Genomic DNA, 55,086 nt, shown 5'->3' with positions numbered 1-55,086 from the left:
CGCCCAGTCCGCGGGGGTGGTCACCGACTCCACCTCGATGGCCTCGCCGAACCCCACGTAGCCGCGGTCCTCGAGCACGCGCAGCACCTCGTCCCGGTACGCCCGGACGGACCCGGCCGACCACGACAGCCCGGCGTCCAGGTTCGGCGTGGGGAACAGGACGTAGTACGACTCCCGCCCCGCCGGAGCGAGGGAGGGGTCGGTCCGCGTCGGGTTCGTCACGAGGAACGACGGGTCGGACATCAGGCGCCCGTCGCGGATCAGCTCGCGGAAGACGCCGTCCCAGGCGGAGCCGAAGTGGATCGTGTGGTGCGCGGTCCGGGTGTAGCGGGCGCGGGAGCCGGCGAGCAGCAGGAAGCAGGACGGCGAGTACGTCATCCTGCGCGGCTCGCGACCCAGCAGGTCCCGCATCGCCACCGGCAGGTCAGGGGTGAGGACCACGGCGTCGCACGGGATGCGCTCGTGCTCGGTGTGCACGGCGACCGCGCGCGAGCCCGAGACCTCGACCCGCGTGACGGTCTCCCCATAGCGCAGGTCGACCCCGTGCTTGGCCGCGGCGCCGGCGAGCGCCCGGGGGACGGCGTGCATGCCCCCCCGCGGGAAGGACACCCCCGCGACGGAGTCCATGTAGGCGATGACGGCGTAGAGCGCGAGCGCGTCGCCCGGGGCGAGCCCGGCGTACATCGCCTGGAAGGAGAACACCCGGCGCGTCCGCGGGTCCCGCAGGTACGACCCGACCTTGGGGCCGAGCCGGCGGAACCCACCGGTCGCGACCAGGCGCGCCAGCGACGGGGTGACCAGGCCGAGGGGGGAGTCAATGTTCCGGTCGATGAAGTCGGCCATCTCGTAGCGGTACAGCCGGGTCACGAAGTCCACGTAGCGCCGGTATCCGTCGGCCTCCGCCGCGCCGCACACCGTCGCGACCTCGTCGGCCATGGCGTCGACGTCGGCGTGCACGTCGAGGGCGCTGCCGTCCGGGAAGTACGCCCGGTACAGGGGCGCCAGCGGGACCAGGTCCAGCCAGTCCTCCAGCCGCTCCCCGACGCAGCCCAGCGCGTCCGCGATGAGGTCCGGCATGGTGAGCACAGTCGGTCCGGTGTCGAAGCGATAGCCGTCGACCTCCAGCAGGCCGGCCCGGCCACCGGGTACGTCCTCCCGTTCGAGCACGACCACGTCCCGGCCGGCGGCGGCCAGGCGGAGGGCCGCGGACAGCCCGGCGAGGCCGGCCCCGACGATGACGACGCGGTCGGTCGGCCCGCTGACCGTGCGCACGGCTCAGCCGCGCCGGGCGGTCGCGGCGACCGCGAGGTCGGCGAGCACCGCTCGGGCCGGCTCGGCCAGGCCGCTGGTGGCGAGCGCGTCGACGGCCTCCTCGGTCCGGGCGGTGATCAGCTGCTCCACCCGGGCCAGCGCCCCGGTCTCGGTGATCACCTCGCGCAGGCCCGCGACACCGTCGGGGGTGAGCGCGGGGTCGCCCAGGTCCCGGCGGAGCAGCCCGGCCTGGGCGGGCGAGGCGGCCTCGAGGGCGAGGGCGACGAGCACGGTCCGCTTGCCCTCGCGCAGGTCGTCGCCGGCCGGCTTTCCGGTCTCCTGGGGGTCGCCGAAGACCCCGAGGACGTCGTCGCGCAGCTGGAAGGCCTCGCCGAGCGGTAGCCCGTACCGGCTCGACGCCTCCATCAGCTCCGGCCCGCCGCCCGCGAGGGCGATGCCGAGGTGCAGCGGGCGCTCCACGGTGTACTTCGCCGACTTGAACCGCACGACCCGCAGCGCCGACCCGACCGAGCCGCCGCCGCGCGCCTGCTCGAGCAGGTCGAGGTACTGGCCGGCCATCAGCTCCGTGCGCATGACGTCGAAGACCGGTTTGGCGCGTCGAAGGGCCGGGTCGGGGAGGCCGCAGGTGCTCAGCAGCTGGTCCGCCCAGGACAGGCACAGGTCCCCGAGCAGGATCGCCGCGCCGACCCCGAAGGTCTCGGACGAGCCGAGCCAGGCCGACACCCGGTGCAGCGCCGCGAAGCGCCGGTGCGCCGCCGGCCGGCCGCGCCGGGTGTCCGAGCCGTCCATCACGTCGTCATGCACCAGGGCGCAGGCCTGCAGCAGCTCCAGCGACGTCGCCGCGACCATCGCCGCCTCGTCGTCTGGCCCACCGGCGCCGCGCCAGCCCCACCAGCAGAACGCCGGCCGCAGCCGTTTGCCGCCGACGAGCAGGTCGGTGAGCGCGTCCATCAGCGGCTCGACGTCCGGGTCGACGTCGTCCAGCCGCGCGACCTGCGCGCCGAGGAAGGCGTCCAGGTGCTTCTGCACGCGTACGCGGAGGTCCTCGACGTCGAGCGGGCTGGGCTCCATCCTGGCCAGCGTAGGCGCGCTCGCGGCGTCCCGCAGCGCGAGCGTCTCGACCGGGCACCGGCCGCCCCTAGGCTTGACCCATGGCTTCGCAGGTCCCGAAGGCAGCGACCGTGCGCGACCTGTTGGCGACGGGGCGTCGGTCGTGGTCCTTCGAGTTCTTCCCGCCGAAGGACGACGCGGGGGAGCGCCAGCTGTGGCAGACCCTGCGCGAGCTGGAGGGCCTGGCGCCGACCTTCGTGTCGGTGACCTACGGCGCGGGCGGGTCGACGCGGGACCGGACGATCCGGGTGACCGAGCGCATCGCGACCGAGACGACGCTGACCCCGACGGCCCACCTGACCTGCGTGGGCTCCTCGCGGGCCGAGCTTCGCCAGGTCGTCGGGGGCTACGCCGCCGCGGGCGTGCGCAACGTCCTCGCCCTGCGCGGGGACCCGCCCGGCGGGCCGGGCGCCCCGTGGGAGCAGCACCCGCAGGGCCTTCGTCACGCGGTCGAGCTGGTCGAGCTCGTGCGCTCCCTCGGCGACTTCTGCGTCGGCGTCGCCGCCTTCCCCGACAAGCACCCGGAGGCGCTCGACTTCGACTCGGACGCACGCGTGCTGCGCGACAAGGCGCTCGCCGGGGCCGACTTCGCGGTCACCCAGTTCTTCTTCGACGCAGCGGCGTACTTCCGTCTGGTCGACCGGCTCTCCGCGCTCGGCTGCGCCCTGCCGGTGATCCCCGGGATCATGCCGGTCACGAACGTCGCGCAGGTCGAGCGCTTCGCGCAGCTGTCCGGCGCACCGGTCCCCCCGGCCCTCGCCGAGCGCCTCCATGCGGTGCGCGACGACCCGGCGGCGGTCCGCGCGGTCGGCGTGGCGGCGGCCAGCGAGCTCGCGGGGGAGCTGCTCGACGGCGGCGCCCCGGGCCTGCACTTCTACACGCTCAACCGGTCCATGGCCACGCGTGAGGTCTACGCCGCCCTGGACCTGGGCCACCGGAGCTGATGGCAGCCCCGGCGGGCCGGGCCGAGTACTTCGCCCGCTGGTCCCGGCTGCACGGGGGGTACGACCCGGCGTCGTCTCGCCTGGTGGGGGGCTGGCTCGCCGTCGTGTACGTGCTCGCGCGCCCGTTCGCGTCTCTGGGGGTGCCACCGGACGCGCTCACCGCGGTCGGCCCGCTGGTCGCCGGCGGCGCCGCGGGCGCCGCCGCCGCCGGCGGGGCGTGGCTCTGGCTGGCCGTCGTGCTGGTCGTGGTCTCCGGCGTGCTGGACAACCTCGACGGCGCGGTGGCGGTCATGACCGACCGGGTCAGCGCGTGGGGGCACGTGCTCGACTCCGCCCTCGACCGGGTGAGCGACCTGCTCTACCTCGTGGCGCTCTGGGCGGTCGGCGCCGCCGGGACGGTGGCGGCCGCCGCGGGTGCCGTCATGGTGCTGCTGGAGTACGTGCGCGCGCGGGCCGCCGCCGCCGGCATGGCGGAGGTCGGCGTCGTCACCGTCTTCGAGCGCCCCACGCGCGTGATCGTGACCGCGATGTTCCTGCTCGGCGCCGCCGTCTACCCGGCCCACGCCGCGGCGTGGGCCGCCGCCGGGACCTGGGCCTGGCTCGTGCTCGGCGTGGTGGGGCTCGCCCAGCTGCTCCCCGTCGTGCGACGCCGGCTGCGCTGAGGCCGCCGGGGTCAGGCGCGGCCCACCAGGTCGGCCACGATCTCGGCGGACAGCCCGACCAGGGGGAGCCCACCACCGGGATGCGCGGAGCCGCCGACGAGGTAGAGCCCACGCACCGGCGAGACGTTGGCCGCGCGCAGGAACGCCGCGCGCGCCCCGTTCGAGGAGGTCCCGTAGATCGACCCGCCGGGGGCACGGGTGTCTCGGGCGAGGTCGGCGGGGGTGCGCACGACGCGCCAGCGCACCCGCTCGCGCACGTCGAGCCCGCGCGCGGCCAGCACGGCGAGCACGTGGTCGGCGTAGCCGTCGGCGAGCCCCTCGCGGTCCCAGTCGACGCCTCGGCTCGGGTCGTGGCGCGGGGCGTTGACGAGGACGAACCACGCCTCGGTGTCCGGCGAGGGGCGCAGGGCGGGGTCGTCGGGGGCGGAGACGTACACCGTCGGGTCGGGGACCGGCTGGGGCGCGCGCCCGAAGATCGCGTCGAACTCGGCGGAGTAGTCGGCGGGGAAGGTGACGGTGTGGTGCCGCAGCCCCGCCGTGCGCCCGTCGAGGGCCAGCAGGAGGACGAAGCCGGACAGCGACGGTGTCGACGCGGCCAGCCGCCGCGACGGGCCGCGGGCGGTGGCCAGCCGCCTCGGCAGCAGCCGCCCGTAGACCTCGCTCGCGTCGGCGTCGGAGACGACGACGTCGGCCGGCAGCTGCTCGCCGTCGGCCAGTCGCACCCCGTCGACCCGCCCGGCGCCGTCGACGGTGATGGCGACGACGTCGGCGCCCAGGCGGACGTCGACCTTACGCTCCACGCACCGCTGGTACAGGGCGTCGCCGAGGCGGCGCAGGCCGCCGAGCACGTACCACGCGCCGAAGGTCTGCTCCACCCACGGCACGACGCACAGCGCCGCCGGTGTGCGCCGCGGGTCGGAGCCGGTGTAGGTCGCGTAGCGCCACAGGAACTGCCGCTGACGGGGGTCGCGCAGGAACCGTCGGGCGACGTGGTCGAGGCTGCGCCACGGCGCGACGGTGCGCACGTCGGAGACGCGGCGGGACCAGCCGAGAAGGTCGCGGGGGCCGGACAGCGCGGACTCGAGGAAGGGCTTGCGGGTCACCGCCCACACCTCGCCGGCGTGGGCGAGGAAGCGGCGCCAGTCCTCACCGGCCGTGCCGCCGAAGGCGTCCTGGAAGGCGGCGCACGCCCGGAGCCGGTCGTTGGGGACGTCGAGCTCGGTGCCGTCGGGGAAGCGGTAGTGCGCGACCGGGTCGACCTCGACGAGGTCCACGCACTCCTCCATCGGCCGGCCGGTCTTGAGGAAGGTGTCGCGCCACACCGCGGGGAGGGTCAGCAGCGAGGGCCCGGTGTCGAAGGCGAATCCGTCGCGCTCGTACCAGCCGAGCTTCCCGCCGTAGGTCTCCGCCTGCTCGCACACCACCACCCGGTGGCCCTTCACCGCCAGGCGGGCAGCGACCGCGAGACCCCCCATGCCCGCCCCGACCACCACGACGCGGCTCACAGCGGGCGCCCCTTCCACCGAAGCGACCCGACCCGGCGCCGGCGGAAGGACTCGACGGTCAGGGCGACGAACGCCACCACGGATGCCGGGTGCGCGAGGGCGTCTGGCCAGACGCGCGCGCCGGTACGCCGTCCCGCGAGCACCCTGCCGAGCACGCCGGCCGCGGTGCCCGCCAGCGCCACCCGCCGGATGCCGGCGTCCCGGTCGGTCAGGGCCACGACCGGCGGCAGCACGTACGCGCCCAGCAGTGCCGCGCACACCGCGACTGCCCCGGCGGGCGAGCCGAACGCGGCCCACAGCGACTTCGTGTAGCCCTCGCGCAGCTGCGCGCCGGTGTCGTACATCCGGCACGTCGCGATCGTCGAGCCGTCCACCACTCCACCGCGAAAGCCGTTGCGCTTCAACGCCTTCAGCAGCTCGAGGTCCTCCAGCACGCAGTCCCTGACCGCCTCGTGACCGCCCGCGGCGCGGTAGGCGTCGGCGTCGACGGCGAGCAGCTGGCCGTTCGCCGCGACCAGGGACGTCCGCCGCGAGCGCTCGGCAAGCCGCAGCGGCAGGAACGTCAGCCACGACCACTGCAGGAGCGGTTGCACCAGCCGCGGCAACGCCGTGTCGGCGAGCTGGCGCGGGTACGGACTCACCAGCTGCCACCCGAGGTCGCGGAGCAGGGCCACCGTCGCGGCCACCGCGCCCGGAGCCGCGACGACGTCGGCGTCGACGAACACGAGCACGCGCCCGTGCGCGTGAGCGGCCAGCTGGGCGCACGCGAAGGGCTTGCCCAGCCAGCCGTCGGGCGGCGGCTGCCCGGTGAGCACCCGCACCCGCGGGTCGTCTCCGGCGACCGTGCGCGCGATGTCGGCCGTGCCGTCCGAGGAGCCGTCGTCGAGGACAAGGATCTCCAGTGACGCCAAGCGTTCCTGGGCCATCAACGCGGCGAGACACGTGGCCACGCGGCCCGCCTCGTCGCGGACGGGCAGCAGCACCGACACGGGCTCGCCCACCTCGCGCCCGTCCTCGTCCGGCCGGCGCAACAGGCGCAGGTTCACGGCGAGGTGCCCGGTGCCGAGCAGCGCCAGCGCCGTACCGGCGTAGGTCGCCGCGCGCAGCGCTACGGCCGACCGGACCACAGCACCCACGCGTACGGGATCGCCACGAGACCCATCGCGACGCCGCCGTAGAAGGCGACCCACGGCCGGTCGAAGACGAACGCGTTGCCGACGACCGAGGAGACGTAGGTCCACAGGAACAGCACCGCGGGTGCGCCGTCGCGCGCGTGCTTGCGAGGCAGCTGGTCGAGCAGCAGCATCATCGCGAACGCCACGAGCAGCCAGCCGGCGTAGTTCGACAGGGGGACGCCGGGGGATCTCGGCAGCGCCACGCCCTTCTGCGTGAAGCGCCAGAAGCCTTGCCCGGTCATCATCGGGTCGAGGAAGAGGTCCCACGAGGCCAGCGCCCACGCGCCCACCAGCGGCGTCGTCAGCGCACCTCGGCACAGCGTCCGTGCGGCGATCAGCGTGGGGTAGGCCATCATCGACCACGCCAACGGGATGACGACCGGTACGCCGAGCACGGTCGGCCCGAGCCGTCCCGATGCGTAGACGTAGTCCCCGAACGGCCAGCCGGTCCGGACCCCGATCGCCTCGACCGCGAGCCCGCCGCCGACGGTGACGACGAGGAAGCCGGCGGTCCACCAGAACCCGCGCGAGGTCAGCGCGTGCAGGGTGCTCGCCAGGAAGAACGTGACCACCACCGCGATCGTCAGGTCGCGCCGCTGGGCCCCCTCGGCGAGGGCGTAGGCGATCTCGAGGCCGACGACCCCGAGGGTGAGCAGCCACACCAACAGCCGCATCAGACGCGGACCACCACCGCGGTGGCGGTCCGCGTGCGGCCCGGTGTAGATGCGCACGCTCACGAGGGGTGAGCCTAAGGGGGCACGGGGGGCTCACCCGCCGCGCGGTGCGCTGCCCCGATAGGTGCCCTCGACCTCGTGGACCGCGAAGCGCGCGAAGAGCTCCTCGGCGTACCACCCGCGTTCGCGGGTGCGCCGGACCACCTCCGCGTGGGGCGCGCGCCGATACGCGAAGGCGGTGAGGTCGGATGCGTCGCGCCACAGGCTGACGGTTCCCTGGAGGCCGACCGGTGCCTCGCCGACGCCGAGCCGCAGCAGCAGCCCCGGCGCCTGCGCGAGGTCCGCGGACACCGCCGGCACCGACCGCCAGAACTCCCGCCACCGCGTGGGGCGCACGCGGGCCCGGGTGAGGGCGGCGACCGGGCCGGCGTACGTGCGCGGCGGCCCCGCGTCGCCGAAGGGCTCCCGTCCCGACCAGCGGCCCCGGCTGGCGAGCGGCTCCAGGGTCAGCCGCAGCCGCTCCTGGCTGCGGGCGTCGAAGCGACGGACCACCGGGTGGCCCTCGAAGGCGCGCGCGGCCTCGGGGCTCGTCCAGGACGCGAGGACCGCCCAGTGCCGCACGTCGGCGTCACGCAGGCCGAAGGACTCACCCGACCCGGTGCCCAGCAGCTTCGCGAAGCGCAGCCCGGGGGCGCTGCGCAGCGGGCGGCGCTCGCGGGCCATCGCGAGCACCGCGGCGGGGACGCCTCGGACGGGCACGCCCCAGAGGTGGAAGGTGACGGTGGGGCTCACGCGACCTCGGCGGGGGTCCCGCCGGTGACGCGGACGAGCTCGCTGAAGCTGGTGGGGAACACCGTGCGCGGATGCCCGCCGGCGGCCCACACGACGTCGTAGTCGGCCAGCGCCACGTCGACGAGGGTGCGCAGGGGGGTGGTGTGGCCCACCGGGGCGACCCCGCCGATGACCATGCCGGTGGCGGCCCGTACGAGGTCGGGGTCCGCGCGGCGGACCTTGGCCACGCCCAGCAGGTCGGCGACCTTGGCCGTGTCGACCCGGTGCCCGCCCGAGGTGAGCACGAGCACCGGCTCGCCGTCGGCGGCGAAGACCAGCGAGTTGGCGATGGCGTCCACCGGGCAGCCGAGCTGGGCGGCGGCGCTCACCGCGGTGGGGGCGTGCTCGTCGAGGACGATCGGGCTGCCGGTGGCCCCGGCGGCAGCCAGCGCCTCGCGCACGCGGCGCACGCTGGGGTGCTCCAGCGTCGGCTCGTCCACGCTCGCCTCGTCCACGCTCGCCTCGTCCACCGGGCGAGGTTAGCCCGGGGCTTGACTTCTCGGGGGGGCGGGCTAGTCTCGGCGGTGTTCGAACACACGTTCGAAAGTGCACCAGGCGGGGAGGTGGGGGGCGTGCGCCGGTACGACGAGCCGATCAGCGTCGAGCCAGCCGTCGACTCTGCCGTCGACTCTGCCGTCGACCCAGCCGTCGACCCGGCCGGGCCACCGGCCCGGTTCCGGTGGCGGCGGCGGCGCTACGTCGTGCACGCGGTGCTCGCCCACTGGGTGGAGCTCGGCGCCTGGTGGCGCCGGCGCGACCGGGAGGGCCTGCCCGTCCACCTCGACGGCCAGGGCCGCTACGTCTGGCGGGTCGAGGCGCGCGCCGGCGCGACGGACGGCGTCTTCGACCTCGCCTACGACGAGGCGACCGGCACGTGGAGCCTGACCCGTGCCCACGACTAGGCCGGCCCGCGTCCCCGCGGTGGAGGAGCTGCTGCGGCTCTCCGCCCACGGGCTGGCCGATGCCGCCGTGGCCGCCACCCCGGCGGAGCGCTACGCGGCCGCGCACCTGGCGGCGCTGCGGGCCGCGGCCGCCGTGCTCGCCGCCCGCGCCCGGCCCTCGTCCGCGCGGCGCCGGCTGTCCAGCGTGTGGGTCCTGCTGCCCGCGGTGGCGCCGCACCTGCGGGAGTGGGCGGCCTTCTTCGCCGCGGGCGCCGGGAAGCGGGCCGCGGCCGAGGCGGGGCTGGCGGTGACCTCCCGCGAGGCCGACGACCTCCTGCGCGACGCCGCGAGCTTCCTCGCCCTCGTCGAGACCACCCTCGGCTACACCCACCAGCCGGCCCTCACGGGGTGAGTGCGTGGCCTTCGACCAGGGGGACTTCGTCCACCTCCACGTGGCCTCCGGCTGGTCGCTGCGCCACGGCGCCGCCCACCCGCAGGCCCTCGTCGAGCGCGCCGCCGAGCTGGGCATGGCCGGTCTCGCCCTCACCGACCGCGACGGGGTCTACGGCGCGGTGAAGTTCGCCAAGGCGGGGCTGGTCCACGGCGTGCGCCCCGTCCTCGGGGTCGACCTCGCCGTCCAGCCGCTCGCTCCTCCCGAGCGGGACCGCCGGGGCGCGTCGGCCCCCCGGCGCCGTACGCCGGTCCGGGGCGGCGCCGACGTCGACCTGCGCCTCCCGCGGGTCCTCGTGCTGGCCCGGGCGGGCCGGCGTACCCGCTCGCGGGTCGGGGCCGGCTGGGCCGCGGTCAACCGGCTGGTCAGCGCGGTCCACGCCGCGGGGGAGCGCGGCCACCCGGTGGCCGACCTCGACCTGGTCGCCGAGCACGCCGCGGGGGGTGAGCTCCTCGTCCTGCTCGGACCGGGCTCGGAGGTCGGGCGGGCGCTCGCGGCCCGCCGCCCCGACCGCGCCCGGGCGGTGCTCGACGCCTGGCGCGACCGGCTCGGCGGCGACCGGGTGCTCCTCGAGGTGGTCTCCCACCACGGCTCGCCCGACGGCTCCCCGCTGGAGCAGGCGAGCGCCCCCTCCGACGTCCTCGCCGCCCGCCTGCTCGGCTTCGCCCGCGAGCACGGCGTACCGGCGGTCCTCACCAACGCCGTGCGCTACGCCACCCCGGCGGGGGCCGCGACGGCCGACGTCCTCGACGCGACCCGCCGCCTGGTCCCCCTCGGGACCCGCCACGTCGACCGGCGCAGCGCCGAGGCCCACCTCAAGGACGCGGCGGCCATGCGGGCGGTGGCGGCGCGCATCGCCGAGGACCCCGCCGCGGCCCGCCGGCTGCTCGCCACGACCGAGGCGGTGGCGGCGGACTGCCTGCTCGACCCGGCCGCCGACCTCGGCCTCGGCCTGGTCCACCTCCCCGAGCCCGACCTCTATCGAGCCGATGAACCGGCGGACACCAGCGGGACGCCCCCGGCAGTGGTGCTCCGCGCCCGCTGCGAGGCGGCCCTGGAGACCCGCTACCGCGGGCAGGAGCGGGCGGCCCGCGAGCGGCTGGCCGCGGAGCTGGAGGTCATCGACACCCTGGGCTACTGGACCTACTTCCTCACCGTCGCCGAGGTCTGCGACCTCATCCGCTCGATGGGGGTCCGGGTCGCGGCACGGGGGTCCGGCGCGGGCAGCCTGGTCCTGCACCTGCTCGGCGTCTCCGGGGTCGACCCGCTGCGCCACGGGCTGCTCATGGAGCGCTTCCTCACCGTCCGGCGCCAGGCGCTGCCGGATGTCGACGTCGACGTCGAGTCCGCCCGACGGACCGAGGTCTACGAGCGCATCTTCGAGCGCTTCGGCGACTCCCGCTGCGCGTGCGTGTCGATGACCGACACCTACCGGGTCCGCCACGCCGTCCGCGACGTCGGCGCCGCCCTCGGCCTGCCCCCCGGCGAGATCGACAGCATCGCCAAGGCGTTCCCGCACATCCGCGCCCGTGACGCCCGGGCCGCCCTGCACGACCTGCCGGAGCTGCGCCGCAGCGGGCTGGCCGGCGCCGGGCTGGACACCTTCTTCGGCCTCGTCGAGTCCCTCGACGGGCTGCCGCGCCACATCGCGCTGCACCCCTGCGGGGTGCTGCTCTCCGACACCGGGCTGCTCGACCGGACCCCGGTGGAGGCGAGCCTGCTCGGCTTCCCGATGAGCCAGTTCGACAAGGACGACGTCGAGGACCTCGGGCTGCTCAAGCTCGACGTGCTGGGCATCCGCATGCAGTCCTCGATGGCCCATGCGGTCGAGGAGGTCCGCCGGGTCGAGGGCGTGCCGATCCGGCTCGACGACGAGGACTGCGTGCCGCGGGACGACCCGGCGACCTTCGCCCTCATCGCCTCGGCCCGCACCCTCGGCTGCTTCCAGATCGAGTCCCCCGGGCAGCGCGAGCTGATCGGCAAGTTCGGCCCGGAGACCTTCGACGACCTGATCACCGACATCTCGCTGTTCCGCCCCGGCCCGGTGAAGTCCGACATGGTCACCCCGTTCCTGCTCGCCCGGCAGGGCTGGAGCCCGGCGAGCTACCTGCACGAGCGGCTGCGCCCCGCGCTGGAGGAGACCTGCGGCGTCGTCGTCTTCCACGAGCAGGTGATCCGGGTCATCGCCGAGCTCACCGGCTGCGCGCTCGACGAGGCCGACGAGGCCCGCCGCGAGCTGGGCTCGCCGGACGGCCAGGCGGCGGTCCGCGAGTGGCTCTACCCGCCCGCCCTCGCCCGCGGGTTCACCCTGCCCGAGGTGGAGAGCGTCTGGGCGGTGCTGCAGGCCTTCGCCTCGTTCGGGTTCTGCAAGGCCCACGCGGCGGCCTTCGCGCTGCCCACCTATCAGTCCGCCTGGCTCAAGGCGCACCACCCGGCGGCGTTCCTCGCCGGCGTGCTCACCCACGACCCCGGCATGTACCCGAAGCGGCTGATCCTCGACGACGCCCGGCAGTGCGGCGTCACGATCCTCGGCCTGGACGTCAACCGCTCCGACGGGGTCTACCGGGTCGAGCCGGTGCCGGGTGGACCGGAGCCTGGCTACGGCATCCGGCTGTCGCTGGCCGACGTCAAGGGGATCAGCGAGGAGGAGGTGGACCGCATCGTCGCGGGACGCCCGTACGCCGCCCTCGCGGACTTCTGGCAGCGGAGCCGGACCTCGCGGCCGGTGGTGGAGCGGCTGGTCGTCGCGGGCGCCTTCGACGGCCTGTACGGCCTCGGGGCGGGCCTGCCCCGTCGGCGTGGCCGGGTCACCCGGCGCGACCTGCTGCTGCAGGTCGGGGACCTGGACCGTTGGAGCCGCTCGCAGCGGCGGGCGTCCCCGGCCCAGCTCGCCCTCGACCTCGGCGACGCTCCGGAGCTGGTCAACCCCTCCGGGCTGCCCGAGATGACCGGGGCGGAACGCGTCCGCGCCGAGCTCGACGTCCTCGGCCTGGACGTGAGCCGCCACGTCGTCGACTTCTACACCCCGCTGCTCGCTGCTCTCGGCGTCACCCGCTCCCGCGACCTGCTGCGCTGCCGCTCCGAGGCGGAGGTGCTCGTCGCCGGGGTCAAGGTCGCCACCCAGACCCCGCCCGTTCGCTCCGGGCGGCGCGTCGTCTTCCTCACCCTCGACGACGCGACCGGGCCGGTCGACGCGACGTTCTTCGAGGACGCCCAGGGCCCCTACGCTGCGACGGTGTTCCACTCCTGGCTGCTCGTCGTGCGCGGCCACGTCCGGCGTACCGGGCCGCGCGGGGTGAGCATCCGCGCGACCGGCGCCTGGGAGCTGGCCGGCCTGCACGCGGCCTGGGAGCGGGGCGGTCTCGAGGCGGCGTACGCCCACCTCGCGGAGGGCAGCGTGCTGGCGGACCAGGACGACCCGGCGACGCAGGGCTGGGCGCAGTCGCGCTCGACGCGCCCGGTACCGGCTCGCGCGCCCGAGCCGGAGCGCACCCGCGCCGGCGGCATGGGTCAGCGACGGGTCCTCGTCCACGCCAGCGGTTTCCGCCAGTCCCCCTACGCCGACGTCAAGGCGCCGGGTGAGGACGCCAAGCGGGCCCCGCGCAAGCTGTGGCACTCCAGCCCGGGCAGCCCCGGTGGATGACACCGCCTGCACGGTCCTGCACGTGGACATGGACGCCTTCTACGCCTCCGTGTCGCTCATCGACCGCCCCGAGCTGCGCGGGACGCCGGTGATCGTGGGCGGTGGCAGCCGCTCGGTGGTGCTCTCCGCCACCTACGAGGCCCGCCGCTTCGGCGTCACCTCGGCGATGCCGATGACCAGGGCCCGGCGGCTGTGCCCGTCGGCCACCGTCCTGCCGCCGGACTTCCGCCGCTACGCCGAGGTCTCCGCCGCGGTCATGGAGGTCTTCGCCTCGGTCACCCCGCTCGTCGAGCCGCTGTCCCTCGACGAGGCCTTCCTCGACGTCGCGGGGTCGGTACGCCGGCTCGGGCCGCCCACCCTCATCGGGGAGACGATCCGGGCGCGCATCCACGACGAGCAGCGCATCACCTGCTCGGTGGGCGTGGCGGCGAACAAGTTCCTCGCCAAGCTGGCCTCGACCAGGGCCAAGCCGGACGGCCTGCTCGTCGTCCCGCCCTCGGAGGTGGTGGCCTTCCTCCACCCGCTGCCGGTGGGCGCGCTCTGGGGGGTGGGGGACAAGACCGAGGAGGCGCTGGCCCGACTCGGCCTGCGCAGCGTCGGCGACCTGGCCCGGACCCCGCGCAGCACCCTCGAGCGCGCGCTCGGCCCGGCCGCCGGCGCCCATCTGGCCGCGCTGGCCTGGGGCCGCGACGAGCGGGTGGTCGTCCCGCACGAGCCCGACCGCAGCATCGGCGCCGAGGAGACCTTCGGCACCGACGTCGACGACCCCGCCGTCATCCACCGCGAGCTGCTGCGGCTGTCCACGAAGGTCGCCTCCCGGCTGCGCGCGGCCGGGTACGCCGGGCGCACCGTCTCGATCAAGGTGCGCTTCGCCGACTTCACGACGATCACCCGGGCGCGGACCCTGCGCGAACCCACTGACGTGGCCCAGGAGGTCTACGCCGGCGCCCGCGGGCTCTTCGACGCCCTCGGGCTCCAACGGGCCCGGCTGCGGCTCGTGGGGGTGCGGGTGGAGGGGCTGGTGGACGCCGAGACGAGGCCCCGCCAGCTGCTGCTCGACGCTCCCGAGCGCGGCCGGCGCGAGGCCGAGCTCGCGGTCGACGCGGCCGCCCGCCGGTTCGGCCCGGGGGCCGTGCGGCCGGCCACATTGCTGGACGAAGGGTGAACTCTCACCGCTTCGCCCCACAAGAGGCTCAGGACGGGTTTCGTACCCGCCGATGCCTGCTTATGCTGGGGGTGTAATGGGGGTCGCCTCCTGAGGGAGGCTCGCGACGAGGAGGAGCCGTGCCGCTCTCCGAGCACGAGCAGCGCCTGCTCGAGCAGATGGAGCGAGCCCTCTATGCCGAGGATCCGAAGCTCGCCTCCACGCTTCGCGGCGCTGACCTTCGCGCACACCACCGGCGGCGCATCGTCCTCGGCCTCCTCGGGTTCATCGTCGGCGTGGCCGCCCTCGTCGGCGGGGTCGCCATCTCGATCGTGCCGGTGGGGCTGGCCGGCTTCGTGCTCATGCTCGCCTCGGCGTGGTGGGTGCTCACCGGCTGGCGCGCGCGCCCGAGCGTGGTCGCTCCCGCCGGCCCCCGTGGCCGCCAGGCCCGCGCCGCCCGGACCCGACCGCGCATGATGGAGCGCCTCGAGGAACGCTGGCGGCGCCGTCGCGAGAACGACGGCCGCTAGATCACTTCCGGCTGACCGGCCGGGTCGCCAGCAGGTCGTCCACCCGGTCCAGCGCGTCCGCGACCCACGTCCCCGCCCGGCGCAGCACCGAGCGCGGGAGCACGTCGGCGCGCAGCCGCTCGGTCGGGGTGGCCCGCTCCATGAGCGCGACCCGGACCGCCGCCACGTCGGCGTCCAACCCGTCGGCGGGCGCGGGCGTCGCCGCGTAGCGAGCCCGCTCGGTGGCCAGGCCGATCCGCGAGAGCGCAGGGACTGCGTCCCCCTCCACGGCGCCGGACAGCGCCGCCGCGGTCTGCCGCGGGGTGCGCGAGGACGGCCACTCGAGGCCGAGGTCGACGCACGTCGCCTCCAGCTCCGCCCACGCCGCCGCCGCCGCGGCCACCGGGTCGCCCGTCCCCGCCCGGGCCAGCCGTCGGCGCAGCAGGACCCGTCGCGCCAGCCAGGGGGCCGCGAGCAGGACCAGCAGGGCGAGCAGGCCGACGACCCAGGTCCACGGGAGGTGGGGGAGCAGGTGGCCCGGGCTCCAGCCGGCGCCGGCCACCGCCGAGGAGGCGCTGGCCTGGCTCGTGGCGCTGGGCCCACCCTTGCCGAGACTGGCCGTCGCCGAGGCGCTGGAGCCGACGCTCGCCGAGGCGTTCGGGACGGCGTACGCCGGCAGGGTCAGCGCCGCGTTGTCGGCGCGGGGCGTCGGCTCGAAGCGCACCCAGCCGACCCCGGAGAAGTAGACCTCGGGCCAGGCGTGCATGTCGTGGGAGTACACGACCCACGAGCTGGTCGGGTCGGTCGTGTCGGTGCGGTGTCCCGGCAGGAAGCCGACCGCCACCCGGGTCGGGATGCCGAGCTCGCGGGCCATCACCGCGTAGGCGGTGGCGAACTGCTGGCAGAAGCCCTGCTTGGCCGCGAGGAAGGCGCCCAGCGGGTCGGTCCGGGGTGAGCGGTACGCGGCGTTGTAGGAGAACGTGCCGTCGCGGAAGAACGTCTGCAGCGCCAACGCCTTCTCGTACTCGGTGGTGGCGCCCTTGGTGACCTCACGGGCCAGGGCCGGCACCGAGGCGTCGATGCCGCCGGGCAGCTTCGTATAGGTGTCCAGCACGGTCGAGGAGGGCGCCGGGGCGCGCTTGAGCTGGTCGGCGGTCGGCTGCACGTCGAGGCTGATGGCGCGCCAGGCCAGGTTGTCGATGTCGCCCGACGCCGACCAGGGGATGCGGTGCGCGTCGTCGTAGACCCAGGAGGAGTCGGCGTCGACGGCGACCAGCGGGGTCGGGGTGGGCAGCCAGGTGCTGCGACCCAGGCCCACTGACTGCAGCGAAGTGCTCACGCTCTGGCGGCTGACGTCGGAGTCGACGTCCAGCGCGGGGAGGCGGTGGTCGTCCACCGAGCCGTTCGGGTGCAAGGTGGCCGGCTGCCACGTCGTCCCGTCGAAGGTGTCGGCGACGACGAGGGTGAGGTAGCCCGGGTCGGTCGTGCTCGTGCGGTACTCGAGCAGCTCGGTGTTGCTCGCCTGGTTCAGGGTGGCCCCGATCGACACCAGCGGGTTGATGGTGAGGACCTTGCCGCTCCCGCCACCGGTGCGCTTGGCCCGGTGGGTGTCGATGACGCCGTTGCCGAGACCGGGCAGCAGCGCGGGGACGACCAGCGCCAGGCCGAGGGCAGCGGCGCCGATGCGTCGTCCGGTGACCATCCGCCCGGTGCGCGGCTCCTCGGTCTCGCGCCGCACCGCCCGTCCCCAGCGGCCCAGTCGCTCCTGGCCGTCGGCCAGCAGCAGGGCCAGCCAGCCGATGGCGGCGACGGCGAAGTACGGCCACGGGACGCCGTCGTGCGCCACCGCGACGGGTACGCCGTAGAGCGCGAGCAGCGGTAGGCCGGCCAGCGCCGCCGCCCGGTAGGTCACCGCGAAGGTGTCGACGAGCAGCGCGATCAGGCCCACGCCGCCGGCGACCATCGCGACCAGGGACGCCTTGTTCGGAGCCGGGGGGACGCTGACCTGGATCCAGTGGCCGGCCCGGTGCATGAGGTCCACGTACTGGCGGACCGCGGCCGGCCCGGGCAGGACGCCGAGCACCGCGGTCTGGGTCGAGGACAGCTGGGTGACCGCCAGCACCAGGCCGACGAACCCGGCCAGCGGGACCATCGGGCGCGCCATCCCGGCGAGCCGGGCGAGCGCGCAGAACCCGACCGCGGCGCCGGCGCACAGCGCCGAGGCCCAAAACCACCAGCCGCCCTCGATCACGGCGTGCATCCCGACCGCGGTGAGCAGGGTCGCGACGAGGCCGACCAGGGTGAGCCTCATCTGCCCACCCCGACCCGGGAGCCGCGTGCGACCTGCGGCCACAGCGCCGCCAGGTCGTCGCCGGCGCGGGCCACGACGACCCGCCAGCCGGCCGCCTGCAGCAGCGCGGCCGGTCCCGTGTCACCGCCGGCGTCACCGGCCCGCCAGGTCTCGACGTCGAGCACGACCGCGACGGCCGAGCTGGCCCGGCGGTGCGCGCGCAGCAGCGTCTCGGCGTCGTCGGTCGAGAGCCGCCCGAGGACAGCGACGAGCAGTCCGTCGGGCGCCAGCACCCGCACGCCCGGCGGGATCGCGCCGGCGGCGTCGGCCTGGACGACGGCGAGGGCGTCGATGACGGCCTGCGAGCCCTCGATGTCGCCGGGGACGGTCAGCATCCGGCCGTCGACGGCCTGCAGCGCCACGACGTAGCCGGACCGCGCGGCGTGCAGCGCGACCGAGGCGGCCGCGGAGACCGCCCACTCGAAGGAGGAGGCCGGACCCTCGCCGCGGTGGGCGTCCCAGCGGGTGTCGAGCACCACCGTGCAGTGGCTCTCCCACGGCTGCTCCTCGCGGCGGACCATGAGCTCGCCCCGGCGGGCGGTGGAGCGCCAGTGCACGCGCCGCAGCTCATCGCCTTGCCGGTACTCCCGGGTGGCGACGTCGTCCTCACCGGCGGTCGCGACCGAGCGCGTCCGGCTCTCGCCGGCGCCGGCCCACTCACCGCCCAGCGGGGTCGAGGGCAGCCGGACCACCGCGGGGGTGACGAGCAGGACGTCGGTCGCCTGGAAGGCGCGGACCAGCTCGCACATGCCGAACGGGTCGGACAGGCGCAGGGTGAGCGGGCCGAGGCTGTAGCGCCCACGCGCCTCCGAGCGCACCGTGTAGCTCAGCCGCCGGCGGCCGCGGGGCGGCACCCGGTCGAGCACGAAGCGGGGGCGTACGCCGAGCACGTACGGCAGCCGGTCCTCGACGAGCATCAGCCCGGTCGGCAGCCTGGAGACGTTCTGCAGCTCGATGTAGACCCGGGCCTCCTGGCCGACCGGGACGCGGGCCGGCTCCAGGTGGCGCTGGCTGGCCAGCCGGTAGCGGGTACGGCTCACGACCGCGGCGCTCACCAGGGGGAGGGCGACCACGAGGATCGCCACCCGGAACAGGTCGTCCTGCCCGAGCAGCACCGCCGAGAGACCCGCGGCGATGCCGGCGGAGAGGAAGCAGCGGCCCCGTGTGGTCAGCCCGCGGAGGGCTTCGCGCATGGCGTCAGGGTCCGCTCGGCAGGGAGAGCGTACGGAGGATGTCGGCGAGGACGGCCTCCGGGCGGCGGCGGGCGATCTGGGCCTCGCCGGTGGTCAGCAGGCGGTGGGCGAGCACCGGCACCGCCAGCCGCTGGATGTCGTCGGGCGTGACGTAGTCGCGGTCGTCCAGGGCGGCCCACGCCCGGGCCGCGCGGACCAGCTGCAGGGTCGCCCGCGGGGACGCGCCGAGGCGCAGCTCGGCGCAGGTACGAGTGGCATTGGCCAGCGCGACGGCGTACTGGCGCACCGCCGGCGCCACGTGCACCTCGCGCACCTCGGCGATCATCCGGACCACCTGGGCGGCGTCGGTGACCGGCACCAGGTCGGCCAGCGGCGAGACCCGCCCGTGGGTGTCGAGCATCTCCAGCTCGGCGCGGGTGTCGGGGTAGCCCATGGAGATCCGGGCCATGAACCGGTCCCGCTGCGCCTCGGGCAGCGGGTAGGTCCCCTCCATCTCGATCGGGTTCTGGGTCGCGACCACCATGAAGGGCGGGGACAGCTCGTAGGTGGTCCCGTCGACGGTGACGTGCCGCTCCTCCATCGCCTCCAGCAGCGCGGACTGGGTCTTCGGCGAGGCCCGGTTGATCTCGTCCCCGAGCACGATGTTCGCGAAGACCGCGCCGGGCTTGAACTCGAACTCCCGGCTCTCCTGGTTGAAGACGCTCACGCCGGTGACGTCCGAGGGCAGCAGGTCCGGGGTGAACTGGATGCGCCGGACGGTGCAGTCGATGGTGCGGGCCAGGGCCTTGGCGAGGGTGGTCTTGCCGACGCCGGGTACGTCCTCGATGAGCAGGTGGCCCTCGGCGAGCAGGACCGTCAGGGCGATCCGGACGACGTCGCTCCCACCCTCCACCACCGACTCCACGCTGCGCGCGATCTCGCGCGAGGTGGCCCGGACCTCCTCCAGGGATGAGGCCGGGGCGGCGGGCCGGGTCTCCGTCGTCATGCGCCCCATTTTCACCTACCGACGCCATGCCGCGCGACGGGCCGAGAATGCTTGGCCAGGTGGGACTAAGTGGAGTACGGTGGCGCGAACTGGAGGCAAGAGGGGCCTCTGTGGGAGTGGGAGGAGCGCGTTGCACCGATGCCGCTCTTCCTGGGCACCCACCCGCTGCGCCTGGACGACAAGGGCCGGCTGTTCCTCCCGGCCAAGTACCGCGACGACCTGGCGGCGGGCCTCGTGGTGACGCGCGGCCAGGAGCACTGCCTCTACGTCTTCACGGCCGCCCACTTCGCGCGCCTCGCCGAAGGCTTCTCCGCCGCGCCGTTCACCTCCGCCCCAGCGCGCGACCTGCACCGGCTGTTCTTCTCCGGGGCCTTCGACGAGGTGCCCGACAAGACCGGCCGCGTGACGGTCCCGGCCCAGCTGCGCGCGTACGCCGACCTCGACCGCGACGTCATGGTCATCGGCGCCGGCGACCGGCTCGAGGTGTGGGACGCCCCGACCTGGGACGCGTGGCTGGCCACCAACGAGGACGCCTTCTCCGCGCTCTCCTCCGCGGAGGTGGTGCCCGGCCCCTGACCGGACCGCCGACCCCGCGTCCGTGGTGGTCGGTCTCCTCCCGCTCAGTTCCCGGCGCACCTTCCCCGGTGCCGGGAGCCCCCTCGAGCGGGCGGGGACCCGCCCCCACGGCCCCCCACCCGAATCCCACCGCCCGAAAGGTCCAGATGAGCGAGCACGTGCCCGTCCTGCTGGAGCGCTGTCTGGCGCTGCTCGCGCCGGCCGTACGGGAGCCGGGAGCGGTCGTGGTGGACGCCACCGTCGGCCTCGGCGGGCACAGCGACGCCCTGCTGGCCGCCCACCCGAGCCTGCGCCTGGTCGGCCTGGACCGCGACACCGAGGCGATCGCCCGCTCCCAGGAGCGGCTGGCCCCCTTCGCCGAGCGCACCACGCTCGTCCACGCGGTCTACGACGAGCTGCCGGCGGTGCTCGCCCGGCTCGGCCTGTCCCACGTGCAGGGCGTGCTCTTCGACCTGGGCGTGTCCTCCCTCCAGCTCGACGAGTCGCGCCGCGGCTTCTCCTACGCCAAGGACGCCCCGCTGGACATGCGGATGGACGCGACGAGCGGCATCACGGCCGCGGAGGTGCTCAACACCTATCCCGCCGAGGAGCTCGCCCGGGTGCTCTCGGAGTACGGAGAGGAGCGCTTCGCACGCCGCATCGCCGAGCGCGTGGTGCGGGAGCGCAGCATCGAGGAGTTCAGCTCGACCGCCCGGCTGGTCGAGGTCGTGCGCGAGGCGATCCCCGCGGCCACACGCCGCAGCGGTGGCAACCCGAGCAAGCGGACCTTCCAGGCGCTGCGCATCGAGGTCAACGGTGAGCTGCGCGCGTTGGAGCGCGCGCTGCCCGCCGCGATCGACGCCCTGGCCGTCGGCGGCCGGATCGTCGTCCTCTCCTACCACTCCCTCGAGGACCGCCTCGTGAAGCGGGCCTTCGCCGCCCTCGCCACCAGCCAGGCTCCCGTGGACCTGCCCGTCGTCCCCGAGGAGCTCGCGCCGAGGCTGCGGCTGCTCACCCGGGGCGCGGAGACGCCAGGGGCGGACGAGGTCGCCGCCAATCCTCGGGCGGCGTCGGCGCGACTGCGCGCCGCCGAGCGGATCAGGGAGGCGGCGTGAGCGGCGCCGCCATCGCTCGGACCCAGGCGCGGCCGGGCAGCGCCCCCTCCTCGCTGCGGGTGGTCCCGCAGCCGCGGCCGCACGCGAAGCGGGGCGCCTTCGCGCTGCTGCTGCTCCTCCTGCTCGTCGGTGGGCTGCTCACCCTGCTCGCGCTCAACACCGCCCTCGCGCAGGACTCCTTCACCGTCCAGGACCTCCAGCGCCACCAAGCGGCGCTGGAGGACCAGGAGCAGCAGCTGCAGCAGCAGGTGGCCGTGCTGCAGTCGCCCGAGGAGCTCGCCGCCAAGGCGCGCGCGCTGGGCATGGTGCCCGGCGGCCGGCCGCGCTTCCTGCGGCTGGGCGGCGGGTCGTGACGCCGCCACGCGGTGGGGTGACCACCCGGCGCCCCGTCCGGCCGGCTCCGGCGCGCCGCCCCCCGGTGCAGCGCCGGCCACCGGCACCGCCGCGCCGCCGGCGCAGGGGCAACGTCCGCCTCGGCCGTCCCGGCCTGCGGCTGAAGGCCTCGCTGGTCTGCCTGGCCCTGCTGCTCGCCGTCTACGTCCTGCGGCTCTTCCAGCTGCAGGGCGTCGACGCGCCGGTGTACGCGGAGCAGGCCAGCGCCGGCCGGACCCAGGACGTGACCCTGCTCGCCGACCGCGGCGCCATCACCGACGTGCACGGCGTGGTCCTCGCCACCAGCGTCCCCGCGGTCGACGTCACCACGGACCAGACCCTCGTCGTCGACCCGGCCGGCACGGCGGCCAAGCTCGCCCCAGTGCTGCACATGGACGTCACGACGCTGACCGAGATCCTCACCGGCCAGCACCGCTTCGCCTACGTCGCGCGCGAGGTGAGCCCCCAGACGTGGAAGCAGGTGGCCGCCCTCGACCTCGCCGGGATCTACGGGCAGCAGACGACCAAGCGGGTCTACCCGTCCGGGACCGTCGCGGCCAACACCATCGGCTTCACCGGCATCGACGACGTCGGTCTCGGCGGGATCGAGCTGGAGTACAACAAGGGGCTGGCCGGCACGCCCGGCAAGGCCACGTACCAGGAGGGGCTCGACGGCAGCGAGATCCCGACGCCGCAGGACCACACGACCGAGCCGGTCCCGGGCAGCGACGTCCGGCTGACCATCGACCGCGACATCCAGTGGGCGGCCCAGGACGCGCTGGCCGCGCAGGTCAAGCGGGCCAAGGCCGACTCGGGGGTGGCCGTCGTCATGGACCCGACGACCGGGCACATCCTGGCGCTGGCCGTGGTGCCGACGTTCGACCCCAACAACCCCGGGGCGGCCTCGGCCGCCAACCGCGGGAACTCCGCGCTCTCCGACGTCTACGAGCCCGGCTCGACGAGCAAGGTCATGACCGCGGCGGCCGCGTTGCAGGAGGGCAAGGTCACCCCGACCAGCGCGATCGTGGTGCCGCCCTTCCTGCACCGCTCGGACGCGACCTTCCACGACGACGTCGCGCACGGCACCGAGCACCTCACCCTCACCGGCGTGCTCGCGAAGTCGAGCAACCTCGGCGCGATCCTCACCGCCGAGCGGATCGGACCGCAGACGCTGTACCGCTACCTGAAGAAGTTCGGGATCGGCGACCCGACCGGGATGAACTTCCCGGGCGAGAGCAGCGGCATCCTGCCCCCGCCCTGGCGCTGGTCGGGCACGCAGTTCTACACGATCGCCTTCGGTCAGGGCCTGTCCGTCAATGCCGTCCAGGCCGCCTCCGTGTACGCCACCATCGCCAACAACGGCCTGCGGGTCGAGCCGTCACTCGTCGCCGGGACGACCTCGCCGGACGGGACCTACCACCCGGCACCGGCACCGACGACGACGCGGGTGGTCAGCCCGAAGGTGGCGGCCGAGGTGCGCCGGATGCTCGAGTCGGTCGTCTCCGAGCAGGGCACCGCGCCGATGGCGGAGATCCCCGGCTACCGGGTGGCGGGCAAGACGGGTACGGCCAACCGGGTCGACGACGCCTGCCACTGCTACCGCGGCTACACCGCCTCCTTCATCGGGATGGCGCCGGCCGACCATCCCCGGCTGGTCGTGGCCGTCACCCTGCAGAACCCGCGCAACGGCCACTTCGGCGGCCGGCTGGCCGGCCCGGTCTTCAAGCAGATCATGGAGTTCGCACTGGCCACGATGAAGGTGCCGCCGACGTCGACCCGCGCGACGCCGTACCCGATCTACTCGCACTGACCGCGTAGCCTGCCAGCCGTGCCCGACGCCCGCCCGGTCGTGCCGCCGGTCCCGCTGCGCTCCCTGGCCGCTCGACTGGGCGCCGAGCCGCCGCCCGCGGATGTGGCCGTGACCGGGGTCTGCCTGGACTCCCGCGACGTCGAGCCGGGCGACCTGTACGCGGCGCTGCCGGGCGCTCACACCCACGGCGCGCGCTTCGCCGGCCAGGCCGCGGCGCGTGGCGCCGTGGCCGTCCTCACCGACTCCGCCGGGGTCGACGACGCGGCGGCCGCCGGACTGCCGTGTCTCGTCGTCGCCGACCCGCGCGCGGTCCTCGGCGGGCTGGCGGCCCAGGTGTACGGGCATCCCGACGAGCAGCTGCTGCTGCTCGGGGTGACGGGCACCAACGGCAAGACGACGACGGCGTTCCTGCTCGACGCCGGCCTGCGGGCGGCGGGGCGGCGCACCGGGTTGGTCGGGACCGTGGAGACCCGCGTCGCCGGCGAGGTCCTGCCGAGCGTGCGCACCACGCCCGAGGCGCCTCAGGTGCAGGCGCTGCTCGCCCTCATGGTGCAGCGCGGGTGCTCGGCGGTCACCATGGAGGTGAGCTCGCACGCGCTCGCCCTCGGCCGGGTGGACGGCACGACGTACGACGTCGCGGTGTTCACCAACCTCAGCCAGGACCACCTCGACTTCCACCCGAGCATGCAGGACTACTTCGCCGCCAAGGCCTCGCTGTTCCGTGCCGAGCGCAGCCGGCTCGGTGTCGTCGCCGTCGACGACGAGTGGGGTCGGCGCCTGGCCCGCGAGGCGGGGGTGCCGGTCACGACCGTTGCCCTGGCGCCCGACGTCCCGGCGGACTGGCGCGCGGTCGCGGTGGACGCGACCGCGGTCGGGTCGCGCTTCCGGGCGGCCGGTCCGGCCGGTCGGGAGGTCGAGGTGTCGGTCGCGCTGCCGGGCAGCTTCAACGTCTCCAACGCCCTGCTCGCCGTGGCGGCGCTCGACGCGGCCGGGGTGCCGCTCGACGCCGCCGCCGAGGGGATCGCCGACCTCCCCGGGGTGCCCGGGCGCATGGAACGGGTCGACGCCGGGCAGGGCTACCTGGCCGTCGTCGACTACGCGCACACGCCCGAGGCCGTGCGGCGGCTGCTGGAGACCGTGCGCGAGATCACCGAGGGCCGGGTGATCGTGGTGCTCGGGTGCGGTGGCGACCGCGACGCCTCCAAGCGCGCGCCGATGGGCCGGGTCGCTGCCGAGCTCGCCGACGTGGTGGTGCTCACGAGTGACAACCCGCGCTCGGAGGACCCGGCGGAGATCGTCGCCGCGATGCTCGCCGGCGCGCGCGAGGTCGCGGGCGCCGCGCAGGTGCACGCCGAGCTCGACCGGGCGGAGGCGATCGCCTTCGCGGTCTCCCTCGCCGTCTCCGGTGACGCGGTCGTGGTGGCCGGCAAGGGTCACGAGCAGGGCCAGGAGGTCCACGGCGAGGTGCGCGCCTTCGACGACCGGGTCGTGCTCCGCGAGCTGCTGGCCGCACCGGCGTCTTGGGGGGCACGGTGATCCCGACCCGGCTCGCCGACGTCGCCCGCGCCGTCGGCGGCACCCTGGACGCGGTGCCGGACCCCGAGGCGGTGGTCACCGGCGAGGTGTCGGTCGACTCGCGGGAGGTGGGACCGGGCGGGCTGTTCGTCGCGATCCCGGGAACGCGGCACGACGGCCACGACTTCGCCGTCGACGCCGTCCGGCGATCCGGCGCGGCCGCGGTGCTGGCGCACTACCCGGTGGGCGTACCGGCCGTCATCGTCCCCGACACCGTCGTGGCGCTCGGCCACCTCGCACGTGCCGTCGTCGGGCGGTCGCCGGACCTCGTCGTGGTCGGCATCACCGGGTCGGCCGGCAAGACCTCGACCAAGGACCTGCTCGCGTCGACGCTCGCCCCGGCGATGCCGACCGTCGCCGCGAGAGGCAACAACAACAACGAGATCGGCCTGCCGCTCACCGTGCTGCGGGTCAGCGAGGAGACCCGCGCGCTCGTCGCCGAGATGGGGGCCCGGGGGATCGGGCACATCCGGGCGCTCACCGAGATCGCGCCTCCGCGCATCGGCGCGGTGCTCAACGTGGGGAGCGCCCACCTCGGCGAGTTCGCCTCGGTCGAGGGGATCGCGCTCGCCAAGGGCGAGCTGGTCGAGGCGCTGCCCGCCGACGGCGTGGCGGTGCTCAACGCTGACGACCCCCGCGTGCGGGCGATGGCGGCCCGGACCGCGGCACGCGTGGTTCTCGTCGGTCGCGCCGACGGCGCCGACGTGCGCGCGACGGACATCCGCCTTCTCGCCGGCGCCCGTCCCGCCTTCACGCTGCTGACCCCCGAGGGCGTCGCACCGGTCGAGCTGGCCTACGTCGGCGCGCACCAGGTGGGCAACGCGCTCGCCGCGGCGGCCGTCGCCCGCGAGCTCGGGATGGACGTCGCGGCCGTCGCCGCGGCGCTGTCGGCGGCCCGTCCCGCGAGCCGGTGGCGGATGGAGGTTCGCGAGCGCGCGGACGGCGTCACCGTGGTCAACGACGCGTACAACGCCAGCCCCGACTCGATGCGCGCCGCCCTCGACGCGCTCGCGGCGCTCGGCGCGGACCGGCGGACGTGGGCGGTCCTGGGCGAGATGCTCGAGCTGGGGGAGTCGAGCGAGGTCGAGCACGCCGACGTGGGTCGGCACGCGGCGAAGCTCGGCATCGACCGTCTCGTCGTCGTCGGCGATGACGCGGCCGCCATCGTGCGCGGTGCCGGGTCCGGCGAGGTCGTGCCCGACGTCGACGCGGCGGTGGCCCTCCTCGACGCCCAGGTCCGGCCCGGCGACGTCGTGCTCGTCAAGGCGTCGCGCTCGATCGGCCTCGAGCGCGTCGTCGCCGCGCTGCTCGCGGAGGCGGCGTCGTGAGGCTCGTCCTCATCGCCGCCGCGGTCGGCCTCGTCATCGGCCTGTTCGCGACGCCCTTGCTCATCCGGACGCTGAAGCGGCACGGCTACGCGCAGGCGATCCGTGACGAGTCCCACGGCCACTACCCGGCGCACTCCGGAAAGCGCGGTACGCCGTCGATGGGCGGGCTGGTCATCGTCGGCGGGACGCTCGCCGGGTACGTCGCCGCGCACCTCTACACCGTCAGCGCCCCCTCGCCCTCCGGGCTGCTCGTGCTCTTCCTCATGACCGGCCTGGCCGCGGTCGGCTTCCTCGACGACTACATCAAGATCTTCCGGCAGCGCAGCGCCGGGCTGCGCGCCCGCGTCAAGCTGGGCGGCCAGACGCTGGTGGCGTTCGTGTTCGCCGTCGTGGCCCTCAACACCCACGACGACGCGGGCATCTCACCGGCCTCACGCGCGGTCTCCTTCGTCCGCGACACCCCGGTGGTGCTGCCCACCGCGCTGTTCTTCCTGTGGGTCCTCGCGATGATCATCGCCGCCTCGAACGGCGTGAACCTCACCGACGGGCTCGACGGCCTCGCGACCGGCGCCTCGGTCATGGTGCTCGGCGCCTACGTCGTCATCTGCGTCTGGGAGTTCGGCAACTCCTGCGAGGCCGCGGTCGCACCGCGCTGCTACACCGTCGGCGACCCGCTCGACCTCGCGGTCGTGGCGGCCGGCGCGCTGGGTGCCTGCTTCGGGTTCCTGTGGTGGAACGCGTCGCCGGCCCAGATCTTCATGGGCGACACCGGCTCGCTCGCCCTCGGCGGGCTGCTGTCCGGCATCGCGATCCTGTCGCGCACCGAGCTGCTTCTCCTCGTTCTCGGCGGCCTGTTCGTGGTCATCACGATGTCGGTGATCCTGCAGGTCGGCGGCTACAAGCTGACCAAGAAACGACTGTTCCTGATGGCGCCGCTGCAGCACCACTTCGAGCTCAAGGGCTGGGGCGAGGTCACCATCGTCATCCGGTTCTGGGTCATCGCGGGGCTGTGCGCCGGCCTCGGCCTCGGCCTGTTCTATGCCGAGTGGGTCGGCGGGGGAGGGGTCTCCCGGTGAGGTGGGAGGACGCCCGCGTCCTCGTCGCCGGCGTCGGCGTCTCCGGCTTCGCGGCGGCCGACGCGCTGCTGCGTCGCGGCGCCCGGGTCGTCGTCGTGGACCGCAGCGAGGCCGGGCCGACGAGCGAGCGCGCGGGCGTGCTCGAGGTCCTCGGCGCCGACGTACGGCTCGGTGCGGGGGCGATCGAGGCGGTGCCCGACGCGATCACCCTCGTCGTCGCGAGCCCCGGCTGGCGGCCCGACGCGCCGCTGCTCGTCGCGGCCGAGGCAGCCGGCATCCCGGTGTGGAGCGAGATCGAGCTGGCGTGGCACCTGCGGCCCGAGGGCGCCGCACCGTGGCTCGCGCTCACCGGGACCAACGGCAAGACCACGACGGTGGAGATGCTCGCCGCGATGCTCGTCGCGTCGGGGAAACGCGCGGTGGCCGCCGGGAACGTCGGGCTCGCCCTCGTCGACGCGGTCACGGCCGAGCAGCCGTACGACGTCATCGCGGTCGAGCTGTCCAGCTTCCAGCTGCACCGGACGTTCTCGATGTCAGCGCTGGCATCGGCGGTGCTCAACATCGCCGAGGACCACGTCGACTGGCACTCCTCGATGGAGGCCTATGCGCGCGACAAGGGCCGGATCTACCAGCGAGCCCAGGTCGCGTGCGTGTACAACGTCGCGGACCCGTGGACCGAGCGGCTGGTCGTCGAGGCCGACGTCGTGGAGGGCTGCCGTGCCATCGGCTTCACCCTCGGGGTGCCCTCGGTGGGCATGGTCGGCGTCGTCGACGACATCCTCGTCGACCGCGCGTTCGTCGAGGAGCGGGCGACGTCGGCGGCCGAGCTCGCGACCCTGCGCGACGTCATCCCGAACGCCCCGCACAACGTGGCGAACGCCCTCGCCGCGGCGGCACTGGCGCGTGCGTACGGCGTCCCGCCGGTGGCGGTCCGCGACGGGCTGCGCGGCTTCCGCCCAGGGCACCACCGCATCGAGCTCGTCGCCGTCGTCGACGGGGTCTCCTATGTCGACGACAGCAAGGCGACGAACCCGCACGCAGCCGCTGCGTCGCTTCGCGCCTACGACTCGGTCGTCTGGATCGCGGGAGGCCTGGTCAAAGGCGCGACCTTCGACGAGCTCGTGCCGGCGGTACGCTCGCGGCTGCGCGGCGTCGTGGTGCTCGGCGCCGACCGCGCGGTCATCGCCGACGCGCTGGCGCGACACGCGCCCGAGGTCCCCGTCGTGGACGTGGCCAGCACGGAGACTGACGTCATGACCGACGTCGTCCGTCGCGCCGCCGCCCTCGCGCGGCCCGGTGACACCGTGCTGCTCGCCCCCGCGGCGGCGTCGATGGACCTCTTCCGTGACTACGCGCACCGCGGTGACGCGTTCGCCGAGGCGGTACGGGCTCTCGCCACGGAGGCCGCTCCGTGACGCAGTCCGTGCGCCCGCGGCCGCTGGTCGTCGCCGACGCCGAGCACCACGGGGGGATGTCGGCGCGAGTCGCCGCCGTCCTCGACCAGCCGCTGGCGTCCTATCTCATCGTGATGGGCTGCACGACGCTGCTGCTCGGGCTCGGCGTGGTCATGGTGTTCTCCGCCAGCTCGGTCATCGAGTACGCCGACACCGGCTCGGCCTTCGGCATCGTCGCGCGTCAGCTCATGTGGGCGGCCGTCGGCGTTCCCGCGATGCTGCTCGCCTCGCGGATGCCGGTGCGCACGTGGCGCATCCTCGCGCTGCCGGCGCTCATCGGCTCCCTCGCGCTGCTGGCGCTCGTCATGGTGCCCGGCATCGGCGTGGCGGTGAACGGCAACCGCAACTGGATCAACATCGGCGGCCCGTTCCGGCTGCAGCCGTCGGAGGCCGCGAAGCTGGCGCTGATCCTCTACGCCGCCGACGTGCTGGCCCGCAAGCGCAAGCTGCTCGACACCTGGCGGCACCTGCTGATCCCCGTGCTGCCCGCGGCGCTCGCGGTGGTGGCGCTGGTGCTCGCCGAGGACGACCTGGGCACAGCGGTGATCATCGTCATGGTGACCCTGGTCGTGCTCTTCGTCACGGGTGCGCCGATGCGGCTGTTCGTGCTGCTCGGCGGGGCGGCCATCGCGATGGTGACCTACCTGTCGGTCTCGGCGACCCACCGCTCGACGCGCTTCACCGACTGGCTGCACCCCAACCAGGCCGACCCCACGAGCACCGGCTGGCAGGCCCTGCACGGCAAGTACGCGCTCGGCTCCGGCGGCTGGTGGGGCCTCGGGCTCGGTGCCGGCCGGGAGAAGTGGGGGGCTCTGCCGGAGGCGCACACCGACTTCATCTTCGCGGTCATCGGCGAGGAGCTCGGCCTGATCGGCACCCTCACGGTGCTCGCGCTGTTCGGGCTGCTCGCCTACGCCGGCATCCGGATCGCGCTGCGCTGCGGCGACCCCTTCGTGCGCCTCGCCGCCGCGGGAATCACCGTGTGGATCACCGGGCAGGCGCTCATCAACATCGGCGCCGTGCTGGGCCTGCTGCCGATCGCCGGCCTGCCGCTGCCGCTGGTGTCCTACGGCGGCTCCGCCCTGCTCGTCACCTTGGTGGCGCTCGGCGTCCTCATGTCCCTGGCCCGCTCCGAGCCCGGAGCGGCGGAGGCGCTCGCCGCGCACCGGGCCCACCGGCGCGACCGGATGCGGCGGGCCTGGGCGATGCTGCGCAGGATCTGATCCCGTGGAACCGCTGCAGCACGTCGTGCTCGCCGGCGGGGGGACGGCAGGTCACATCTCGCCCGCCCTCGCGCTGGCCGACGCGCTGCGTCGCCGCTTCCCCGACGTCGGCATCACGATGCTCGGCACCGAGCGTGGGCTGGAGACCAGGCTGGTCCCCGAGCGCGGCTACGACCTGGCGCTCATCCCCGCCGTGCCCGTGCCCCGGCGCCCGAGCCCTGACCTGTTGCGTGTGCCCACCCGGATGCGGGCCGCGGTCCGCGCCGCGGAGGGCGTGCTCGACCGCACGCACGCGGACGCGCTCGTCGGCTTCGGTGGCTACGTCGCCGGGCCGGCGTACCTCGCGGCGCGTGCGCGCAAGGTGCCCTACGTCGTCCACGAGGCCAATGTCCGGGCGGGGCTCGCCAACCGCCTGGGCGCGCGCTTCACGCCGTACGTCGCCGTCGCGGTCCCCGGCGTGCTCGCCCGCGGCCGCTACGTCGGGCTCCCGCTGCGGCCGGCCGTCGCCCACCTCGACCGCGACGCCGAGCGCGCCGCCGCGCGCGCCGGGTTCGGGCTGGACCCGGACCGGCCGACCCTGCTCGTGAGCGGCGGGTCGCAGGGCTCGCGCCGGCTCAACGAGGCCGTCGCCGGCGCGGCTCGCGCCCTGGCGGACGCCGGTGTGCAGGTGCTGCACGCGACCGGCCCCGCGAACACGGTGCGCATCGACCCCCGCCCCGACGACCCGCCGTACGTCGTCGTGCCCTATCTCGAGCGCATGGAGCTCGGCTACGCCGCCGCCGACCTCATGCTGGCCCGCGCCGGCGCCAACACGTGCGCGGAGCTCGCCGCCGTCGGGCTGCCCGCGGTCTACGTGCCCCTGCCGATCGGCAACGGGGAGCAGCGGCTCAACGCGCGCCCGGTCGTCGACGCGGGCGGCGGGGTGCTCGTCGACGATGCCGCGTGCACCCCTGACTACGTCGCCACGGACGTGGTCGCCTTGCTGCGCGACCCGCAACGGCTCGCGGCGATGGGCCGCGCGGCCGCGGCGTTCGGCCGCCGCGACGCCGACGAGCAGCTGGTGGACCTGGTCGTCGAGGCGGCGGCGCGATGAGCCGGCACGTCCACTTCGTCGGCATCGGCGGTGCCGGCATGTCCGGGATCGCGCGCATCATGCTCGCGCGCGGCATCGAGGTGTCGGGCAGTGACGCCAAGGAGGGCCGCGAGGTCAGCGCGCTGCGGGCGCTCGGGGCGCGGGTCCACGTCGGGCACGACGCGACGTACGTCTCCGGCGCCGACGCGGTCGTGGTGTCCTCCGCGATCCGCCCGGACAATCCCGAGGTCGTCGAGGCGCGGCGGCAGGGGATCGCGGTGCTGCCGCGGGCGGAGGCCCTGGCGGAGGTGATGCGCGGGCGTCGCGGCGTGGCGATCGCCGGCACGCACGGCAAGACGACGACGACGTCGATGATGACCGTGGCCGCCCAGCACTGCGGCGTGGACCCGTCCTTCGCCATCGGCGGCAACCTCGCCGAGTCCGGCGTCAACGCCCACGACGGCAGCGGCGACCTGTTCATCGCCGAGGCCGACGAGAGCGACGGCTCCTTCCTCGCCCTCGACCCGCTGGTCGCCGTCGTCACCAACGTCGAGCCCGACCACCTCGACCACTACGCCGACAGCGACGCCGTCGATGCCGCGTTCGAGGCGTTCCTGCTGCGGGTGCACTCCGAGGGGTTCGTCGTGCTCTGCGCGGACGACCCGGGCGCGCTGCGCTTGGCGCGCTTCGCCCGGGGCGCCGGGATCGACGTGCGCACCTACGGCGAGAGCCCCGACGCCGACCTGCGGCTGGAGAGCCTGACGCTGGAGAGTCCCGGACCGGGGTCGCGCTGCGAGGTCGTGCACCACGGTCGCCGCCTCGGCAGCCTCACCTTGCGCCTCGCCGGCCGGCACAACGCGGCCAACGCCGCCGCCGCCCTCTCGGCCGGCCTCGGGCTGGGGCTGCCGTGGCCGGACCTGCGCGACGGACTCGCCGGCTTCACCGGGACCCGCCGCCGCTTCGAGCTCAAGGGGTCCGGGCGCGGCGTACGTGTCTACGACGACTACGCCCACCACCCGACCGAGATCCGCGCGACGCTGACCGCGGCGCGCCAGGTGGCGGGGGAGGGGCGGCTGGTCGTGGCCTTCCAGCCGCACCGCTACTCGCGGACCGCCGCGTTCCGGCAGGAGTTCGGCCAGGCCCTGGCGCTCGCCGACGACGTCACGGTGCTCGAGGTCTACCCGGCGGGGGAGGACCCGGTGCCGGGGGCGTCGGGGGAGTCGGTGGCGGCTGCCGTGCCCCTGCCGCCGGAGCGGGTGAGCTTCGAGCCGTCGTGGTCGGCCGTGGCGCCGCGGCTGGCGCAGCGGGCGCGACCGGGGGACCTCGTGCTCACCCTCGGCGCCGGGGACGTGACCATGATCGGGCCCGAGGTCGTGGCCCTGCTGCAGGCGGAGGGCTGATGACCGCGACCGACGTACGTCCCTTCGTGCAGCGCTCGAGCGAGCGAGCCCGGCGCGAGCGCCGCCGGCGACGGGTCCGGCGCAGCGTCATCGTGCTCGTGCTCGCCGTCGTGCTCGTCGCGGTGTGGGCCGTGGGCTGGTCGCGCTACTTCTCCGTCAGCTCCGTCGAGGTGGTCACCGGCAAGCGCACCAGCGCGGCCGAGGTCCGCCAGGTCGCGCGGGTCCCACTCGGGCGGCCGCTGCTGAAGGTGCGGCTGCGCGCGATCGCGCACCGGGTGGCGCAGCTGCCGACCGTCGCCGACGTCGACGTGCGCCAGTCCTGGCCGCACACCGTGCGCATCGTCGTCACCGACCGGGTGCCGGTCGCCGTCGTCATGCGCGCCGGTCAGCCGCGGCTCATCGACGCCTCGGGGGTCGACTTCGCGAACGCCTCGCCGGGGGCGCCCTATCCGCACGTCGGCCTGGACATGACCGACGCGACCCCGCAGGAGGTGAGCGCGGCACTGAGCGTGGCGCAGACCCTCCCCGTCCCGCTGCTGCGCACGACCACCCAGATCGCGGTGTTCGACCCCACCGACATGCGCCTGGACCTCAAGAGCGGCGCCACCGTGTTCTGGGGCGGTCCGAGCGACGTCGCGCTCAAGGCGCGGGTCCTTGCGGCGCTGCAGCGGCTGCACCCGAGTGCGAGGACCTTCGACGTCAGCGCGCCGACGGCACCGACCGTCACGCCGTGACACCGCACCGGTCGAGCGTCTGATTCGTCTGATTCGTCACAGATGCGGCCCAGATCGGGTGTGCAGCATGGTTCCTGGCCGCCCAAGGTGGCCCGGGAACTTGCCTCTCGCGCCCCGAGTCCCCTACGGTCCTCCCTAACCCTCAACATGACATAACTATTACCCTCAACCTGAGGGTGAGGCTGTTCGGAGGCGTGGGATGGCAGCTCCGCAGAACTACATCGCGGTCATCAAGGTCGTCGGGATCGGCGGAGGCGGCGTCAACGCGGTGAACCGGATGATCGAGGTGGGCCTGCGCGGCGTGGAGTTCATCGCGGTGAACACCGACGCCCAGGCGCTGCTCATGAGCGACGCCGACGTCAAGCTCGACGTCGGCCGCGACCTGACCCGCGGTCTCGGGGCCGGGGCCGACCCCGAGATCGGCCGGCGCGCCGCCGAGGACCACGCCGATGAGATCGAGGAGGTCCTCAAGGGGGCCGACATGGTCTTCGTCACCGCCGGCGAGGGTGGCGGGACCGGCACCGGGGGCGCGCCGGTCGTCGCGCGCATCGCCCGAGAGCTGGGCGCCCTGACCGTCGGCGTCGTCACTCGACCCTTCTCCTTCGAGGGACGCCGCCGCCAGACCCAGGCCGAGTCCGGCATCGAGGACCTGCGGGCCGAGGTCGACACGCTCATCGTCATCCCCAACGACCGCCTGCTGTCGATCAGCGACCGCAACGTGAGCGCGCTCGACGCCTTCCGCTCCGCCGACCAGGTCCTGCTCTCGGGTGTGCAGGGCATCACCGACCTCATCACGACCGCGGGGCTGATCAACCTCGACTTCGCCGACGTGAAGTCGATCATGAGCGGCGCGGGCTCGGCGCTCATGGGCATCGGCCACGCCCGCGGCGAGGGCCGCTCCGCGGCCGCCGCCGAGATGGCCGTGTCCAGCCCGCTGCTCGAGGCCTCCATCGAGGGAGCGCGCGGCGTGCTGCTGTCGATCTCCGGCGGCTCCGACCTCGGCCTCTTCGAGATCCACGAGGCCGCCGGCCTGGTCCAGCAGGCGGCGCACCCCGAGGCGAACATCATCTTCGGTGCGGTCATCGACGACGCGTTGGGCGATGAGGTCCGGGTGACGGTCATCGCCGCGGGGTTCGACGGCGGGGAGCCGAAGGCGCGTACCAAGCCGCTGCGCTCCGACGAGGACCTGCCGGTCCCGGCGCCGGCGCTGTCGCCGGCCCCGGCCACCGAGCCGCCGGCCTCGCCCGCCGGGGAAGCGGGCGAGGAGACGGGGCAGCCGGAGCGCACCGTCCAGCTGCCGAGCGAGCCGGCCCGGGTGCGCCGCCCGATCGTCTTCGACGACACGGCCGGCGCCGAGGACGACCTGGACGTGCCCGACTTCCTCAAGTAGCTGACAGCGTTGAGCCGGGTGAGCGGGTACCGGTTCACCGACGCCTCCGACGGCAACCTCGCCGAGCACGTCGGCGATGACCCGCGCAACGTCGCGGCCAACCGCGCCGCGCTGCTCGGCTCCATCGACGCCGCGGCGCTGGCCTTCATGCGCCAGGTGCACGGGCGCGGCGTCGCCGTCGTGCGCGAGGTGCCCGCCGCCGCCCCGGAGGTCGACGCGCTCGTCACCGACCGCCCGGGGCTGGCCCTCGCCGTCCTCGTCGCCGACTGCGTGCCGGTCCTGCTGGCCGACCCCGCCGCCGGGGTCGTGGGGGTGGCGCACGCCGGGCGGGAGGGCGTACGGCTCGGCGTCGTCGACGCGGCCCTGGACGCGATGGCCGGGCTCGGTGCAGACCCCGCGCGGGTCGACGTACGGCTCGGCCCGGCCATCTGCGGCGGCTGCTACGAGGTCCCCGCGGACCTGCGCGACGCGGTGGACGCCGCCGTCCCGGGCAGCGCCGCCACCACCCGGTGGGGGACGCCGTCGCTGGACCTGCGGGCCGGTCTCGCCGCGCACCTCGCCGGCCGGGTCGCGTCGGTCGAGGTCAGCCCGGTGTGCACGCTGGAGGACGAGCGGTACTTCTCCTATCGCCGCGACAAGGACACCGGCCGCTTCGCCGGCCTCGTGTGGCGGGCGCCATGAGCGAGGACGCCCGGCGGGACGAGCTCGCCGCCAACCTGGCCGACGTACGGGAGCGGATCGCCCGGGCCTGCGCCGATGCCGGACGTGACCCGGCGGAGCTGACCCTGGTCGCCATCACCAAGACCTGGCCGGCCGAGGACGTCCGCCGTCTCGCCGCGCTCGGTGTCCGCGACGTCGGCGAGAACCGCGACCAGGAGGCGGCCCCGAAGGCCGCCGCGCTGGCCGACCTCGACCTCACCTGGCACTTCGTCGGGCAGCTGCAGGCCAACAAGGCGGCGTCCGTGGCCCGCTACGCCCACGTCGTGCAGTCGGTCGACCGGATGCGCCTGGTGGCCGCGCTGGAGCACGGGGCGGCTCGCGCGGGGCGCGACCTCGACGTGCTCGTCCAGGTCGGGCTCGAGGACGTCGAGGGGCGCGGCGGGGCCTCGGCGGCCGACGTACCCGCCCTCGCCGCCGCCGTCGCCGGCAGCGAGCGGCTGCGGCTGCGCGGGGTGATGGCCGTCGCGCCGCTGGGGGCGGACCCGGCGGCGGCCTTCGCCCGGCTGGCCGAGGTGCACGAGCACCTGCTGCGGACTCATCCCGCCGCGACCTGGCGCTCGGCAGGGATGTCGGGCGACCTGGAGCAGGCGGTCCGGGCGGGTGCGACACACCTGCGGATCGGGACGGCGCTTCTCGGGCCCCGGCCCGCGCTCGGGTAGTCTCGACCGCGGTAACGGCTCGCCAGAGCAGGTCGAAAGGGTCACCATGGCCGGCGCGATGCGCAAGATGGGCGTGTACCTCGGACTCGTCGAGGACGAGGCCGCCGACGTCTACGACGACGGCTATGACGAGGACGTCCACGAGGCCCACGAGACCCGTCCCACCCGCACCCTGACTCCCGTGCGCGAGGACAAGCCCTACGTCGCTGCGCGGCCGGCGCCCGCCCCCGCCTCGCGCGCCCCGCGCCCGGAGGGGCGCGACGTCGTCGACTCCTACCGCATCACGACGCTGCACCCGCGCAACTACAACGACGCCCGTACGGTCGGGGAGTACTACCGCGACGGCACGCCGGTGATCATGAACCTCACCGACATGGACGACACCGACGCCAAGCGGCTGGTCGACTTCGCGGCGGGCCTGGTGTTCGGCCTGCACGGGACCATCGAGCGGGTCACGGCCAAGGTGTTCCTGCTGTCCCCGGCCAACGTCACCGTGACGGCCGAGGAGAAGGCGCGCCTCGCCGAGGGCGGTTTCTTCAACCAGTCGTGAGCCCACAGGTGCGCGGTCGGTGAGGCTGCTCGGCGAGATCATCAGCTACGTCGGCTGGATCTTCTTCCTCTTCCTGCTCTTCCGCTTCGTCATGGACTGGGTGTTCATGTTCGCGCGGGACTACACCCCCCGCGGGATCATGCTCATCGTTGTCGAGGTGACGTACACGGTCACCGATCCGGCCGTGAAGTTCGTGCGGCGCATCGTCCCGCCGCTGCGCCTCGGGGGGGTCGTGCTCGACCTCTCGATGCTGATCCTGCTGCTGTTCGTGCAGATCGTGGTGATCGGGATCATCGCGGGAACCCTCATGAGTGTGTGACATCCCGTCGATCGCAGGGTGACGTTCAGTAGGCTTTGCGCCCGGAAGCCCCTCCCGACCCTCTGGAGCACGCGCCATGCCTCTCACTCCTGCGGACGTCGCCGCCAAGCAGTTCACGGTCGTCCGGCTCACCCAGGGCTACAAGATGGACGAGGTCGACGCCTTCCTCGACGAGGTCGAGGGGGAGCTCGGCCGGCTCCTGCGGGACAACGAGGAGCTGCGCACGGCCGCGGCGCGTCCGGGCGCGGTGGCGGCCCCCGCCCCGGCCCCGGAGGCGCCCGCGCCGGCGCCCATGGCGCCCCCGGTCGCGGCTCCCGCCGGGCCGCCCCCGACCGACGCCGCCGTCCGCATGCTCGAGCTGGCCCAGAAGACCGCCGACGAGCACGTGAACCTGGCCAAGGTCGAGGCGCAGCGCATCCTCGACGAGGCCCGGGGGGAGCAGGCCCGGCTCACGGCGGACCTGGAGGCCCAGCGCAGCGTCCTGCAGGCCAAGGTGGACGAGCTGCGCGCCTTCGAGCGCGAGTACCGGACTCGCCTGCGCAGCTACCTCGAGGGCCAGCTGCGCGAGCTGGACTCGCGCGGCACGGCCGCCCCGCCCATCCCGCCGTCGGTCGCCACGCAGACCGCGCCGGCGCCCTCGACCCCGCCGTCGGCGACCCCACCCAGCGCGCCACCTCCCGCGCCCCCTGCCCCGCCGCCGTCCGCGCCGGCACCGTCCACCCAGGCCCCGTCGGCCCCCCCGGCTTCGCCGCCGTCGGCCCCCCAGGCTCAGCCGCCGTCCGCGCCGCCGGTTCAGGCGCCTTCCGCGCCGCCGGTCCAGGCGCCTTCCGCGCCCCCGGCCCAGCCCGGCGTCCAGGTCGCGCCGCCCGCGCAGCCGGTGCCCCAGCCCCGCCCGTTCGCGCCCGCTCCCGCGCCGGCCCCGGTCCCGGACGCCCCGTCCGGACCGCCGGCCCAGGCCGACTGAACCCACCCACCTCCCACATGTGGCGGGTTGTCCGTCACTCGGGGGGCGGGGAGTGACGTACTGGCCGCCACAGGTGGGCATGGATTGAGGTGGCAGCCGACACTGTCGGGACCCGGGGCAGGCCGGGGTCCCGACAGTGGTCCAGCGGTGGAGGGGCTTGAGCCGGCCGGGTGTCAGGCGGTACGGCGGAAGGGGTCGCGCGGCGGCGGGATCGCCATCGTGATCCGCGCGCCATCGAGGGGGATCCCGGTCAGGTCGAGCACGGCCTTGAGCACGGTCTCGGTCGTGACGCCACGCTCGACGCCGGCGGCGGTCACCATCGCGCGGTAGATCGTCACGTAGTGCTTGACCGGGGTGTCGTAGCTCCAGTCGACCGACCCGAGATGGACGGCGTCGCCCGGTGAGTCGGGAGCGGTCCAGGGGCGGTCCCAGACCTGGACGCCTGCGGGGGAGCAGGCGAAGAGCCCGCCACGGGTGACCTCGTGGGAGCGAGCGGCGTCCAGCAGCCGTCGCGCGTCCTGCTCGGCCAGCACCAGAGCAGGACGGACGTGGCTGGACAGCGCGGGGACGGCCACGGCGTGCGCCTTGAGCGTGAGCCCAGCAAGGCTCGGCCCGCCGAGGGGCATGGTGTTGATCGACATGCGGTCCTCCACTGGTGGCCGTGGATCCCGGGGGCGTCCGGATCCTCCGACCTTCCTCCCGTTTCGGCAGCGCGAATGCCGAACTTGAATCGACCCCGGGCCCTTGGTCCCTGGGCGCCTCGGCGGCGCGCGCGTAGCCTGCGCGAAGGGGGTGCCCCATGGCTGTCCGACGCTTGCATGCAGGGCTCGTCGTGCTGGCCGCCGCGGCGCTCGTGGCCCCGTTCGCAGCACCCGCGGCCTCGGCGGCCGCCGTGTCGGCCACCGTCGACCTGCCCCGTCACTCCCAGGTCCTCGCGGCGACGATGCGGGCTGCCGACTACTACCGGGGGACGTACGCCACCACGACGCTGACGCCCAAGAACGGGTGGTCGTGGGCGACGTACTTCCAGGGCGTTCAGGCGCTCTACCGCGCGTCCGGCGACTCGCGCTACCTGTCCGACGGCATGGCCTGGGGTACGTCGAACGCGTGGGGCATCTCGACGAACGTCTACGAGATCGACCCGAACTCGATCAAGGCGGCCGAGACGTACTACGACCTGCACGCGATCAACTCGGCCGCCTCGCTGACGGCCGCCGACGCGACCATGGCCGCGGATCTCACGAACCTGCCGGTGTCGCGCTACGACTGGATCGACGCGTTGTTCATGGGGCTGCCGGACTTCCCGCGGTGGGCGGTCCGCACCGGCAACAGCGCCTACCTGGCCAAGATGGACGCCTTCTACACCTGGGCCCGTGACTCGGGCGGCACGAGCAGCCGCTGCAGCGGGCGCACCGTGGCGCAGCCGGGCCTGTACGACGCCTCGCAGGGCCTCTGGTACCGCGACTGCACGTTCATCGGGGCGAAGGACGCCAACGGCAAGCTCGTCTTCTGGTCGCGGGGCAACGGCTGGGTGATCGCCGCCATGGCGAACGTCCTCGAGGCGCTGCCCGCGAACGACCCGCATCGCGCCATGTACTCCTCGATGCTCCAGACGATGGCCGCCCACCTGCGCCCGCTGCAGGGCAGCGACGGCATGTGGCGCTCCAGCCTCGAGGACGCGGCGCTGTTCCCGACGCCGGAGACGAGTGGTACGGCGCTGATCACCTACGCGCTCGCGTACGGCATCAGGGCGGGCATCTTGGACGCGCCGACGTACCTGCCGGTCGTCGCGAAGGCGTGGCAGGGGCTGACCTCGATCGCCCTGCAGCCCAGCGGGTTCGTGACCGACTGCCAGGCCGCGGCCTCCGGACCGGGCGCGTCCTATACGGGCACCGCCCCGCGCACGGCGCCGACGTCGACCTCGTCGGGCACGGTCAACACCGACTCCCAGCCGTTCTGCGTCGGGGCGTTCCTGATGGCCGGCAGCGCGGTCGCCGGCCTGACGAGCAGCCCCTCGACCGGCCGCCCGGTCACCGCGACGGCCCAGCAGACCGGCAACGAGGCCACCCACGTCGACGACGGCAACGTCACGACGCGGTGGTCGGCGGAGACCTTCCCGCAGTCGGTGACGATCGACCTCGGGTCGACGTACCGCCTGAGCAACTCGATGCTCGTCCCCTATCAGGACCGGGCCTATCGCTACCGCGTGCAGACGTCCACGGACAACAAGACGTGGACCACCGTCGTCGACCGGACGACGAACACCGCGACGGGGGTCCGCCTCGACGACTTCGCCACGACGGTGAGCGCGCGCTACGTCCGGCTGACCGTGACCGGGGTCTACGGGGTGAGCACCGACTGGGTGAGCATCCAGGAGTTCGCGGTGTACGACCGGTTCGCACCGCGCGTCGACCTCGCTCGGGCGCACCCGACGGCCGGCTCGATGACCGCGTCCGGCCACCCTGCGACGGCGGCGACCGACGGCAGCTCGGCGACGTGGTGGTCCTCGGCGAGCGCGCCGACGACCAGCGCCCCCCAGAGCCTGCTCGTCGACCTCGGGGCGAGCACCCCGGTCGACACCGTGCGGGTGTTCTCGCGGGCGGGCTGCGGGCCGCACCACACCAACGTCCTCGTGAGCACGACCGGCAGCTCCTACACGACCGTCGCCTCGGTCGACCTCCCCAACACCGAGGGCCCGGGCCAGGTGGTCTTCCCGACGGTCAACGCTCGCTGGGTGCGGTTGTCCTCGACGTCGTCGTGGTGCTCCACCGCCGTCTCGGTCGAGGAGCTCGAGGTGTTCCGAGCCCTGGGCAGCTGAGCCGGCCTCACGCCCTGGCGAGCCAGAAGCGCAGGCCGAGGTCGGGGTCGCCGAACTCGCCGCCGCCGCCCACCTGCTCGGCCATCGAGGTGGCGAGGACCTCCTCGGCGACCAGCCCGCCGTGCTCGCGCATCGCCTCCGCGGTCTCGCCCTCGGCCAGCCAGGACAGCGAGATCCGGTCGGAGACGTCGAGGCCGCTCGCCTTGCGGGCATCTTGGATCAGCCGTACGGCCTCGCGGGCGAGCCCGGCCCGGCGCAGCGCCGGCGTGATGGTGAGGTCGAGCGCGACCGTGTCGGCGGCGTCGGCGGCAACGGCCCAGCCCGAGCGCGGCGTCTCCGACAGGACCACGTCGTCGGTGCCGACCTCGACCGGCCCGCCGTCCACGGTCACCGTGGCCGAGCCGGTGGAGCGCAGCGCGGCGGCGAGCGCTCCCGCGTCGGCGGCGGCGATGGCGGCAGCGACCAGCGGCGTGCGCTGGCCGAAACGCTTGCCGAGGGAGCGGAAGTTGCCCTTGGCGCTGACGTCCACGAGCTCGCCGGCGGCCCCGGACAGGCTCTCCAGCGAGGCGACGTTGAGCTCCTCGGCGACCTCGGCGCGCAGGTCCGCGGGCAGGTCGGCCCAGCCGGGCGAGGCGACGAGGGCGCGCCCGAGCGGCTGGCGGGTCGGGATGCGCGACTCCGCCCGCGCCGAGCGGCCGAGCTCGACGAGGCGGCGGACCAGACCCACCCGGGCGGCCAGGGTGTCGTCGACCACGGCAGGGTCGGTCGCGGGCCACGCCGCGAGGTGCACCGAGGCGGGCTCGTCGGCCGAGGTGGCCGCGAACAGGTCCTGCCACACCCGCTCGGTGACGAACGGGGTCAGCGGGGCGAGCACCAGGGTGAGGGTGCGCAGGCACTCGTGCAGGGTGGCCAGCGCGGCGGGCTCGCCGCGCCAGAAGCGTCGCCGGGAGCGGCGCACGTACCAGTTGGACAGGTCGTCGACGAAGGCGGTCAGCAGCCGGCCCGCCTTCTGGGTGTCGTAGACCTCCAGCGCCGCGTCGACGTCGCGCGCGAGGCGGTGCGCCTCGGACAGCGCCCAGCGGTCGAGGACGCCGCGCTCGGCGAGGGGGGGCGCGCCGTCGGCGGGCGACCAGCCGGCCGCGCGGGCGTACAGCGACTGGAACGCGACCGTGTTCCAGTACGTCAGCAGCACCTTGCGCACGATGTCCTGCAGCGCCGTGTGCCCGATGCGCCGCGGCAGCCACGGCGAGCCGGTGGCGGCCATGAACCAGCGCACGGCGTCCGCGCCGTGGGTGTCCATCAGCGGGATCGGCTCGAGGATGTTGCCGAGGTGCTTGCTCATCTTGCGGCCGTCCTCGGCGAGGATGTGGCCGAGGCAGACGACGTCCTCGTAGCTGGAGCGGTCGAAGACGAGCGTGCCGACCGCCATCAGCGTGTAGAACCAGCCGCGGGTCTGGTCGATCGCCTCGCAGATGTAGTTCGCCGGGTACGCCGCCTCGAACGCCTCGGCGCTGCCCTCGGCGTGCGGGTACCCCCACTGGGCGAAGGGCATCGACCCGGAGTCGTACCAGGCGTCGATCACCTCGGGTACGCGGCGGGCCTGCTCGCCGCACTGCGGGCAGGGGAGGGTCACGTCGTCGACGTAGGGCCGGTGCGGGTCGAGCTCGGAGAGGTCCCGGCCGGCGAGCTCGCCGAGCTCGGCACGGGAGGCGACGCATGTCTGGTGGCCCTCGCCGCAGACCCAGATGGGCAGCGGGGTGCCCCAGTAGCGGTTGCGCGAGAGCGCCCAGTCGATGTTGTTGTGCAGCCAGTCGCCGTAGCGGCCCCACTTGATGGTGTCGGGGTACCAGTTGGTGCGCTCGTTCTCGCGCAGCAGCGCGTCCTTGATCGCGGTGGTGCGGATGTACCAGGACGGCTGCGCGTAGTAGATGAGGACGGTGTGGCAGCGCCAGCAGTGCGGGTAGGCGTGCTCGTAGGGCTGGTGCTTGACCAGCAGCCCGCGCTGCTGGAGGTCGGCCACCAGGGCCTGATCGGCCTTCTTGAAGAACGTCCCGCCGACCAGCGGCACGTCCTCGGCGAAGCGGCCGTCCGGCAGGACGGGGTTGACGACGGGCAGGCCGTACGCCCGCGAGACCGCGAGGTCGTCCGCACCGAAGGCCGGCGCCTGGTGGACCAGGCCGGAGCCGTCGTCGGTCGTCACGTAGTCGGCGAGCACGACGTAGTGCGCGTCCGGGATGTCGACGAGGCCGAACGGGGGGTCGTAGGTCCAGCGCTCGAGGTCGCGGCCGGCGTACGTCGTCTCGATGGTCCACCCCTCGCCGAGGGCGGCCCCCAGCAGCGGCTCGGCGACGACGAGGCGCTCCTCGCCGTCGGTCGCGACCACGTAGGTCACGTCCGGGTGCACGGCGACCGCGGTGTTGGAGACCAGCGTCCACGGCGTCGTGGTCCACACCAGCAGCGACGCCCGGCCGGCCAGCGGCCCGGAGGTGAGCGGGAAGCGGACGTAGACCGAGGGGTCGACCACGGTCTCGTAGCCCTGGGCCAGCTCGTGGTCGGACAGGCCGGTGCCGCAGCGGGGGCAGTACGGCGTCACGCGATGGTCCTGGACCAGCAGCCCGGCGTCCCAGATCCGCTTGAGAGACCACCACACCGACTCGACGTAGGAGGGGTCCATCGTCCAGTACGCCTGGGAGAGGTCGACCCAGTAGCCCATCCGCCGGGTCATCTCGACGAAGGCGTCGACGTGGCGCACGACGCTCTCGCGGCAGCGGGCGTTGAACTCGGCGACGCCGTACGCCTCGATGTCGCCCTTCACGCGAAAGCCGAGCTCCTGCTCGACGGCGAGCTCGACCGGCAGGCCGTGGCAGTCCCAGCCGGCCTTGCGGGGGACGTGGTAGCCCTTCATCGTCCGGTAGCGCGGGAAGAGGTCCTTGAAGACGCGCGCCTCGACGTGGTGGGTGCCGGGCATCCCGTTGGCGGTCGGCGGGCCCTCGTAGAAGATCCACGGCGGACGGCCCGCCGAGGCGGCCACGCTGCGCCGGAACACGTCGTGGGCGTCCCAGAAGGCCAGCACCTGCTGGTCCAGGGCGGGCAGGTCGACCTGCGCCGGGACGGCGGCGTACATCGGGTGGTCCTTCGCCACAGCGGGCCCCTCGGGGTGGCTCGTCTCGGCGGAGGGACGAGCCCCGTGCCGCGCCCGGGTCCCGCGGTACCACCCTCCTTGGGTGCGCACGCGCACCCCACTCGAGGTCGCCTGCTGCCGGGTCTAGTGAGGCGCCCGGCTCTCACCCGGCGCCCGTTCTTCCGGCGGCTCGGAGGTGATGGCCCCGTCAACGCCGTACAGGTCGGTCACCTATCGTAAGCGAGCCGCCCGCTCCCTGGCCCAGGTGTTAGGCGTCCGTCGGTCGATCGACCCTCCCACGCCTAACAGCTGGACCGGGCCCGCTGGCCTCCTCGGACCTGTTAGGCGTCCGTCGGTCGATCGACCCTCCGACGCCTAACCCGGCGGACGGCAGCGCGTCGGATTGCCGTTGAACGTGTGAGCAACCTATCCTTCCGCAACCGTACGTGATCATGATCGGCACGAGGGGACACGTCGATGGCCGAGAGCACCAGCGCCGCTGGGCGGGTCCGGCGAGCCCTGGGCGAGGTCGTCAAGGCGGCCACCCGTACGTCCCCGGCCAAGCGCACGGCCACCGCGTCTGCGGCCAAGACCCCCGCCAAGGCGGCCAAGACCCCCGCCAAGGCCCCGCCGAAGACGGCGGCAAAGGCTGCGGCGAAGGCCGCGAAGGCGCCGGCCGCGAAGGCGGCCAAGGCTCCCGCCGCCACGGCGGCGAAGGCCCCCGCGAAGGCCGCGAAGGCGCCGGCGAAGAAGGCAGGGACCAAGACGGCAAAGGCTGCGGTCAAGGCGCCTGCCAAGGCAGCGGCAAAGGCGGCCGCGAAGGCTCCCGCGAAGACGGCGGCAAAGACGGCGACAAAGACGGCAGCGAAGGCCGCCAAGACCCCGGTGAAGTCCCCAGCGAAGGCTCCCGCCAAGACGGCGGCCAAGGCCCCCGCGAAGTCGGCAGCAACGAAGTCGGCAGCAACGAAGACTGCTGCCAAGGCTCCCGCGAAGGCAGCGCCGGCCAAGGCGGCGACCAAGACGGCGACCAAGGCGGCGGCCAAGACTGCGCCCGCGAAGGCCCCGGCCAAGACCACCCCGGCGAAGGCTGCCCCGGCGAAGGCTGCGCCGGCGAAGAAGGTCGCCCCCCAGGCGCTGGTCGTGCGCGAGGACGAGTCACCGTGGACGGCGGCGGAGCTCGCGGAGGTACGTACCGAGCTCGAGAGCGAGCTGGCCCGGCTGCGCAGTGAGATCGCCGTCGCGGAGGAGGGCCTCGCGGACCTGCTGCGCGACTCCGGCGACGGGGCGGGCGACGACCAGGCCGACGCCGGGACGAAGACCTTCGAGCGGGAGCACGAGATGTCGCTCGCGGCGAACAGCCGCGACATGCTCGACCAGACCGAGCGGGCGCTCAAGCGGATCGCCGACGGGACGTACGGCGTGTGCGAGGTCTGCGGGAACCCGATCGGGAAGCGCCGGCTGCAGGCGTTCCCGCGGGCGACCCTGTGCAAGGAGGACAAGCAGCGCGAGGAGCGCCGCTAGAGCGTGACCACCGACAAGCGGGGCACCCTCCTGCCGGTCGTCCTCGGGGTCGCCGCCGCGGTGTGGGTGCTCGACCAGGTCAGCAAGGCGATCGTCGTGCACGTCATGGCGACGCACGCGGACATCCGCCTGCTCGGGGGCTGGCTCACCATCACCTACACGCGCAACCCGGGCGCGGCGTTCTCGCTGGGCACGGGCTCGACCTGGCTGTTCACGCTCATCGCCGTGGTCGTCGTCGTGGTCATCCTGCGCAGCAGCCGCAACCTCGGCTCGACGTTGTGGGCGCTCTGCCTCGGCGGCCTGCTCGGCGGCGCCGTCGGGAACCTCACCGACCGCATCTTCCGCGCGCCGGGGCTCTTCCAGGGACACGTCGTGGACTTCATCCACCCCCAGCACTTCGCGGTGTTCAACCTTGCCGACTCCGCCATCACCTGCTCGGCGATCGGGATGGTCCTGCTCGCGCTGTTCGGGGTGGAGTTCGACGGGTCCCGGCGGGGTGCGGCGCATGAGTGACGGGCCCGACGTACGCGCGCTGCCGGTGCCCGACGGGCTCGAGGGGGAGCGGGTCGACGCGGGGCTGGCGCGGCTGTTCGGGCTGAGCCGTACGCGCGCCGCCGAGCTCGCCGGTCAGGGGCTGGTGCTCCTCGACGGTGCGCCGGTGGGCAAGAGCGAGCGGCTGCACGCCGGCGCCTGGCTGGAGGTGACGCTCCCCGCCGCGCCGGCGGTCGAGGTCGCCGTGCCGCAGGACGTACCCGGGCTCGCCATCCTCTACGACGACCCGGACATCGTGGTCGTCGACAAGCCGGTCGGGGTCGCGGTGCACCCGAGCCCGGGCTGGACGGGGCCGACCGTCGTCCAGGGGCTGGCGGCCGCCGGGTACCGGGTGTCGACGTCGGGCGCCGCCGAGCGGCAGGGGGTCGTCCACCGCCTCGACGTCGGGACGTCGGGGGTCATGGTGGTGGCCAAGAGCGAGCGGGCGTACTCGGTGCTCAAGGACGCCTTCCGGCAGCGCAGCGTCGACAAGGTCTACCACGCGCTGGCGCAGGGTCACCTCGACCCGTCGCGCGGGACGATCGACGCGCCGATCGACCGGCACCCGGTGCACGACTACCGCTGGGCGGTCGTGGCGGGCGGCAAGCCGAGCGTGACCCACTACGACACCCTCGAGGCGTTCCGGGGGGCGTCCCTGCTGGAGATCCACCTCGAGACCGGGCGCACGCACCAGATCCGGGTGCACCTGGCCGCCCTGCGCCACCCCTGCGTCGGCGACCTCACCTACGGCGCCGACCCCGCACTGGCAGCCCGGCTGGGGCTGCAGCGGCAGTGGCTGCACGCGGTACGCCTGTCGTTCGCGCACCCCACGACGGGGGAGCCGGTGTCCTTCAGCTCGCCGTACCCGGCGGACCTCCAGCACGCCCTCGACGTGCTCAGGGCTCAGGCGTGAAGTAGCCGCCGGTACCGGTCCCGGGGGCCGGGTACGGGTAGCTCGGCGGGCCGTACCCGGCGGACAGGTCCAGGGCCTGCGTGACGCCCTGGTCCCACTCGTCCTGGGACACCCACAGGTGCCGGCCGACGAGAAAGCTCGTGTAGCCGCTGCGGCCGTCCTGGAACCACAGCCCGGCGCGACTGGCCGCGAACAGGGCACGGTTGTTGGGGTGGCCGGTGAGGTCGGCCGGCAGGACCATCCGGTAGAGGTGCTTGTCGGCGCCGACGTACTGGACGAGGGCGGCGTATCCGAAGCTGGTGTCCTGGCCGACGGTGCCCTGGACGTCGCTGACCGCGCGGACGGTCGCCCCCGACGCGATGGTCAGGTCGTGGCGCCGCCAGGCCTGGCCGTGGCCGCCGAAGAGCTGCTCGACGTGACCGGTGACGGTCCGGACCGTCACGTTGAGGACCGCGTGGGTCGTGGCCGACGGCTCGCTGGCCCAGCCGTACGGACGTCCGTACGGCTTGCCCGTCCAGTGGGCGAGTGCGGACACGTCGCTGTCGTGCCAGGCCGTCCAGGCGCCGCCGACGGTCCACGCGAGCAGGTGGACGTGCCGGTCGGTGCCGCGGTAGACGAGCACCGCCCGGGGGGTGGCTCCCGTGCTGTCGACGAACTCGGTGGGGTCGGCCGACGCCTTGACCCTCGTGCGGGCGGCCCGGGTGAGGTCGAGGTCCTTCCAGTGGTCGCCGGCCCTGGTCCACGTGAGCCCGTGGAGGTGGCCGTTGGTCGCGCGGTAGACGACCCACTGCCGGCCCAACGTGTCGTAGCTCCAGCCCAGCGGGTCGCCGGCGCTGCGTGCCTTGGTGCCGGCGGCGCTGGTCAGGTCGGTCTTGTGCCAGGTCGTCTCGGCGTAGTCCTGCTTCCAGAGCTCGATGACGTGACCGTTGGCCGCGCGGTAGACGACGTGCTCCTCGGGCTTGGTCGGGTCGATCGCACTGGAGTACCCGTACGGCGTCCCCGTCGCCTTCGGCCAGCCCGGGCTGCTGATGTCGTGGTCGCCGGCGTTGAGCCGGATGTCCTCGATGCGCCAGTCGACGAACCGCACGACGTGGACATCGCCGCTGGCGTCGCGGTAGGTGATGTTCGGCTCGTTGCCCTCGTCCTGGGGCGAGCTCGGCGGCGGCTGCTGCGCCGCCGCGGGCGAGACAGCGAGGGCGAGCCCCACGGCTGTCGCCGCGACCAGGATCCAGGCACGGATGCTCACGACCGTCCAGCCTGCGCCGGGTGCTCGGCGCGGCGGTAGGGCCGCAGGTCCTCTCTCAACCCTCGTCGACGTAGGTGTACCACGGCCCGGTGAGGTGCGAGACGGTCATGCCGGCGTCGGCGCGCGCACCGTGGGGGGCGTACAGGAACCCGGCGTCGCAGAGCATGTCGCAGCCGTGGACCTCGCTGTACAGGATCTGGTCGCCCTCGTCGGACACCCACTGGATCGTGTACAGCCCGATCCGCTGGCGGGCCTCGGTCTCCGGGGACGAGGCCGTCGCCGACCGGTCGAACGCGGTGCGGCTGAGCTGGAAGCGTGCCTGAAGCGGCAGGTTCGTCACGTCGAGCGACAGGACGACCAGACCGGCCACGGGCGCGACGACCAGCCACCAGGAGAAGCGCCGTCTGGTCGCGATGAAGGCGAGGACGCGGACAGCCCAGACCACCGCGGCGAGCACCACGAGGAACGTCACGACCATGATGAGCAGGAAGTCGTCGCCGGGCAGGCTGGCGTTCCAGAGGAGTGCCAGGCCGAGGGGGACCAGCAGCGCGTGGAAGACCGGCCCTGGCGGGTGCTCCCAGAACCGCAGCCGCTCTCGCCGGGTCACGCTGGCAGGATGCCGTACGTGGGCCTCCCCGAGGTATCGGTCAAACTGGCCGAGTCCTCGCTGGACCTCGCGGGTGCGCTGCGGGTGCGCTACGTCGTCTTCGTCGAGGAGCAGGGCGTCCCGCTCGACCTCGAACGAGACGAGCGGGACGCGACTGCGGACCACGTGGTGGCGCTGCGTGGCGAGGAGTACGTCGGCGCCGGGCGCCTCGTCATCGAGGAGCCGGGCTTCCTCGGGCTCGACGCGGCGCTGGGCCCCGTCGGGCACCTGGGCCGCATCGCCGTGCTGGGCTCGCTGCGCGGGGCGGGGGTCGGCGCGCAGCTCGTACGCGCCCTGGAGTCCCGCGCCGCCGAGCGCGGCCTGCACCTGGTCTACCTCGGCGCGCAGACGCACGCGCTGGGGTTCTACGAGCGGCTCGGGTACGTCGCCTTCGGCGCGGAGTTCGACGACGCCGGCCTCCCGCACCGCCACATGTGGCACCCCCTCTAGTAAGGCGTCAGGCGAGCTGGTGCCAGGTGGTGCCGCCCTTGCAGAACCACAGGCGGTGGCTGGCGTCGACGAACAGGTCGCCGGCCTGGCCGCTGCTGGGGTGGGTCGAGGCGGTAGAGGGCTGCAGCTGGACGGCCGCGGCGCCGCCGCGGAAGCGCCCGCCCCGCCCGATGGTCCCGCCGACCCCGACGACGCCGATGCCGGCGTGGACGGCGGAGGCGTTCGTGCCCCACACGCCGGCGCCCGAGCCGTAGTTGACGCCCGTGACGGTGCCGTTGTCGTTGGCGGTGTTGACGGCCTCGACGTACACCCCTCGTCCGAGCCCATGAGTGACGAGGTGGGCGGCGTCGGTCGTCGTGGACGTGTCGGACTGGGTGAGGTCGAGCACGTCGGCGGTCTCGGTGGAGGCGACGATGCCCTGGCTGGTGTCGTGCGCGACGATCTGGACGCCGATCCCGGGGACCGTGACGAACGGCGGGGCGACGCCGTTGGGGGCGCCGTCCCAGGCGTCGAGGGAGATGGCCGGCGCCATCTTGCCGGAGGCGTAGATGGCTGTGCCGCCCCACTCCACGGCGCTGCGTACCAGATTGCGGGAGTAGACGGCGAGGGCGATCTGGTCCTCCAGCAGGACGTACACGTCGCCGTTGTCGCCCTCCGCCTGGTCCCCGATGTGCATGGTGCTGGCGTGGATTCCGCCGTTCGTGACGTCGATCGCGACGTCGGTCTCGTCCGGCATGGACAGTGACGTGGTCTGGCCGCCGGGGTCGTTGACCTGGCCGAGCAGCATCGGGTCACCGGCTGCGGCGTGGGCGGGGCTCGCGGCGAGACCGGTCAGCGCCGCCGCGCCCGCACCGGCGGCCGCGAGGGCCGGCAGGGAGGTGAGCAGGCCTCGGCGGGAGACCTTCGCTTCGCGGGTCGCGGGAGCGGCGGGAGGGCGTACGTCCTCCCGCCTGCCCAGCAACTCCCTCAGCTCGGCCACCTGCTGGGTCAGCTCGGCCACCTGCTGCTCGAGGTCGTGCGTCGACGCCATCGCGTACCTCCTGGGCACCCCGGGGAAGATGATCAGCGGCACGGTAAACCCGTACGGGCGCGTGCGGTGACGTTCCGCAAGATTGCGTGTACGAAGGGGTACCCAGCGGTGTCAGGCGAGCTGGTGCCAGGTGGTGCCGCCCTTGCAGAACCACAGGCGGTGGCTGGCGTCGACGAACAGGTCGCCGGCCTGGCCGCTGCCGGGGTGGGTCGAGGCGGTGGAGGGCTGCAGCTGGACGGCCGCGGCGCCGCCGCGGAAGCGCCCGCCCCGCCCGATGGTCCCGCCGACCCCGACGACGCCGATGCCGGCGTGCGAGGAGGAGGAGTTCGTCCCCCACACGCCAGCACCGGAGCCTGCGTTGACGCCGGTGATCGTGCCGTTGGCGTTGGAGGTGTTGACCGACTGGACGTACAGGCCGCGGCCCAAGCCGTGGGTGACGATCTGCGCCGCGTCGGTCGAGGTCGAGGTGTCGCCCTGCGAGGCGTGCAGCAGTTCCGCCGCGTCGGTCTTGACGTGGATGCCCGGGCTGGAGTCGTGGCCGGTGATGTCGAGGCCCAGGCCGGGGGTGACGTTGTTGGGCTGGGACTGGCCGTTCGGTAGCCCCTCGTAGCCGTCGACGACGATGGCGGCCGCCATGAAGCCGTCGGCGTAGATCGCGCTGCCACCGTGGTCCGCGCTGCTGCTGACCTGGTTGCGGCACTCGACGTACAGCGTGTAGTCGTCGTACCTCAGCACGGTGAGGTCGCCGTCGTCGTTCACCTGGCCGTCGCCGATGTGCATCGTCGAGGCGTGGATGCCGCCGGTGGTCACGTCGAGCGCGTAGTCGGTGCTGTTCGTCATGAACAGCGACGTGGTCTGGTCGCTGGGGTCGTTGGACTGGCCGAGCAGCAACGGGTCGCCCGCGGCCGCGGCGGCCGGGCTCGCGGTCAGCCCACTCAGCGCCATCGCGCCGGCGCCGGCCGCGGCGAGGACGGGCAACGAGGTGAGCAGGCCGCGTCGCGACACGACGTGGTCCGCGGCGTGGTCCGCGGGCTGCTCCGGGGCAGGTACGTCCTCCCGCCGCATCACCGCGGCTTGCAGTGCTTCCAGCTTCTGGGTCAGTTCCGCCACTTGCTGTTCGAGGTCCCGGTTCGACGCCATGGTCCCCTCCTCGAGGAGGCGCGGATGATCACGCAACGTAGTCCCGGGGTGGCACCCGAGGTAACCCTCCGCGACGGCCTATGCACCTACGGGCACGACGTGCGGGTTCCCAGCCCCCACTCTTGGAATGAACGCGACGTTCCTACCGACCTATTGGAAGAACGCCGCGTTCATTCCAAGAGGGAGCGGTGGTGGACAGCCAGGTGCGCAGGCTGCGAGCTTCAGGATGGACGAGCTGGGCGTGGATGTCGGTCGGGATCGGGCTGATCGCATCGAGGGCAGCGGACTCCACGCCCCCGACGGCCACCACGGCGCCGAGCGCGGCGGCCAGGTGCAGCTCCAGCCCGGTGAGGACCGAGCCGCCGATCCCGAGCAGGTAGACGTCGGCAGGACGTACGCGCGAGGCCAGCAGGTCCGACCAGTACGCCAGCGGCTCGCTCAGCCCGAAGCCGGCCGCTTGGGTCCGGCGCAGCTGGTCGTAGCGGTCGTCCGACGTGACACCTCTGGGCAGCCGGGCCGGCAGGTAGCCGACGCTGCGCCAGCCGGGCAGCTCACGACCAGCCGCGGCGGCCAGCGCGCTGACCCCCTGGCTCGTGCCGCCCGAGACGATCGTCCCGCCGCCGCCCGGCATCGCGGCGACCAGCGGCTCCAGCCAGGCCATGACCGGCTTGTGGTCGGCGCGCGCCGAGGCGCCGGCGAGAACCACGACGGGCGCGGCCAGGGTAACGGCAGGCGCAGCCAGGCCCTCGCCGGAGTCGACGCGCGCGGCGTGCGCGAGCGAGAGCAGCTGCGCTGCCAACCCCCACGCGGGGTCGGCGCCGGGGACGGTCAGGCGGCGGATCGACGCGAGCGTCGTCTGCAGCTGCTGCGGATGCGAGGCCGTCGTGACCCCGCGCAGCAGGCAGTGCAGCGCGTCGGCCTCGTCCTCGCCCAGCAGGAGGGCGAACTTCCCGGCGTCGAACCACGACCACGGCAGGTCCTCCTGGCCCGCCGCCTCGCCGCGCCGACGACGAAGCCCTGCCTCGAGTCGGGCGCGATGCGCCGCGACAGAGGCGAGCGACCCGGTCTCCTGGACCTCCAGCTCGACGAGGTTGCCCAGCGGGTAGGGGTCCTCGGGCGAGATGCTCAAGGCCCGCTCGTACCACTGACGCGACTGAACCGGATCGCTGTCCTTGTACGTCCCCCCGAGGGACGCGGCCGCGTCGGCGTCGCCGCCGTCCGCGGCGGCGGCCAACAGGTCGCGACCGCGGGCGAGGTCGCCCGGGCCGGCTCGACGGACCAGCGCCTGACCGAGCGGGTTCGCGGCGCCGGCCTCGGCGGCCACTGGCTCCAGCAGCGCGACGGCGTCCTCGTACCACCCCAGATGAAGGGCGAGCCGGCCGAGGTCGAGCCGCTGCGCCGTCGACAGCCCCGGGTCGGCGCTCTGCGTCGCGACGAAGCGCAGCGCCGCCCGCAGCTCCGCGCGTGCCGCACCGGACGCGTCCCGGGCCCGCGTCAGGAACAGCCGGGCGTGCTCAGCTCGCAGCTGCTCGGCGTGCGACGGATCCAGGTGCTGCTCCACGAAGCCGCGAACGAGCTCCAGCACGCCGAAGGTCGGGACTCCGTCTGCGCGCGTGCGCGAGACCAGCCCGCGCGACACGAGGTGGTCCAGGGCGTCGATTACGTCGCCACCGGGCAGCCCCGTCGTCGTTGCCAGTGGCTGCGCTGTCGTCCATGTCCGGAACGTCGCCAAGGCGCCGAGAACCCGGCGCTGCGCCTCGCTCAGCTCGTCCCACGAGCCGACGAGCAGCGCTGTGACCGAGCGTTGCCGCTCCGGCCGCGCTGTGCCGCTGTCGGTGAGGAGGCTGAGCTCGCGGGTGAGGGTGTCATGCAGCGTGACGAGGTCGACCACGCGCAGCCGAGCCGCCGCGAGCTCGAGCGCCAAGGGGACGCAGCCCAGCAGATCCACCAGTTCGCCGGCCACGTCGCGGTCGATCTCCACGTCTGGCTCGGCGGCCATCGCTCGCTCCCGGAACAGGGCGACGGCGTCCGCTCGGGGCATGGCGGCGACCGGGCGTACGACCTCGCCGGGCACACCGAGCGGCAGGCGGGTGGTGGCCAGCACGTGGGCCGGTGTCCGTGCGAGCAGGTCGGCGACCAGCGCGCCGGCGCGCGGGATCTGCTCGAGGTTGTCCAGCACGACGAGTGAGTGAGGGGACGCGTTCTCGACCGCGTCCCGCACCGTTTGACGGAAGTCCGTCTCCGAGGTGGCGGAGGACAGGTCGACAAAGGTGACGCCTACTGGGAAGGTCGCGACGGACACCCGCGCACACTCGACGGCCAATCTGGTCTTGCCGCTGCCGCCGAGGCCGGTCAGCGTCACGAGCCGGTGCCGCGCGACGTCCCCGGCCAGCACCTCGACCTCGTCGCGGCGCCCGACGAAGGGCGTCGTGTCGACGGGAAGACGTACCGAGCTGCGCAGTGGCGGGAACTCCAGCGCCTTGCCGCGACGGTCGAGCTGGAACACCTCCTCCTCGTCCTCGAAGTCCCGCAAGGCGAATCGCCCGAGCCTGGTCAGCTCCCAGGCCGCGGGCAGCGCCTCCCCCGTGAGGGAAGCCGCGGTGCCGGACACGAGGACCTGGCGACCGTTGGCCAGAGCCCGCAGCCGGGCGCAGCGGTGTACCGCGGAACCGAACACGTTCCCGGCGACCTCGACGACGCTGCCCGCGTGGACCGCCATGCGCACCGCCGGACGTACGCCCTCCGGCCATTCGTGGCCCTGCAGGGCGTCCTGCAGCTCGCCGGCCGCGACCACGGCGTGCACGATCGAGGGGAACACCGCCAGGCGCGAGTCGCCCTCGCCCTGGTCGGGTGGCAGCCGTCCCTCGTGGGCGCTGACCACCGCGGAGACCACGTCGTTGTGGGCCACCATCACCTGCGGCATCTGGTCGGCGTAGCGATGCCAGAGCTGGGTCGAGCCCTCGACGTCGGTGAGCAGGAGACCGACGACGTGCGGGTCGGAGATCGTGGGCGGCTCCGGGGCGGCCGGGGTCGCCACTGCCGCCAGGCTCGAAGGCGGGAGATCGGCGGGTCGCTCGAGCGCCGGGTCCTGCCGGAGCACCGCGGCCTCGAGGTCGCGCAGCCGCGGGCTCGGGTCGATCCCCAGATCGTCCTGAAGCAGGGCGCGCATGCGCTGGTACGCGGCCAGGGCCTCGCTCTGCCGCCCCGACCGGTAGAGGGCCAGCACGAGCTGCTCCCACAGGGTCTCGCGGTACGGGTTCGTCGAGGTCAGCTCGGTCAGCTCGCCGACCAGAGCGCGGTGCTCACCGCAGGCCAGGTCCGCGGCGATTCGGTCCTCGAGCGTGGTCAACCGGTCCTCGGCGAGGGCGGCGGCGACCTCGGCTGCGAACCGGTACTGCTGGAGGTCCGCCAGCGCCGGTCCGCTCCACTCCTCGAGGGCGAGACGCAGCAGACGCGCGGTCTGCCGCGCATCCGCGCAGGCGCGTGCTTGCCGGCGGAGGGTCTCGAAGCGTCCGATGTCGCACGCCTGCTCGTCGACCCGCAGGACGTACCCGGGCGGCGCGGTGACGATGGTGACCGGGTGGCCCGGCGGCTCGGCCAGCGCCCGCCGCAGCTGGGAGACGTAGACCTGGGCGGCGGCCAGCGCGGTCGGCGGGGGCGCGTCCTCCCACAGCGCCTCGAGGATGGAGTCCATCGGAGTGACGTGGTTGCGCCGCAACAGCAGGAACGCGAGCAGCGCCCGCGGCTTCTCCGCGGCGAGGGCGACGGGTACGTCGTTCCGCTCGACGGCCAGCGGCCCCAGCATCCGGAAGTCGAAGGTCGGTGCGGGCGTCTCGGACATCGCTCGGATCGTAGGACTGCGCGGCCAAGGACCGGTCTCGAAAGGCGAACCTCTCGGGACCGGCCCCGCGGCGGCGTCACAGGTAGCAGGTGCTGGAGGCCGTGTCGCGGTAGGACGACATGGTGGTCTGGAAGTAGGCGGCGTAGACACCGACCGGCTTGGTCCAGGCGGAGCCCGTGTACCA

The 55,086-nt window shown here is 74.3% G+C and carries 47 protein-coding genes; 30 read left to right on the top strand and 17 right to left on the bottom strand.

Annotation, left to right across the window (positions count from 1 at the left end):
- Both crtI (VMI11_10830) and VMI11_10825 read right to left on the bottom strand, forming a co-directional pair.
- Positions 1–1,272 (bottom strand): phytoene desaturase family protein (gene crtI, locus VMI11_10830; protein ID HTY72901.1); only part of this gene is annotated, 1,272 nt, incomplete at its 3' end.
- Positions 1,273–1,275: 3 nt separating this feature from the next.
- Complete coding sequence (locus VMI11_10825) at positions 1,276–2,343, bottom strand: polyprenyl synthetase family protein (protein HTY72900.1); 1,068 nt, start codon at positions 2,341–2,343, stop codon at positions 1,276–1,278.
- A gap of 80 nt (positions 2,344–2,423) precedes the next feature.
- On the opposite strand from VMI11_10825, the gene metF reads away from it, so the two are divergent.
- Positions 2,424–3,326, top strand: a complete 903-nt coding sequence (gene metF / locus VMI11_10820; protein ID HTY72899.1) for a methylenetetrahydrofolate reductase [NAD(P)H] — start codon at positions 2,424–2,426, stop codon at positions 3,324–3,326.
- Entirely contained in the window at positions 3,326–3,988 is a 663-nt protein-coding gene (locus VMI11_10815; GenBank protein HTY72898.1) for a CDP-alcohol phosphatidyltransferase family protein, read from the top strand. Before metF ends, VMI11_10815 begins: the two co-directional genes overlap by 1 nt.
- An 11-nt stretch (positions 3,989–3,999) precedes the next feature.
- Here VMI11_10815 and crtI (VMI11_10810) read toward each other — a convergent pair whose 3' ends face one another.
- The 5 genes from crtI (VMI11_10810) to VMI11_10790 are packed head-to-tail and all read right to left on the bottom strand — an operon-like array spanning position 4,000 to position 8,643.
- On the bottom strand, positions 4,000–5,493 hold the full coding sequence (gene crtI, locus VMI11_10810) for a phytoene desaturase family protein (protein ID HTY72897.1): 1,494 nt from the start codon (positions 5,491–5,493) through the stop codon (positions 4,000–4,002).
- Complete coding sequence (locus VMI11_10805) at positions 5,490–6,629, bottom strand: glycosyltransferase family 2 protein (GenBank protein HTY72896.1); 1,140 nt, start codon at positions 6,627–6,629, stop codon at positions 5,490–5,492. The genes crtI (VMI11_10810) and VMI11_10805 overlap by 4 nt, the downstream gene beginning before the upstream one ends.
- Entirely contained in the window at positions 6,602–7,405 is an 804-nt protein-coding gene (locus tag VMI11_10800) for a carotenoid biosynthesis protein (GenBank protein ID HTY72895.1), read from the bottom strand. Before VMI11_10800 ends, VMI11_10805 begins: the two co-directional genes overlap by 28 nt.
- A gap of 30 nt (positions 7,406–7,435) precedes the next feature.
- Positions 7,436–8,134, bottom strand: coding sequence for a monooxygenase (locus VMI11_10795; protein ID HTY72894.1), 699 nt, complete (start codon positions 8,132–8,134; stop codon positions 7,436–7,438).
- The gene (locus tag VMI11_10790; protein HTY72893.1) at positions 8,131–8,643 is read right to left on the bottom strand and encodes a YbaK/EbsC family protein; all 513 of its coding nucleotides are present in this window, start codon (positions 8,641–8,643) and stop codon (positions 8,131–8,133) included. The genes VMI11_10795 and VMI11_10790 overlap by 4 nt, the downstream gene beginning before the upstream one ends.
- A 102-nt stretch (positions 8,644–8,745) precedes the next feature.
- Here VMI11_10790 and VMI11_10785 point away from each other — a divergent pair, with 102 nt between their 5' ends.
- The 5 genes from VMI11_10785 to VMI11_10765 all read left to right on the top strand — a co-directional run bounded on the left by VMI11_10785 (position 8,746) and on the right by VMI11_10765 (position 14,822).
- Complete coding sequence (locus tag VMI11_10785; protein ID HTY72892.1) at positions 8,746–9,075, top strand: DUF6504 family protein; 330 nt, start codon at positions 8,746–8,748, stop codon at positions 9,073–9,075.
- Positions 9,062–9,466 (top strand): SAV_6107 family HEPN domain-containing protein, encoded by a 405-nt coding sequence (locus VMI11_10780; GenBank protein HTY72891.1) that lies wholly within the window; start codon positions 9,062–9,064, stop codon positions 9,464–9,466. The genes VMI11_10785 and VMI11_10780 overlap by 14 nt, the downstream gene beginning before the upstream one ends.
- A 4-nt stretch (positions 9,467–9,470) precedes the next feature.
- Positions 9,471–13,148: a DNA polymerase III subunit alpha gene (gene dnaE, locus VMI11_10775; GenBank protein HTY72890.1), complete on the top strand. Its 3,678-nt coding sequence runs from the start codon at positions 9,471–9,473 to the stop codon at positions 13,146–13,148.
- A complete protein-coding gene (locus tag VMI11_10770; protein ID HTY72889.1) occupies positions 13,141–14,313 on the top strand; it encodes a DNA polymerase IV in 1,173 nt (390 codons plus the stop codon). Before dnaE ends, VMI11_10770 begins: the two co-directional genes overlap by 8 nt.
- A gap of 119 nt (positions 14,314–14,432) precedes the next feature.
- Positions 14,433–14,822 (top strand): DUF3040 domain-containing protein, encoded by a 390-nt coding sequence (locus VMI11_10765; protein ID HTY72888.1) that lies wholly within the window; start codon positions 14,433–14,435, stop codon positions 14,820–14,822.
- Position 14,823: 1 nt separating this feature from the next.
- Here VMI11_10765 and VMI11_10760 read toward each other — a convergent pair whose 3' ends face one another.
- Genes VMI11_10760 through VMI11_10750 form a run of 3 tightly spaced genes read right to left on the bottom strand, consistent with a single transcriptional unit; the run spans position 14,824 to position 19,329 of the window.
- Positions 14,824–17,112, bottom strand: coding sequence for a DUF3488 and transglutaminase-like domain-containing protein (locus VMI11_10760; protein ID HTY72887.1), 2,289 nt, complete (start codon positions 17,110–17,112; stop codon positions 14,824–14,826).
- The gene (locus VMI11_10755; protein ID HTY72886.1) at positions 17,109–18,344 is read right to left on the bottom strand and encodes a DUF58 domain-containing protein; all 1,236 of its coding nucleotides are present in this window, start codon (positions 18,342–18,344) and stop codon (positions 17,109–17,111) included. Before VMI11_10755 ends, VMI11_10760 begins: the two co-directional genes overlap by 4 nt.
- Before the next feature lie 4 nt (positions 18,345–18,348).
- Positions 18,349–19,329 carry a MoxR family ATPase gene (locus VMI11_10750; protein ID HTY72885.1) on the bottom strand — a complete coding sequence of 327 codons (981 nt, stop codon included), beginning with the start codon at positions 19,327–19,329 and terminating at the stop codon, positions 18,349–18,351.
- A gap of 138 nt (positions 19,330–19,467) precedes the next feature.
- On the opposite strand from VMI11_10750, the gene mraZ reads away from it, so the two are divergent.
- From mraZ to VMI11_10660, 18 genes are all read left to right on the top strand, one after another.
- Positions 19,468–19,905: a division/cell wall cluster transcriptional repressor MraZ gene (mraZ, locus tag VMI11_10745; GenBank protein ID HTY72884.1), complete on the top strand. Its 438-nt coding sequence runs from the start codon at positions 19,468–19,470 to the stop codon at positions 19,903–19,905.
- Positions 19,906–20,051: 146 nt separating this feature from the next.
- Positions 20,052–20,999, top strand: coding sequence for a 16S rRNA (cytosine(1402)-N(4))-methyltransferase RsmH (rsmH, locus tag VMI11_10740; protein ID HTY72883.1), 948 nt, complete (start codon positions 20,052–20,054; stop codon positions 20,997–20,999).
- On the top strand, positions 20,996–21,352 hold the full coding sequence (locus VMI11_10735; protein ID HTY72882.1) for a hypothetical protein: 357 nt from the start codon (positions 20,996–20,998) through the stop codon (positions 21,350–21,352). The genes rsmH and VMI11_10735 overlap by 4 nt, the downstream gene beginning before the upstream one ends.
- A gap of 17 nt (positions 21,353–21,369) precedes the next feature.
- Positions 21,370–23,181 (top strand): penicillin-binding protein 2, encoded by a 1,812-nt coding sequence (locus VMI11_10730; GenBank protein ID HTY72881.1) that lies wholly within the window; start codon positions 21,370–21,372, stop codon positions 23,179–23,181.
- Positions 23,182–23,199: 18 nt separating this feature from the next.
- Positions 23,200–24,717, top strand: a complete 1,518-nt coding sequence (locus tag VMI11_10725; protein HTY72880.1) for a UDP-N-acetylmuramoyl-L-alanyl-D-glutamate--2,6-diaminopimelate ligase — start codon at positions 23,200–23,202, stop codon at positions 24,715–24,717.
- Positions 24,714–26,084 carry a UDP-N-acetylmuramoyl-tripeptide--D-alanyl-D-alanine ligase gene (murF, locus tag VMI11_10720; GenBank protein HTY72879.1) on the top strand — a complete coding sequence of 457 codons (1,371 nt, stop codon included), beginning with the start codon at positions 24,714–24,716 and terminating at the stop codon, positions 26,082–26,084. Before VMI11_10725 ends, murF begins: the two co-directional genes overlap by 4 nt.
- The gene (mraY, locus tag VMI11_10715) at positions 26,081–27,160 is read left to right on the top strand and encodes a phospho-N-acetylmuramoyl-pentapeptide-transferase (protein HTY72878.1); all 1,080 of its coding nucleotides are present in this window, start codon (positions 26,081–26,083) and stop codon (positions 27,158–27,160) included. Before murF ends, mraY begins: the two co-directional genes overlap by 4 nt.
- Positions 27,157–28,575: a UDP-N-acetylmuramoyl-L-alanine--D-glutamate ligase gene (gene murD / locus VMI11_10710; protein HTY72877.1), complete on the top strand. Its 1,419-nt coding sequence runs from the start codon at positions 27,157–27,159 to the stop codon at positions 28,573–28,575. Before mraY ends, murD begins: the two co-directional genes overlap by 4 nt.
- A complete protein-coding gene (gene ftsW / locus VMI11_10705; GenBank protein HTY72876.1) occupies positions 28,572–29,837 on the top strand; it encodes a putative lipid II flippase FtsW in 1,266 nt (421 codons plus the stop codon). The genes murD and ftsW overlap by 4 nt, the downstream gene beginning before the upstream one ends.
- A 4-nt stretch (positions 29,838–29,841) precedes the next feature.
- Positions 29,842–30,930, top strand: coding sequence for an undecaprenyldiphospho-muramoylpentapeptide beta-N-acetylglucosaminyltransferase (gene murG, locus VMI11_10700; GenBank protein ID HTY72875.1), 1,089 nt, complete (start codon positions 29,842–29,844; stop codon positions 30,928–30,930).
- Positions 30,927–32,309, top strand: coding sequence for a UDP-N-acetylmuramate--L-alanine ligase (gene murC / locus VMI11_10695; protein ID HTY72874.1), 1,383 nt, complete (start codon positions 30,927–30,929; stop codon positions 32,307–32,309). Before murG ends, murC begins: the two co-directional genes overlap by 4 nt.
- Positions 32,309–33,043, top strand: a complete 735-nt coding sequence (locus tag VMI11_10690) for an FtsQ-type POTRA domain-containing protein (GenBank protein HTY72873.1) — start codon at positions 32,309–32,311, stop codon at positions 33,041–33,043. Before murC ends, VMI11_10690 begins: the two co-directional genes overlap by 1 nt.
- A 199-nt stretch (positions 33,044–33,242) precedes the next feature.
- Positions 33,243–34,433, top strand: a complete 1,191-nt coding sequence (ftsZ, locus tag VMI11_10685) for a cell division protein FtsZ (protein ID HTY72872.1) — start codon at positions 33,243–33,245, stop codon at positions 34,431–34,433.
- Positions 34,434–34,451: 18 nt separating this feature from the next.
- The gene (pgeF, locus tag VMI11_10680; GenBank protein HTY72871.1) at positions 34,452–35,114 is read left to right on the top strand and encodes a peptidoglycan editing factor PgeF; all 663 of its coding nucleotides are present in this window, start codon (positions 34,452–34,454) and stop codon (positions 35,112–35,114) included.
- A complete protein-coding gene (locus tag VMI11_10675; protein HTY72870.1) occupies positions 35,111–35,812 on the top strand; it encodes a YggS family pyridoxal phosphate-dependent enzyme in 702 nt (233 codons plus the stop codon). Before pgeF ends, VMI11_10675 begins: the two co-directional genes overlap by 4 nt.
- A gap of 46 nt (positions 35,813–35,858) precedes the next feature.
- The gene (gene sepF, locus VMI11_10670; GenBank protein ID HTY72869.1) at positions 35,859–36,362 is read left to right on the top strand and encodes a cell division protein SepF; all 504 of its coding nucleotides are present in this window, start codon (positions 35,859–35,861) and stop codon (positions 36,360–36,362) included.
- 19 nt (positions 36,363–36,381) lie between these two features.
- A complete protein-coding gene (locus tag VMI11_10665; GenBank protein HTY72868.1) occupies positions 36,382–36,681 on the top strand; it encodes a YggT family protein in 300 nt (99 codons plus the stop codon).
- Positions 36,682–36,757: 76 nt separating this feature from the next.
- Positions 36,758–37,645 carry a DivIVA domain-containing protein gene (locus VMI11_10660; protein ID HTY72867.1) on the top strand — a complete coding sequence of 296 codons (888 nt, stop codon included), beginning with the start codon at positions 36,758–36,760 and terminating at the stop codon, positions 37,643–37,645.
- Positions 37,646–37,818: 173 nt separating this feature from the next.
- Here the strand turns inward: VMI11_10660 and VMI11_10655 are convergent, their stop codons facing one another.
- A complete protein-coding gene (locus VMI11_10655; protein ID HTY72866.1) occupies positions 37,819–38,286 on the bottom strand; it encodes a hypothetical protein in 468 nt (155 codons plus the stop codon).
- A 158-nt stretch (positions 38,287–38,444) separates the two neighbouring features.
- Here VMI11_10655 and VMI11_10650 point away from each other — a divergent pair, with 158 nt between their 5' ends.
- Positions 38,445–40,463, top strand: coding sequence for a glycoside hydrolase family 88 protein (locus VMI11_10650; GenBank protein ID HTY72865.1), 2,019 nt, complete (start codon positions 38,445–38,447; stop codon positions 40,461–40,463).
- Positions 40,464–40,470: 7 nt separating this feature from the next.
- Here the strand turns inward: VMI11_10650 and ileS are convergent, their stop codons facing one another.
- On the bottom strand, positions 40,471–43,587 hold the full coding sequence (gene ileS / locus VMI11_10645) for an isoleucine--tRNA ligase (GenBank protein ID HTY72864.1): 3,117 nt from the start codon (positions 43,585–43,587) through the stop codon (positions 40,471–40,473).
- Positions 43,588–44,061: 474 nt separating this feature from the next.
- Here ileS and VMI11_10640 point away from each other — a divergent pair, with 474 nt between their 5' ends.
- Genes VMI11_10640 through VMI11_10630 form a run of 3 tightly spaced genes read left to right on the top strand, consistent with a single transcriptional unit; the run spans position 44,062 to position 46,549 of the window.
- A complete protein-coding gene (locus VMI11_10640) occupies positions 44,062–45,105 on the top strand; it encodes a TraR/DksA C4-type zinc finger protein (GenBank protein ID HTY72863.1) in 1,044 nt (347 codons plus the stop codon).
- Between the two features lie 3 nt (positions 45,106–45,108).
- On the top strand, positions 45,109–45,618 hold the full coding sequence (lspA, locus tag VMI11_10635) for a signal peptidase II (GenBank protein ID HTY72862.1): 510 nt from the start codon (positions 45,109–45,111) through the stop codon (positions 45,616–45,618).
- Positions 45,611–46,549 carry an RluA family pseudouridine synthase gene (locus tag VMI11_10630; GenBank protein ID HTY72861.1) on the top strand — a complete coding sequence of 313 codons (939 nt, stop codon included), beginning with the start codon at positions 45,611–45,613 and terminating at the stop codon, positions 46,547–46,549. The genes lspA and VMI11_10630 overlap by 8 nt, the downstream gene beginning before the upstream one ends.
- On the opposite strand, the gene VMI11_10625 is transcribed toward VMI11_10630, so the two are convergent.
- Positions 46,533–47,795 (bottom strand): hypothetical protein, encoded by a 1,263-nt coding sequence (locus tag VMI11_10625; GenBank protein HTY72860.1) that lies wholly within the window; start codon positions 47,793–47,795, stop codon positions 46,533–46,535. The genes VMI11_10630 and VMI11_10625 overlap by 17 nt on opposite strands.
- A gap of 55 nt (positions 47,796–47,850) precedes the next feature.
- Positions 47,851–48,402 (bottom strand): hypothetical protein, encoded by a 552-nt coding sequence (locus VMI11_10620; protein ID HTY72859.1) that lies wholly within the window; start codon positions 48,400–48,402, stop codon positions 47,851–47,853.
- Between the two features lie 9 nt (positions 48,403–48,411).
- Here VMI11_10620 and VMI11_10615 point away from each other — a divergent pair, with 9 nt between their 5' ends.
- Entirely contained in the window at positions 48,412–48,891 is a 480-nt protein-coding gene (locus VMI11_10615) for a GNAT family N-acetyltransferase (protein ID HTY72858.1), read from the top strand.
- A 7-nt stretch (positions 48,892–48,898) separates the two neighbouring features.
- On the opposite strand, the gene VMI11_10610 is transcribed toward VMI11_10615, so the two are convergent.
- The 3 genes from VMI11_10610 to VMI11_10600 all read right to left on the bottom strand — a co-directional run bounded on the left by VMI11_10610 (position 48,899) and on the right by VMI11_10600 (position 54,902).
- Positions 48,899–49,963 (bottom strand): hypothetical protein, encoded by a 1,065-nt coding sequence (locus VMI11_10610; protein ID HTY72857.1) that lies wholly within the window; start codon positions 49,961–49,963, stop codon positions 48,899–48,901.
- 69 nt (positions 49,964–50,032) lie between these two features.
- The gene (locus tag VMI11_10605; GenBank protein ID HTY72856.1) at positions 50,033–51,061 is read right to left on the bottom strand and encodes a hypothetical protein; all 1,029 of its coding nucleotides are present in this window, start codon (positions 51,059–51,061) and stop codon (positions 50,033–50,035) included.
- 142 nt (positions 51,062–51,203) lie between these two features.
- On the bottom strand, positions 51,204–54,902 hold the full coding sequence (locus VMI11_10600) for a BTAD domain-containing putative transcriptional regulator (GenBank protein HTY72855.1): 3,699 nt from the start codon (positions 54,900–54,902) through the stop codon (positions 51,204–51,206).
- Positions 54,903–55,086 lie beyond the last annotated feature (184 nt).

Source organism: Actinomycetes bacterium, from assembly GCA_035506535.1.
Taxonomy (GTDB): Bacteria; Actinomycetota; Actinomycetes; order DATJPE01; family DATJPE01; genus DATJPE01.
Note: the sequence above shows the minus strand (reverse complement) of the source record. Positions and strands in the feature narration are given on the sequence as shown.

Coding starts and splice junctions, on each gene's coding strand:
- VMI11_10825 (HTY72900.1), bottom strand. CDS start 2,343: ATGGAGCCCAGCCCGCTCGACGTCGAGGACCTCCGCGTACGCGTGCAG.
- metF (HTY72899.1), top strand. CDS start 2,424: ATGGCTTCGCAGGTCCCGAAGGCAGCGACCGTGCGCGACCTGTTGGCG.
- VMI11_10815 (HTY72898.1), top strand. CDS start 3,326: ATGGCAGCCCCGGCGGGCCGGGCCGAGTACTTCGCCCGCTGGTCCCGG.
- VMI11_10760 (HTY72887.1), bottom strand. CDS start 17,112: ATGAGGCTCACCCTGGTCGGCCTCGTCGCGACCCTGCTCACCGCGGTC.
- VMI11_10755 (HTY72886.1), bottom strand. CDS start 18,344: ATGCGCGAAGCCCTCCGCGGGCTGACCACACGGGGCCGCTGCTTCCTC.
- VMI11_10750 (HTY72885.1), bottom strand. CDS start 19,329: ATGACGACGGAGACCCGGCCCGCCGCCCCGGCCTCATCCCTGGAGGAG.
- mraZ (HTY72884.1), top strand. CDS start 19,468: ATGCCGCTCTTCCTGGGCACCCACCCGCTGCGCCTGGACGACAAGGGC.
- rsmH (HTY72883.1), top strand. CDS start 20,052: ATGAGCGAGCACGTGCCCGTCCTGCTGGAGCGCTGTCTGGCGCTGCTC.
- murC (HTY72874.1), top strand. CDS start 30,927: ATGAGCCGGCACGTCCACTTCGTCGGCATCGGCGGTGCCGGCATGTCC.
- VMI11_10690 (HTY72873.1), top strand. CDS start 32,309: ATGACCGCGACCGACGTACGTCCCTTCGTGCAGCGCTCGAGCGAGCGA.
- ftsZ (HTY72872.1), top strand. CDS start 33,243: ATGGCAGCTCCGCAGAACTACATCGCGGTCATCAAGGTCGTCGGGATC.
- VMI11_10675 (HTY72870.1), top strand. CDS start 35,111: ATGAGCGAGGACGCCCGGCGGGACGAGCTCGCCGCCAACCTGGCCGAC.
- sepF (HTY72869.1), top strand. CDS start 35,859: ATGGCCGGCGCGATGCGCAAGATGGGCGTGTACCTCGGACTCGTCGAG.
- VMI11_10660 (HTY72867.1), top strand. CDS start 36,758: ATGCCTCTCACTCCTGCGGACGTCGCCGCCAAGCAGTTCACGGTCGTC.
- VMI11_10655 (HTY72866.1), bottom strand. CDS start 38,286: ATGTCGATCAACACCATGCCCCTCGGCGGGCCGAGCCTTGCTGGGCTC.
- VMI11_10650 (HTY72865.1), top strand. CDS start 38,445: ATGGCTGTCCGACGCTTGCATGCAGGGCTCGTCGTGCTGGCCGCCGCG.
- ileS (HTY72864.1), bottom strand. CDS start 43,587: ATGTACGCCGCCGTCCCGGCGCAGGTCGACCTGCCCGCCCTGGACCAG.
- VMI11_10640 (HTY72863.1), top strand. CDS start 44,062: ATGGCCGAGAGCACCAGCGCCGCTGGGCGGGTCCGGCGAGCCCTGGGC.
- VMI11_10630 (HTY72861.1), top strand. CDS start 45,611: ATGAGTGACGGGCCCGACGTACGCGCGCTGCCGGTGCCCGACGGGCTC.
- VMI11_10615 (HTY72858.1), top strand. CDS start 48,412: ATGCCGTACGTGGGCCTCCCCGAGGTATCGGTCAAACTGGCCGAGTCC.
- VMI11_10605 (HTY72856.1), bottom strand. CDS start 51,061: ATGGCGTCGAACCGGGACCTCGAACAGCAAGTGGCGGAACTGACCCAG.
- VMI11_10600 (HTY72855.1), bottom strand. CDS start 54,902: ATGTCCGAGACGCCCGCACCGACCTTCGACTTCCGGATGCTGGGGCCG.